The following is a 57,671-nucleotide window of genomic DNA, read 5'->3' on the forward strand; positions in this document are numbered from 1 at the left end:
CGTTGCCGCTGAGCGCGGAGGGGATGACGACGCTCTGGGCGCCGTCGTTCTTCAGGGTGCCGTTGACGGTCACGAAGCCGCCGGAGTCCCGCTGCGCGGAGGTGATCTGGAGGCTCAGGCCGTCGGAGCCGCGCAGTTCGGCCAGCGGTTTGTCCGACTGCCCCTCCTGGGCGCTGGGACCTGCCCCGGCCGTCCTGGAAGCGGACGCCGGCTGCTCAGGCCGCTTGCCGTCGTCGCCGCCGCTGCCGCATCCGGCCGCGCCCGCGGCCAGTCCGGCCGCGACGGCCAGGGCGACCATCCCTCTGCGGGTCTTCGCGGTGAACCGCATGGTCATAGTCCGCTTCCTTCGTCACTCATCGTTCGCCAGTCGGTCGGTCGTCAGTCGGCCAGATGCACATCGAAGAGGTCCTCGGGCCCGGGCAGTCCCGACGGGTCGTCCGGGTCCAGGTCCCACACCTTGTCCTTGCAGGTGAGCCGGGGCAGATCCGGCTTCGCGGCGCCGTGCGCGGGAGCGTCCCCGGCACCCTTCGGCGGCAGCTCGAAGGTGCACAGGGGCTCGATCTCGGCGGTGGCAAAGGCCGTCGAACGGAACTTCTCCGTGCCGGGGACGACGGAGTGGCCGACGGACTTGTCCGTCCGCACCTCGGCCGAGTACTTCAGCGGCCCTGCCGGAGCGCAGCCGGTCAGCCGGGCGTCGTTCTGCCCGGCCAGTTCCCCGGCCCGGCCGCAGGGGTCGTCGTCGAGGGGCGCGGCACCGTCGAAGACGGCCTGCCACTGAGCCGGGTCGAGCAGCACCTTCAGCCACTGGCCGGTGAGCTGGTCCCGCACGTCCTGGGCCGCGGCGAGCGCCGCGGCGTCGGCGGCCGTCTGGGCGCCGCCCCGGTTCACCGCCGCCTGGCCGACCGCGAGATAGGCGAGCGCGAGAAAGAGCAGGCCCGCCACCACCGTGAGATAGATGGGGAAGGCCTGCCCCGCGTCGCGGACCGGACGGGTCAGCCGCCGGTGACCTCGGAGATCTTCGAGGTGATCGCGTCGTAGATCGTCTGCCCGATGCTCGTGCCGGTGATCGCCAGCACGATCGCCACCACCACCGCGATGATGCCGAGGTACTCCACCGCGGTCTGGCCCCGGTCGTTCCGCGCGGCGCGGGTCATCAGATACGTCACGGTGGTGTTGAACCATTTGCTCACGGTTGTCCCCTCCAGCTGCGCGTCCGATCGGGGCACCGTACGAGGCGACCACCCGCTCGGCCGAGGGCCCCAGGGCCCAACCCCGGGCCCATTTCACGGCGTCGGCGCCGGTGCGGTCCGGCATCTCACGCCACCCCCAGCCATTTCGCCGCGGCCTGGGACCTGGTGGCGGTCTGGAGCTTGGCGAAGATGCGGTTGATGTGGTTCTTGACCGTCTTCTCGCTGATGAAGCAAGCGGCGGCGATCTGCTGGTTGGTCATGCCGGACGCGATGAGGTCCATGATCTCCGCCTCCCTGACACTCAGCCGGAACCGCGAGCGGATCGACTGTCCCATAGAGGATTGCAGTTGTGAAGGAGGAGGGGAGGTATTTTGGCCTTCTGTGGCAGCGAGTTGAGAGTCCGCGTGTGCAGCTGCACTCTCCCGCAATGCGTCCACCAAGGCCCGTGTCGCCCCCGGTGTCACATGCGGCCGGCCCTCGTGGACGTCCCGTACGGCGCGGACCAGCTGCTCGGCGGTGAACTCGCCGTGCACCAGGTATCCCCCCGCCCCCAGCCGCAGCGCCTCCCGCACCGTCTCGGCCTCGTGGCTGTAGGTGAGCATCATGACGGGCGCGAGGCGCGCCAGGTGGGGCAATGCCGAGATGCCGTCGACGCCGGGCATGCGGACGTCGAGGAGGATGACGTCCGGATGGTGCCGTAGTGCGGCCTCGTACGCCTCGCGGCCGTCCGCCGCCTGCGCCACCACGGTGGTGTCCGCGCGGTCCGTGAGCAGCGCGGTCAGACCGGCGCGCACCACGGGGTTGTCGTCGGCCACCAGCAGCCTCAATCGGGCGGGCGGCTGGAAGGCCGGTATGCCGGGGTCGTTCGGGTGCTGCCGCATGGGTGTGCCGTGCCTCCTTTCAGGATTCCGGGGTGCGCAGGGGGAGTTCGACCCGTACCTCGGTGCCGCGGGGGTGGGTGCCGCGGCCGATGCGGATGCGGGCGCCCGCCTGTGCGGCGCGTTCGACCATGCCGAGCAGGCCGAAGTGGCCGCGGGCGCGCAGCTGTTCGAGGGTGGTGCCGGGGGGCAGACCGCGGCCGTCGTCGTAAATCGTCAGCCGCAGCAGGGTGCCGTCGACGCGGAGCCGTACGTCCACCCGGGTCGCGTCCGCATGCCGGTGGGCGTTCTCCAGTGCCTCGGTGGCGACGGCGAGGAGGGCGCGGGCCGGGGCGGCGGGCAGCGGCGGGAGGGTGGCCGGGGGGTCCGGGCAGGCGCAGGTGACGTGCAGCGTCGTACGGCCGGCGAAGTCCCGCACACAGTCGGCGAGTTCGGACCAGAACGGCTTGGACTGCCTGTACGGCGTGGTCCGCTCGGGCTGTTCGCGTCGTAGGTCCATGAGCAGTTCCCGGGATTCCGTCGCCGCGCGGCGGGCCGAGCGGGAGACCAGTTCGGCCTGTTCGCGGATGCGGGCCGGGTCGGGGGCGGGGGCGGCGGCGGTGGCCGCGAGGCCGTCGGCGGCGAGGGCGACGCCGTACAGGGTCTTGGCCACGGAGTCGTGCATCTCCCGTGCCAGTCGGGCGCGTTCGGCACCCACGGCCTCCGTCGCGGCGAGCCGCGCCCGTACGGCCGTGAGCGCCTCGGTGGCGGCGCCGAAGCGGAGCATCAGACCGCGCAGGGTCGAGCCCAGGGCCCCGGCGACGACACAGAGTCCGGGCAGCAGCAGCGCCTCGGCCACGGGGGCGGACCGGTCGGCCTTCAGGGTGAGGTGGACGACGAACAGGATCAGCGCCTGGAGCGAGGCGAAGCAGGCCGCCCCGCGCCAGCTGTAGAGCAGTCCGGCGAGCAGCGGGGTGCAGACGCCGACATAGGCGAGCGTGGTGTCCGGCCCGGCCGAGACCAGCAGGAGCGAGCCGATGAGGGTGTCGGCGGCGAGCAGCGCGGGGTGCCGCAACAGCAACGGCCCGAATCGCTCCCAGTCCCGGAACAGGACGTACGACACCATGACCGCGACCACAACCGCCACCCCGACGAGCCGCACCCCGACCCCGGGCGCGGCATGCAACAGCGCCGCGGGCGCCGCTACACCGATCATGGCCAACCGAAACCCGAAGACTTGCCGGCACATGGCTTGAAGCGCCCGGATCTGAAGCTGCTCGGAGGGGGGATCGCCGGGTTCGGGGGGATCGGCAGGGAGGGCAGTGGGGGGATCGGCCTGGGGTGGTGCGGGGAGGGGGAAGGGGGGTGCGGTGGAGCGCGGGGGTGAGGACGGGGCAGGGGGTGCGGCTGGGGGCTGGGCGAAGGGCGGGGACGGGCACCGGACAGGAGGCCCGGCAGGACGCTCGGGGGACGGGGACCGGACAGGGGGGTCGGCGGGAGGCTGGGCGGGGGGCGGCGCGTGGGGCGTGGTGAGGTCGGCGGGGGGCGTCGTATCGCCCGGCACAGGCTCGGCGAAGCGCGTCTCCTGGCCTGTCCCGCGCTGGACGGCAACCGCGGCGTCGTCCACCACATGCTCGGCGGAGGCGTGGACGAGGGGCCCGGCAGGAGGCGTCGTATCGTCGGCTGCGCACCGGGCCGGAACCGGCACACCATCCGGGACGGGCCCGGCAGGAGCTGCCGCATCATCCGCCTCATGCTCGGCGGCGAGCCGGGCAGACGCTCCGGCGGAGGCCGTCGCACGGCCCGGCACGGGATCCGCGGGAGCCGTGCCGTCGTCCCTCACCGACTCGACGGGGCCCACCGCATCCGACGCCGACTCGGCAGCGGCCGTCACATCGGCCGGAGCGCGTTCGGCGCACGCGGCCCCGCCATCCGGGACGGGCGGCCCGGCGGAAGGCCTCACGTCGTCCAGGTCCGGCACACGATCCGGCGAGGAGCCGTCGACCAGCGCCGGACCATCCGCCCCGGGCTCGGCGCCGGCCATCGCATGGCCCGGGGCCAGCTCGACAGGATCCTGCGCCGCCCCGGCAGGGGCCGTCGCGCCGATCCGCAGCAAACCGCCCACCCCGGCGCCACCACTCCGCGCCGCCTCCGAAAGCACCCCCCTCACGTTCCTCGCCCCTTCATGGCCCATGTCGCTCACTTCCCCGTGAGGGAACCGAAGTCCACGCCCGAGCCCAGGATCAGGCCCGCGCCGAGGAGGAGCATCGTCGCCGGGACCATGAAGGTGGTGATCATCAGCGTGGCCTTGGGCACCGCGCGAGCGGCCTTGCGGCGGGCGTTCTGGGCGTCCGTGCGGCGCATGTCCTTGGCCAGGGAGACGAGGGTGTCGACGATCGGCGCGCCCAGTTCCTCCCCCTGCTGGAGCGCGGTGACGAACATGGCTACCTGCTCGGAGTCATTGCGCCGGCGCAGCTCCGCGAAGGCCTGGCGGCGGCTCATGCCGAGGTCCATCTGGCGCAGGGTGATACGGAGTTCATCGGCCCAGGGACCCTCGTAGCGGGACGCCACCCGGTCCAGCGCCTGCCGGAAGCCGAGCCCGGCGCTGACCACGACCGCCAGCACGTCCAGGAAGTCCGGCAGGGTCCGCTCGATGACCTCCCGGCGGACCCGGATCGCCGACCAGATCCCGACCTCCGTCCAGAACGCCCCGAACAGCAGCAGCAGAACCGCCACGAACCACTGGCCGCGCAGCAGGAACACCAGGAAGCCCACACCGCCCAGCACGCCGTACACCGCGCGGCGGGCGGCGTACCGGTCGATGGTCAGGCCCCCGGGGTTGCCCGCGAGGTCGATCCGGCGCCGGTACCGGGCGACCAGCCGGGGCCCCATCAGCCGGAGCACCAGCGGCGCGTACCGCATGCCCATGCGGTCGATCACGGAGCCCACCGCGCCGGTGCGGGTGGCGCCGACCTCCAGGGCGACGGCGAGGTCGACGGGGAGCTTGGCGTCGGCGCGGTACATGCGCACACCGGTGAAGATCCCCCACACGGCGGCGCCCATCAGCAGGGCGAGCGGCAAGGCCATCGGATCCTCCTTCCCTCACACGTCGATGCGGCTGAGCCGCCGGATGAGGACGAAACCGACCGCGTACAGCCCGAACGCGACGAGCACACAGCCCTGGCCCACCGGGGAGCCGGTCATCCGGGCCAGGGCGCCGTCCCTGACGCCGTTCATCAGGAACAACGCGCCGACCCCGAGAACGGGCACGGCGTACGACGTCATGGTCACCTGAGAGAGCTGCGTGCGGATCTCCCGCCGGGTCTCCTTGCGCTCCTCCAGCGTCTCGGTGAGATTGCGCAGCGCGGAGACGACCTGGCCGCCGGCCCGGTTGGACAGCACCAGCGTCGTCACCAGCACGACCAGTTCCCGCGACGGGAGCCGGTCGGCGAGTTCACCGAGGGCGTCGTCCAGGGAATGGCCGATCGCCAACTGGTCGGACACCTTGACCAGTTCCTCCCCGGCCGGCGCCTCCAGCTCCTCCGCGGCCATGCCGATCGCGGTGCGCAGGGCGAGCCCCGCCTGTGTGGCGTTGGCCAGAATGCGGGCGATTTCCGGGAGTTGGCCGATGAACCGCTCGATGCGCCTGCGCCGCTGCCAGTTGAGGAACTGCACCGCCGCCCAGATGCCCAGCAGCCCGGCGATCGGCCCGAAGAACGGCGCGAGCGCGGCCTGGCCGATCAGCCAGAGCGCGGCGACCGTACCGAGCATGGCGACGAAGAACTCGCCCGGCGTGATGTCCAATCCGGTGGCAGCCAGGCGCCGTTCGAGCCACCGGCCGAGGCGGGTACGGCGCAGCCGTCGGTCGAGATCGCGGAAGTGCCGCCTGCGTCCGGTGCCGGACTCCTGTGGCCCGGTGTGCGTGAGGCGGTCCACCAGCTCGGCCCGCCGGGCCCGGCCCCGGGCGTAGCTGTGCACGCCGATCACCGCGAGCACGCAGGTCAGCAGCGCCGCTGCGAGGGTGAGCTGGACGAGGGTGTGCAGTTCCATGTGGGGGCCTACCTGGCTTCTCGGGTGGCGAGCTGGTCGGCGGTGCGGGCCACGCCGAAGGCGCCCGGGACGGGCTGGCTCGCCATGTGCAGGCGGTCGGCGGTGCGGCGCGGCAGCGGGAAGTAGGCGAAGGCGCCGGGCACCCGGCCGTCCGCCGTCATCGGCTCCGCCTCGAAGCGGGCGACACTGGCCAGCCGGTACGGCTCCCCGCCATGGCTGTCCAGCAGCGCGATCTCGGTGATCCGGCGGGCGCCGTCGGCGAACCGGGTGAGCTGGACGATGACGTCGACCGCGCTGTTGATCTGGTCGTGCAGCGCGACGAACGGCACCTCCACGTCGGACATGGAGGCGAGCGTCTGGAGCCGGGTGAGGGCGTCCTCGGCGCTGTTGGCGTGCACGGTGGCCAGGGAGCCGTCATGGCCGGTGGACATCGCCTGGAGCATGTCGAGGGACTCGCCGCCGCGGACCTCGCCGACCACGATCCGGTCGGGCCGCATCCGCAGTGAGTTGCGCACCAGGTCGCGGATGGTGACCTGGCCCTTGCCCTCGACGTTCGGCGGCCGCGACTCCAGCCGGACCACATGGCTCTGCTGGAGCTGGAGTTCGGCGGAGTCCTCGATGGTGATGATCCGCTCGTGCGGCGGGATGAGCCCGGACAGCGCGTTGAGCAGGGTCGTCTTGCCGGTGCCGGTCGCGCCCGAGACGATGATGTTGAACTTCGCCTGCACCAGCCCCGCCAGCAGATACACCATGGGTTCGTCGAGCGAGCCGAGCCCGATCAGCTCCTGGAGGGTGAAGGAGCGCGGGAAGCGGCGGATGGTGAGGATGGGCCCGGTCAGCGACAGCGGCGGGATGATGACGTTGACGCGCTCGCCGGACGGCAGCCGGGCGTCCACCATCGGATTCGACTCGTCCACCCGGCGGTTGACGGTCGACACGATCCGTTCGATGGTCTGCATCAGCTGGTCCGCGGAGGCGAAGCGCAGCGGCAACTGCTCGACGCGGCCCCCGCGTTCGACGAAGATCGCGTCCGCCCCGTTCACCATGATCTCGGTGATCGAGGTGTCCTCCAGGAGGGGTTCGAGGATGCCGAGACCCAGCGCCTCGTCCACCACCCGCCGGATCAGCTGGGCGCGCTCCACCGTGGAGAGCACCGGGCCCTCCCGGCTGATGATGTGCCCGAGCACCCGTTCGAGACGACTGCGGCGCTCCGCGGCGGCCAGCGCGCCCATCTCCGCGAGGTCGATCTCCTCCAGCAGCTTGGCCCGGTAGGCGGCGACCAGATGCCCGTCCTCGCCCCGGCTGCCGTGGTCCTCCGGAGTGCTGATGCGTGCCCGCAGGCTCATGGTCACCGGCTCCTCAATGGTCGAGCGGCATGGTCGCCGACTTGGTGGCGTCCCCGAAGCTCCACACGATCTTCGGGATGCGGACGGTCGCCGTCACGGTCACGGAGCCGCCCCCGCCGCCCTCCGCACAACTCACCCGCATCCCCCCACCGACGGCGGCCGCGCACGCCTGCTGCGCGTCCTGCCGCAGCGAGGCGGCCCGCGCCCCCGCACGGGCCGCCGTACCGGCCTGCTCGGCGGCGTAGGCGACGGCGCCGAGCTGGATGCCGGCGAGGGCGACGATCAGCAGTACGGGCAGGAATCCCAGGTATTCGATGGCGACTTGGCCGCGCTCACGACGCTCACGGCGGTCACGACGCCCGCTCGGGTACCGCATCTCAGTCCTTCGCCTCCTCCACCGCGCCGGCGTGCCCGTGCACCCGCGCCGGGAAAGCGATCAGGCCCGGGAAGAGCACCGGGACCTTCAGGGAGACATCGGCCGTGACATAGCCGGACCCACCGCAGCTCACCGTCGCGTCCCCCCGCCACGCCGCCGACAGGTCCTTGCGCCCCGCCGTCGAGCAGGCCGCCTGCCGCGCACCGCCCGGCGACGCCGCCGTACCGGCCCGTACCGCCTCGTCGGCGGCGTTCCCGGCGAGCGTGAAGGTGTACCCCACGAGCACGGCCTGCCACACGAGCACCAGGGTGAGCAGGATCAGCGGCGTCATGCCGAGGAACTCGATGCTCACCTGACCCGAATCACCCGTCGGGCCCGCATCACTGACCTGACCCGCATCGCCCATCCGGCCCGCATCGCTCGGCCGACGGTCATCACACGTCGGACCCGCATCGCCCATCCGACCCGCACCGCTCACCAGACCCGCACCACTCACCCGGCCCGCGTCGCTCAGCCGACGTTCGTCACGCGTCGGACCCACATCGCTCCCCCGGCCCGCACCCCTCGCCCACCGCTCATCACTCACCGGACCCGCGCCACCCATCCGACCCGCACCACTCACCCGGCCCGCATCGCTCAGCCGACGTTCATCACACGTCGGACCCACACCACCCATCCGACCCGCGCCGCTCGCCAGACCCGCACCACTCATCCGGCCCGCGCCGCTCACCGGACCCGCACCGCTCACCCGGCCCGGGTCCGCGTCCCTCTTGCCCCTCCTCGTCACCGGCTCACTCCTTCCGCCGCCGAAGGCCACCGGCACGCGCCCCGTCGCGCCCGCCGCCGCGCACGCCACCCCGCGCCCCGCCCCGGTGCGCGCCCTCCGCCGCCCGTGCGAGCCCCAGCTCCCCCGCGAGCGCCCACAGCGCCTGCTTCACCGTGCTGCGCGCGTCCAGCTCATGGACCCGCCCCGCGTCCACCACCGCCTGGAGTTCCTTGAAGTTGGCGGGCACGGCGGTGCGCGCCAGCGCCGTGCCGGTGATCCGCTGCACCAGCGCGGGCTGGATCTCGGTGTGCCGGCTCTGCCGGTTGACGACGACCGTGGTCTCCTCCGCCTTGCGGATCTGGAGCCGGTCCCACATCCGCACGGTCCGCTTGGCGGCGCGTACGGCGATCACGTCCGGCGTCGTCACCAGCAGCGCCGTGTCGGCCGCCTCGATCGCGGCCGCGCCCGCCCCGCCGAGCTGTGCGCCGCAGTCGATGACGACCACCTCGTAGCGCGAGCGCAGGGCGCGCACGATCTGCCGGGCGGCTCGGTCGGTGACCTCCTCGCCGCGCTCCCCCTCGCCGGGCGCGAGCAGCAGCGCGAGCCCGGTGTCATGGCGGAAGAGGGCGTCGGCGAGGACGCGCGGCGAGATGTCGCTGATGGCGGCGAGGTCGGCGACCGAGCGCCGGAACTGGATGTCCAGGAAGGAGGCGACGTCCCCGCACTGGAGGTCGAGGTCGACCAGCGCGGTGGACCGCCCGGAGGCCTGTGCGGCGAGCGCGAGCTGTACGGCCGTGAGCGTCGCGCCGACGCCCCCCTTGGCGCCGCTGACCGTGACGACCGTACCGCCGGAGCTGCCCGGCGCCTCACCGCCCTGGCCGAGGTGGCGCCGTACCTCCGTCGACCACTGGGCGACCGCCTGCACCCGGCCGGCCAGTTCGTCGTACGACAGCGGGAGCGCGACCAGGCCCCGGGCGCCGGAGTCCATGGCGGCGGCGAACAGACCGGGGCTCGCGTCGGTGGTGACGAGGATGACGCCGACCGCGGGGAAGCGCAGGGCGATCTCGCGGATCAGCTCCAACGCCGGTGCGGGGCCGATGCGTTCATGGACGACGAGCACCTCGGGCAGTTCGTCCACGGCCTCGGCGGCGAGCCGGGCGAGGGCGTCCACCAGCTGGGTGGAGTCGGTGACCGGCGGCTGCGGTTCGGCGTCGGGCAGCTGGCTGAGCAGGGTGACGAGGGAGCGGACGGCGTCCGGGTCGGCGCCCGCCGGGAGGATCCTGGTCGGCATGCGGGCCGCCTCTCACTTGTCCGTCGCGAGTTCGTAGGTGCGGTCCTTGTCCGGGACGCTCGTGTCGCCGCCGGGGCCCACCAGAGCGAGCCGGACGCGCTGGGCGAAGGACTCGGCGTAGGTGATGCGCTGGGCGTCGAGGGTGGACAGCGCGAAGGTGATCGGGACGGCCTCGCTCGGCTGCTGCTGGTTGTTCTTGGCGGCGTCCGGGTCCAGCGCGGTGATCCGGCCGACGTCGAGGACTCGGGCGTCGGTGACGATGATCTTCGACTGGTCGGGGTCGCCCTCCTTCTTGCCCGCGAAGGTGGCGTACACATTGACCCGGGACCCCGGGGTGATCTTGCCCGCCACGCCCGTCGCCGCGTCGATCATGATGGCGACCTCCTGCTGTCCGGGCTGGAGGGCGGGCTGGTCCACGATCATGTCGCTCTGGAGCAGCGACCCGGCGCGCAGCGTGGTGACGGCGATCTTGCCCTGGAGCGCGCGCAGATCGGTGACCGCGGTCCCGGACAGCCACCGCTTGGGCATCCTGACCTTCTCGAACTGGCCCGCGTCCAGGGTGGTGTACGGCTTCACGTCGGAGCGGACCCGGTAGGCGGTGACCTCGGGGCCGACCTTGGAGTCGACGTCATGGACGACGGAGAGCACACCGGCGAACGCGAGCAGAGCGCACAGGACGGACAGGAGCAGGAGTATCACGCCGCGGCGCTGACGGGAGTTCATGAACCGTGCAACCTCATTGGGGGAATCGGTCGTTCGGGATATGGACGGACAGCTCGTGGGCGTGTTCCCGGGCTCAGGCGGGTGTGCGGGGTTCCAGGGCCCGTGGGGCGGGCGGTTCATGGACGGGCGGGACGGCGGAGCAGAAGACGCAGCGGTCACCGATGACGTCGAGCCCGCACCAGTGGCAGCTGGACTGCCGTACGGACGCGACCAGTTGGTACAGCACGGACAGATCGTCGAGGTGGGCACAGAACTCGACCATGCGGCCGGTCCCCCACCAGGCGCGGGACTCGGCGGGCAGCGCGGTCTCCCGCACCCCCTGCGCCCCCCACGCGGTCCCGAGGCCGGCCGCCCAGTCGCCGGGCAGCTGCCCCTTCGCGAGCAGCAGCCAGGTGGGGAACTCGGGCCCCTTGAGGGTGACTTCCGGTGCGACCTTGACGAGCTGTGGCTCGGGATGGGCGAGTACGGCGAACTGGCTGCCCGGCACCCAGGACTTGGCGTGCGCCTTCAGTCCGACCGGCACCCGGTCGAGCCGCGCCACCGAGCCGAGCACGGCCCCGGCATGGATGTAGTGGGCGAGCAGCCGCCCGGCGGAGGCCAGCACCCCGGGACTGAGGTCGCAGGAGGCGAGCTGCCGTAACTGGCGCCCCAGTACGGCGACTCCGAGGGGCGGCAGCTCGGGCCGGAGCAGCGCGATCCGGTCGCTCTCCAGCAGCGAGCGCAGGGTGTACAGGCGCCGTACGACCGGCTCCGGGGTGGCCGCCGAGCACACCACGACGACATGGCCGTGGCTCTCGATGAGGTCGCTCAGTTCGGTGAGGGCGTGATCGAGCGGATGCCGGTCGAGTCCGGCCAGCACGACGGCGGGCATGGTGCGTTCGTCCTGTGGCGGCAGCGCCAGGTCGGCGCTGGTCACGGCAATGGCAGTTGGCACGCCCCGCTCCCCGGTGACTTCACTGCGTGACTACCTGAGCACTGTATCCACGCGCGCCGGGCGGGAGAACAGCGTTGGTGAAGCCCATGTGGAACTTGCTGGGGGCAAGTCCCCGCAAACCGGGGCAGGTTGCGAAACCCATCGACCCCCGCCTTGGTCTGGACCTCTTGACAGCAGGATTGGTCTGGACCAACTTGTCTGTGCACCGGTGGCCACCGGCTCCACCCCACGGATTCCACCCTGTCGGATTCCACCCCCCTGGAATTCACCCGTTGGCATCCACCCGCTGGACCCCTGCACCACTCCGACTCCCCCGGAGGTCCCCGTGGACCGAGCACCAGGCACACCCAGACCACCCCGACGCCGGCTCGCGGCATGGTCCGCCGCCGTCACCCTCGCCCTCGCCACCGCCGGCCTCGCCGCGACCGCCGCACCGGCGTCCGCGGCCGACGTCAACAACGTCGTCAACGCCGGCTTCGAATCGGGCCTGTCCGGCTGGACCTGCTCGGCGGGCAGCGGCACGACCGTCTCCTCCCCGGTGCACTCCGGAACCAGCGCGCTCAAGGCAACCCCCGCGGGGCAGGACAACGCCCAGTGCACCCAGACGGTCGCCGTCAAGCCCAACTCCTCGTACACACTGAGTTCCTGGGTCCAGGGCGGCTACACCTACCTGGGCGTGACGGGCACGGGCACCACGGACGTCTCCACCTGGACGCCGGACACGACGTCCTGGAAGCAGCTGTCGACGTCGTTCACCACGGGCGCGAACACCACGTCGGTCACGGTCTACACCCACGGCTGGTACGGCCAGGCCGCCTACTACGCCGATGACGTCTCCCTCTACGGCCCCGACGGCGGCGGCACGGGCGGCGGCACCACGCCCCCCACCGTCCCGTCCGCCCCCACCGGCCTCGCGGTCTCCGCCACGACCTCGTCCTCCGCCTCGCTCACCTGGTCCACGTCCTCGGGCGCGACGGGCTACAACGTGTACGAGAACGGCGCGAAGGTCTCCTCGACGACCGGCACCTCGGCCACCCTCACCGGCCTGTCCGCCGCCACCTCGTACTCCTTCCAGGTGACGGCGACGAACGCGGCGGGCGAGTCGCAGAAGTCGGCGGCGGTGACGGCGACCACCGCCTCGACCGGCACCGGCGGCAACACCGGGGGCTCGCTCCCGAAGCACGCGGTGACGGGCTACTGGCAGAACTTCAACAACGGCGCCAAGGTCCAGAAGATCTCCGACGTGCCCGCCGCCTACGACATCATCGCGGTGGCCTTCGCGGACGCCTCCACCACGCCGGGCGCGGTGACCTTCACCCTGGACTCGGCCGACCTCGGCGGTTACACGGCCGACCAGTTCAAGGCCGACATCAAGGCCAAGCAGGCGGCCGGCAAGAAGGTCATCATCTCGATCGGCGGCCAGAACGGCACGATCTCGGTCAGCGACTCGACCTCGGCCACGAACTTCGCGAACTCCGTCTACTCCCTGATGCAGACGTACGGCTTTGACGGCGTCGACATCGACCTGGAGAACGGTCTGAACGCGACGTACATGACCCAGGCCCTGCGCGCCCTGTCCGCGAAGGCGGGCCCGTCCCTGATCATCACGATGGCCCCGCAGACGATCGACATGCAGTCGACGTCCGCCTCCTACTTCCAGACGGCCCTGAACGTGAAGGACATCCTCACGGTCGTCAACACCCAGTACTACAACAGCGGTTCCATGCTGGGCTGCGACGGCAAGGTCTACAGCCAGGGCACGGTCGACTTCCTCACCGCCCTCGCCTGCATCCAGCTCCAGGGCGGCCTCTCCCCCTCCCAGGTCGGCCTCGGCCTCCCCGCCTCCACCAGTGCGGCGGGCAGCGGCTATGTCTCCCCCTCGGTCGTGAACAACGCCCTCGACTGCCTGACCGCCGCCACCAACTGCGGCTCCTTCAAGCCCTCGAAGACCTACCCCGACCTGCGCGGCGCCATGACCTGGTCCACCAACTGGGACGCCTCCAACGGCAACTCCTGGTCCGGCACGGTGGGCGCCCACGTCCACGCGATGCCCTGACCTGACCACCCCCGACCCCCACCACCCGGCGCCCGGGCTCCTCCTCGGAGCCCGGGCGCCTCGTGCGTTTCCGGCCAGCCCCACCCGATTCGCGTTGCGAGCGGCAATACGTCGATGTGATGCTCCCTGACGTGGCCTCAGGGGACGGAATGAATTCGACGGCGGCAACGCGTAGATCGCGCCTCACCGAATACGTGGAGACGGCGGCACCCGCCGAACGGGAGAAGACGGAAACCCGTCGGCCGGACGAGAACACTCCTTTGCCGTCGAACAAGAATTCCTTTACCCATTCACCTGCCGCCGAGTTGGCACATGCGCGCCGCGAATTGGCCACACGGGTAGGTGAGTTCCGCCGTACGGCCGTTCTCGTACCCTTGGACGAACACGACGTCCCCCTGACGGGTGACTACGGCGGCGTCCGCTGGATCTACGCCTTCTCCGACGAGACCGCCCTGGCCCGCTACGCGCTGGCCCGGGGCGAGGGCGACCGGGAGTGGGCCTACCAGCGCTGGCTGGGCGCCCGGCTGCTGGACGCCGCGGTGCCCGCCGTGGGGGTGCCGTGCGGGGTGGCGCTGGACGTGGGCGGCCGGGGCACGCTGTTCCCGCCGGTCGCGGGGATCGTGCCGGACCGGGTGGCGGTGGACGTGAGCGCGGAGCGGGGGGACGCGAAGTGAGCGGCGACGGCAAGGACTTGAAGACCGAGGGCCTGGCCCTGATCACCAAGGGGCTGAACGACGCCCTCGGCGAGCTGAAGGAGCTGGGCCTGGTGTACGCGGCCGGCGCCGGCCGCGGCTTCGACAAAGTCGGGCTGACCGGGCTCCAGTTGGGTCACGACGGGCTCACCGGCGAATTCAAGTCGTTCTGCGAACGCTGGGAATGGGGCGTGCGCGCGCTGATCGACGAGGGCAGCGGACTCGCGATGAAGACGGGCCTGGCGGCGGGCACGTACTACGACACCGAGAACTACGTGGTCGGCACGTTCAAGGACGTCGCCAACGCGGCGATCGGCAATCCCGACGCCTCCGAGGAGGACGTGGAGAAGATGGGCTGGGGAGACATCTTCAAGTCCAGTCCGTACGACGGGAATGTGGACTACAGCAAGAAGTCCTTCGACGACGCGTGGGCGAACAGCAAGCAGGGCTGGGACGACGACGCCCGCGACTTCATGGACTCCCCTGCCGCGAAAACCATGGGCATCCGGCCGAGCGGCATGTCGGACGCGGACTACCACAAGCTGCTCGACAAGGCCTTCGGCCCCTCCCCCGAGGAACGCGCCCAGGCCGCCCGGCAGCAGGGCGGTGTCGGCTGATGGGCCTGGGTGAGCTCGGCAAGATCACCAACACCGTCCTCGGCGCCGGCGAGGAGACCTGGGACGCGGGCAAGAAGAAGGTCGGCGAGGGTGTCGACTGGGCCGCGCACAAGGTGGGCGGCGAACTGGACCACGTCGGCCTGCACAAGTGGGCCGACAAGGTCGAGGACGCGGGCGACGGGCTCGCCTCCTACCTGGGTGCCACCCCGGGCGAGAAGCAGCTCGGCGAGACCGACGACCCGGACCAGCTCCTGCACGGCGCCCCGGAGCGGATTCGCGAAAGCGCGGGACATCTGCGGGACTTCAACGGTGCCTTCGACAAGGTCGGCCGAGGGATGCGCAAGGTCGACTCCACCGGCTGGGAGGGCGAGGGCGGGGACGCCTTCCGCAAGAAATTCGGCGTCCACCCGGCCAAGTGGACCACCGCGGCCGAGGCCTGCCTCGGGGCGGCACAGGCTCTGGAGTCGTACGCGGACACCGTCAAGTGGGCCCAGAGCCAGGCCAAGGAGGCCGTCGAGCTCTACAAGAAGGGCACCAAGGCGTCCAAGGACGCGGTCGAGGCGTACAACAAGAAGGCCGACGCCTACAACGCGAAGGTCAAGGCGAACGAGGACCCGGGCCCCAAGCCCGAGCCGTTCCACGACCCCGGCAAGGCCGACATCGACTCGGCCGTGCACAAGCTCGCCGCCGCCCGCAAGCAGCGCAACACCGCCGCCACGGAGGCCCAGGGCAAGATCAGGGCGGCCCTCGCCCACGCCCCCGCCGAGCCCCCGCCACTGACCCGGCTGCGCCACGAACTCAAAGACGGCTGCTCGGAGATCGACGCCGAGGCCGTCCACTTCGTGGGCGGCGTCGTCAAGGGCACGGCGGGCCTGCTCACCTTCGTGCGCGGCCTCAACCCCCTCGACATCTACAACGTCACGCACCCGGCCAACTACCTCCAGCACGTCAGCATGACCCTCAGCGGTCTGGTGGCCCTCGACGAACACCCCGACCGCGCGCTGAAGGGCATGTGGTCCGACTTCAAGAAGGACCCGTCCGAGTTCGGCGGCCGGATGCTGCCCCAGCTCTTCGTCGGCGACGGCATCGGCCTGGAGACGGGTCTGACCCGCGACGCGGCGCAGGCGGGCCTGCGTTCGGCGGCCGAGGGCACGCTGAAGGACGGGGCCCGGACGGGCGCGGAGGACGCGGGGAAGGCCACCGCCCGGGACACGGTCCGCGAGGACCCCCATCAGCCCTCCCGCGAGCAGAATTCGGTGTCGAGCGAGGGCACCGACCCCATCGACCTCGCCACCGGCAAGATGTACCTGCCGCAGACGGACGTCGCCTTGCCCGGCACGCTCCCCCTGCTCCTCAAGCGGCGGGTGGAGTCCGGCTACCGCCTGGGCCGCTGGTTCGGCCCGTCGTGGTCCTCCACGCTGGACCAGCGCCTGGAGATCGACGCGGAGGGAGTCGTCTTCGTCACGGAGGACGGCCTGCTCCTCTCCTACCCCCACCCCGCGCCAGGTCTGCCGACGCTCCCCAGCCACGGCCCCCGCCGACCGCTGGACCGCGTGGCCGGCGGCTACACGATCACCGATCCGGAGACCCGCCGCACCTGGCACTTCGCCGACCGGACCGAGCATCTGGCCGTCCTGGAGCAGGTGGACGACCGCAACGGCAACTGGCTCACCTTCGAGCACGACGCCGAGGGCACCCCGCTGGCCGTCTTCACAAGCGCCGGCCAGGGCGTCCGTATCACCACGGACTCGGGCCGCGTCACGTCGTACCGCCTGGCGACGACGGGCGAGGAACTCAAGCGCTTCGCCTACACGGACGGCAACCTCACCGAGGTCGTCAACTCCTCGGGCCTGCCCCTGCGTTTCGGCTACGACGACCGCGGCCGGGTGACGTCCTGGACGGACACGAACGACCGCTCCTACACCTACACGTACGACGACCGGGACCGCTGCGTGGCGGAGGGCGGCGCCGCAGGGCACATGGCGCTCCGGCTGACATACGCGGACCCGGACCCGGTCACGGGCCTGCGCACCACGACGGCGATGACCGGCGCGGGCCACACCCGCCGCTACCTGGTCAACGACGCCTGGCAGGTGGTCGCGGAGAACGACCCCCTGGGCGCGACCACGAGCTACGTCCGCGACCGCTACAACCGCCTGCTCTCCACGACGGACCCGCTGGGCCACACGACGTCGTTCCGCTACGACGAGACGGGCAACCTCACCTCGATCGTCCGCCCGGACGGCCGGGAGTCGAGGGCGGAGTACAACGAGCTGGGTCTGCCGGTGAAGCTGGTCCGCCCGGACGGCACGACCGTCCGGCAGACCTTCGACACCCGGGGCAACCGCACTTCGGTGACGGACTCCTCCGGCTGTACGACCCGCTTCACCTACAACGAGTGCGGCCATCTGACCTCGGTGACGGACCCCCTGGGCCATACGACGACGCTGGTGTCCGATCCCGCGGGCCTCCCTGTGACGGTGACCGATCCTCTCGGCGCGGTCACCCGCTACACCCGGGACGCCTTCGGCCGCCCGACCGTGATCACGGACCCGGCCGGCGCGACGACACGGCTGGAGTGGTCGGTCGAGGGCCACCTGACACGCCGTACCGCAGCGGACGGCACGACGCAATCATGGACCTACGACGGCGAGGGCAACTGCACCACCCACACCGACCCGCTGGGCGGCGTGACCCGCTTCGAGTACTCCCACTTCGACCTGCTCACGGCCCGCACGGGCCCGGACGGGGTGCGCTACGAATTCGCCCACGACACGGAACTTCGCCTGACCCAGGTCACGAACCCCCAGGGTCTGACGTGGAGTTACGCCTACGACGCCGCCGGCCACCTGCTGACGGAGACCGACTTCGACGACCGCACCCTGAGCTACGAGTACGACGCGGCGGGCCGCCTGACCTCCCGCCGCAACGCCCTCGGCGAGGTGGTGTCCTTCGAGCGCAACGAACTCGGCCAGACGCTCCGCAAGAACGCCGCCGGCCAGGTGACCACCTACGCCTACGACCTGACCGACCAACTGGCCCGGGCGACCGGCCCCGACGGCACCACCCTCACCCTGCTCCGCGACCGCCACGGCCGGCTGCGCTCGGAGACGGTGAACGGTCGCTCGCTGACGTATACGTACGACGAACTGGGCCGCCGCACGGGCCGCACGACCCCGACCGGTGCCGTCTCCACCTGGTCCTACGACGCGGCCAGCCACCGCACCGGCATGGTCGCGTCGGGCCGCCCGATCGACTTCACCTACGACAAGGCGGGCCGCGAACTGGCCCGCCGGATCGGCGACACACTCACCCTGGCCCACACCTTCGACCCCCTGGGCCGCCTGACCACCCAAACGGTGAGGGCTACGTCGGACGCCCTGCTCCAGCACCGCTCCTACACCTACCGGGCCGACGGCAACCTGACCGGCATCGACGACCACCTCTCCGGCCCCCGCCGCTTCGACCTCGACGCGACCGGCAGAGTCACCGCCGTCCACGCGACCGGCTGGACCGAGCGCTACGCCTACGACGAAGCAGGCAACCAGACCCACGCGAGCTGGCCCACCACCCACCCCGGCACAGACGCAACCGGCCCCCGCACCTACCAGGGCACCCGCATCACCCGCGCCGGCAACATCCGCTACGAACACGACGCCCTGGGCCGCATCACCCTCCGTCAGAAAACCCGCCTGTCCAAAAAGCCCGACACCTGGCACTACACCTGGGACACCGAGGACCACCTGACCTCGGTCACCACCCCCGACGGCACCCAATGGCGCTACACCTACGACCCCCTGGGCCGCCGCACCGCCAAGCACCGCCTGGCGGACGACGGAGAGACGGTCCTGGAACGGGTGACCTTCACCTGGGACGGCGCCACCCTCTGCGAACAGACCACAACCTCACCGGCCCTGCCAAACCCAGTGATCCTCACCTGGGACCACCACGGGCTCCACCCCCTCACCCAAACCGAACGCATCACCACAACCGACACCCCACAAGAAGAGATCGACTCCCGCTTCTTCGCCATCATCACCGACCTCGTCGGCACCCCAACCGAACTGATCGACGAACAAGGCAACCTCGCCTGGCAAACCCGAACCACCCTCTGGGGAACCACCGCGTGGGCAACAAACAGCACCACCTACACACCCCTACGCTTCCCCGGCCAGTACTACGACCCGGAAACAGGCCTCCACTACAACTACTTCCGCCACTACGACCCCGAAACGGCGCGATACCTCACACTCGATCCACTCGGTCTGACACCCGCTCCCAATCCCGCTATCTACCCCCAGAACCCGCATACGCGGTCCGATTCCCTCGGACTGGCACCTGAATACCCTGACGGCGAATCCCGCAACCCCTTCGATTTCAGGGAACCGAACCCGAATTTCCCACCCGACGAGACGACGACTCAGGCAATGCGATCGGCGCCGACTGGCGGTAACATCGACTGTTCAGAGATCGCCGAATACATTAAGAGGAACGGTGGAGGGAACGGAAAGATTATTAACTTCACAACGCGCAACTCTTCCGAAATCGTCATCCCTGAGAACATGGGGAAGGAGCTCGTAGCCTATCGATATCATGACGTCTACACAGACGGAAGGTATGTCTACGACCCGGGTATGAGCTCCAATCCGATTCCATATGGAGATTTTGAGCGTGCAATCCGCCTGTCCAATCCCGGGAAAAAGCTTCTGGTTCAGGACGGGGGATTCTCTGGTCCCCTCTGGTAGCTAGACACTGGAACACCATGTCAACTCGAAGCACGCAAGCAGTGCAAGCACTCAGCAGGTTCGGAGAACTTGCCTGGTTCAAGCTGCCGGCGGAGTACAACCACGTATTCAACTACTACCAGGTGCCTTACATGGGATGGCGCTACAAATCCATCCGTCAGGGACTGGAAGAGGTTATCGAGGATGCTGTGAAGGAGCCCGCCACTCAACTCGAATGGATCCTCGACAGGACACGAAGGAATTGGATCCTGCTACCGAGAAGGGTCCACCAGGAGGCTGGAGGGCTGGCGGATCCAAGTTTTTCCGAAACCATTCACTCCATCAACACCAACGATCAAGAGTTCTGCCTCAAAGCCCTTTCTGATATTGACCTCATCATCGAGATGATCAACCAGATCTCCATCCCCAAGGATTGAGAGCGGCGGGGATAACGCAGAAAACCCCCGCACCAACGGTGCGGGGGTTTCCCTAAAAATTGTTCGGCGGCGTCCTACTCTCCCACAGGGTCCCCCCTGCAGTACCATCGGCGCTGAAAGGCTTAGCTTCCGGGTTCGGAATGTAACCGGGCGTTTCCCTAACGCTATAACCACCGAAACACTATGAAACTATCAACCAGCAAATGGTTGTTCGTGGTTTCAGAACCAACACAGTGGACGCGAGCAACTGAGGACAAGCCCTCGGCCTATTAGTACCGGTCACCTCCACCAGTTACCTGGCTTCCAGATCCGGCCTATCAACCCAGTCGTCTACTGGGAGCCTTACCCCATCAAGTGGGTGGGAGCCCTCATCTCGAAGCAGGCTTCCCGCTTAGATGCTTTCAGCGGTTATCCCTCCCGAACGTAGCCAACCAGCCATGCCCTTGGCAGAACAACTGGCACACCAGAGGTTCGTCCGTCCCGGTCCTCTCGTACTAGGGACAGCCCTTCTCAAGACTCCTACGCGCACAGCGGATAGGGACCGAACTGTCTCACGACGTTCTAAACCCAGCTCGCGTACCGCTTTAATGGGCGAACAGCCCAACCCTTGGGACCGACTCCAGCCCCAGGATGCGACGAGCCGACATCGAGGTGCCAAACCATCCCGTCGATATGGACTCTTGGGGAAGATCAGCCTGTTATCCCCGGGGTACCTTTTATCCGTTGAGCGACGGCGCTTCCACAAGCCACCGCCGGATCACTAGTCCCGACTTTCGTCCCTGCTCGACCCGTCGGTCTCACAGTCAAGCTCCCTTGTGCACTTACACTCAACACCTGATTACCAACCAGGCTGAGGGAACCTTTGGGCGCCTCCGTTACCCTTTAGGAGGCAACCGCCCCAGTTAAACTACCCATCAGACACTGTCCCTGATCCGGATCACGGACCCAGGTTAGACATCCAGCACGACCAGACTGGTATTTCAACGACGACTCCACCCACACTGGCGTATGAGCTTCAAAGTCTCCCAGCTATCCTACACAAGCCGAACCGAACACCAATATCAAACTGTAGTAAAGGTCCCGGGGTCTTTCCGTCCTGCTGCGCGAAACGAGCATCTTTACTCGTAGTGCAATTTCACCGGGCCTATGGTTGAGACAGTCGAGAAGTCGTTACGCCATTCGTGCAGGTCGGAACTTACCCGACAAGGAATTTCGCTACCTTAGGATGGTTATAGTTACCACCGCCGTTTACTGGCGCTTAAGTTCTCAGCTTCGCCCCACCGAAATGGAGCTAACCGGTCCCCTTAACGTTCCAGCACCGGGCAGGCGTCAGTCCGTATACATCGCCTTACGGCTTCGCACGGACCTGTGTTTTTAGTAAACAGTCGCTTCTCGCTGGTCTCTGCGGCCACCCCCAGCTCAGGGAGTAAATCCCATCACCGAGCGTGGCCCCCCTTCTCCCGAAGTTACGGGGGCATTTTGCCGAGTTCCTTAACCATAGTTCACCCGAACGCCTCGGTATTCTCTACCTGACCACCTGAGTCGGTTTAGGGTACGGGCCGCCATGAAACTCGCTAGAGGCTTTTCTCGACAGCATAGGATCATCCACTTCACCACAATCGGCTCGGCATCAGGTCTCAGACACAAGGTGTGCGGATTTACCTACACACCGTCCTACACCCTTACCCCGGGACAACCACCGCCCGGGATGGACTACCTTCCTGCGTCACCCCATCACTCACCTACTAACCGCTTGGTTCAGCGGCTCCACCACTCCCCTCAACTCCGAAGAGATCAGGGCGGCTTCACGGCCTTAGCATCACGATGCTCGATGTTTGACGCTTCACAGCGGGTACCGGAATATCAACCGGTTATCCATCGACTACGCCTGTCGGCCTCGCCTTAGGTCCCGACTTACCCTGGGCAGATCAGCTTGACCCAGGAACCCTTAGTCAATCGGCGCACACGTTTCTCACGTGTGTATCGCTACTCATGCCTGCATTCTCACTCGTCAACCGTCCACAACTACCTTCCGGTGCTGCTTCACCCGGCAGACGACGCTCCCCTACCCATCACAGCACCCGTTGGGGCTTATTGCTGCAATGACACGACTTCGGCGGTACGCTTGAGCCCCGCTACATTGTCGGCGCGGAATCACTAGACCAGTGAGCTATTACGCACTCTTTCAAGGGTGGCTGCTTCTAAGCCAACCTCCTGGTTGTCTGTGCGACTCCACATCCTTTCCCACTTAGCGTACGCTTAGGGGCCTTAGTCGATGCTCTGGGCTGTTTCCCTCTCGACCATGGAGCTTATCCCCCACAGTCTCACTGCCGTGCTCTCACTTACCGGCATTCGGAGTTTGGCTAAGGTCAGTAACCCGGTAGGGCCCATCGCCTATCCAGTGCTCTACCTCCGGCAAGAAACACACGACGCTGCACCTAAATGCATTTCGGGGAGAACCAGCTATCACGGAGTTTGATTGGCCTTTCACCCCTAACCACAGGTCATCCCCCAGGTTTTCAACCCTGGTGGGTTCGGTCCTCCACGAAGTCTTACCTCCGCTTCAACCTGCCCATGGCTAGATCACTCCGCTTCGGGTCTTGAGCGTGCTACTAAAATCGCCCTGTTCGGACTCGCTTTCGCTACGGCTTCCCCACACGGGTTAACCTCGCAACACACCGCAAACTCGCAGGCTCATTCTTCAAAAGGCACGCAGTCACGAGAAACACCGAAGTGTTTCCGACGCTCCCACGGCTTGTAGGCACACGGTTTCAGGTACTATTTCACTCCCCTCCCGGGGTACTTTTCACCATTCCCTCACGGTACTATCCGCTATCGGTCACCAGGGAATATTTAGGCTTAGCGGGTGGTCCCGCCAGATTCACACGGGATTTCTCGGGCCCCGTGCTACTTGGGTGTCTCTCAAGCAAGCCGCTGACATTTCGACTACGGGGGTCTTACCCTCTACGCCGGACCTTTCGCATGTCCTTCGTCTACATCAACGGTTTATAACTCGCCCTACGGCCGGCAGACCGTAGAAGAGAGATCCCACAACCCCGTACACGCAACCCCTGCCGGGTCTCACACGCATACGGTTTGGCCTCATCCGGTTTCGCTCGCCACTACTCCCGGAATCACGGTTGTTTTCTCTTCCTGAGGGTACTGAGATGTTTCACTTCCCCTCGTTCCCTCCACACTGCCTATGTGTTCAGCAGCGGGTGACAGCCCATGACGACTGCCGGGTTTCCCCATTCGGAAACCCCCGGATCAAAGCCTGGTTGACGACTCCCCGGGGACTATCGTGGCCTCCCACGTCCTTCATCGGTTCCTGGTGCCAAGGCATCCACCGTGCGCCCTTAAAAACTTGGCCACAGATGCTCGCGTCCACTGTGCAGTTCTCAAACAACGACCAGCCACCCATCACCCCACCAGCCAAACTGGTGAGTGCACTGGGGCCGGCGACTGAGGAGAAGATCAGATCATTCCCTCAGACACCCAACAGCGTGCCCGGCCAGAATCCGTCCGGGGATCATGTGTTCCACGCTCCGAAGAGCAGTACTGGCAAGCCCCCGACCCGAATAATCCGGCCGAGTAGTCAACGTTCCACCCATGAGCAACCAGCATCAGACATTCGCTGATGTACTGGCCTCTGACCGAGCAGAGCCCGGTAAGAAGTGCTCCTTAGAAAGGAGGTGATCCAGCCGCACCTTCCGGTACGGCTACCTTGTTACGACTTCGTCCCAATCGCTGGTCCCACCTTCGACAGCTCCCTCCCACAAGGGGTTGGGCCACCGGCTTCGGGTGTTACCGACTTTCGTGACGTGACGGGCGGTGTGTACAAGGCCCGGGAACGTATTCACCGCAGCAATGCTGATCTGCGATTACTAGCGACTCCGACTTCATGGGGTCGAGTTGCAGACCCCAATCCGAACTGAGACCGGCTTTTTGAGATTCGCTCCACCTCACGGTATCGCAGCTCATTGTACCGGCCATTGTAGCACGTGTGCAGCCCAAGACATAAGGGGCATGATGACTTGACGTCGTCCCCACCTTCCTCCGAGTTGACCCCGGCGGTCTCCCGTGAGTCCCCAGCACCACAAGGGCCTGCTGGCAACACGGGACAAGGGTTGCGCTCGTTGCGGGACTTAACCCAACATCTCACGACACGAGCTGACGACAGCCATGCACCACCTGTACACCGACCACAAGGGGGGCACTATCTCTAATGCTTTCCGGTGTATGTCAAGCCTTGGTAAGGTTCTTCGCGTTGCGTCGAATTAAGCCACATGCTCCGCCGCTTGTGCGGGCCCCCGTCAATTCCTTTGAGTTTTAGCCTTGCGGCCGTACTCCCCAGGCGGGGAACTTAATGCGTTAGCTGCGGCACCGACGACGTGGAATGTCGCCAACACCTAGTTCCCACCGTTTACGGCGTGGACTACCAGGGTATCTAATCCTGTTCGCTCCCCACGCTTTCGCTCCTCAGCGTCAGTAATGGCCCAGAGATCCGCCTTCGCCACCGGTGTTCCTCCTGATATCTGCGCATTTCACCGCTACACCAGGAATTCCGATCTCCCCTACCACACTCTAGCTAGCCCGTATCGACTGCAGACTCGGGGTTAAGCCCCGAGCTTTCACAATCGACGTGACAAGCCGCCTACGAGCTCTTTACGCCCAATAATTCCGGACAACGCTTGCGCCCTACGTATTACCGCGGCTGCTGGCACGTAGTTAGCCGGCGCTTCTTCTGCAGGTACCGTCACTTTCGCTTCTTCCCTGCTGAAAGAGGTTTACAACCCGAAGGCCGTCATCCCTCACGCGGCGTCGCTGCATCAGGCTTTCGCCCATTGTGCAATATTCCCCACTGCTGCCTCCCGTAGGAGTCTGGGCCGTGTCTCAGTCCCAGTGTGGCCGGTCGCCCTCTCAGGCCGGCTACCCGTCGTCGCCTTGGTGAGCCATTACCTCACCAACAAGCTGATAGGCCGCGGGCTCATCCTGCACCGCCGGAGCTTTACACCATCAAGGATGCCCAAGATGGTCATATCCGGTATTAGACCCCGTTTCCAGGGCTTGTCCCAGAGTGCAGGGCAGATTGCCCACGTGTTACTCACCCGTTCGCCACTAATCCACCCCGAAGGGCTTCATCGTTCGACTTGCATGTGTTAAGCACGCCGCCAGCGTTCGTCCTGAGCCAGGATCAAACTCTCCGTGAATGTTTACCGGTAATCCGGTGCACAAACTGAAGAGCGGAACGGTCGGAGGAATAGTCCGACCGTTCACAGCGTCCTCGCTGTGTTTATTTCAAAGGAACCACGTCCCGGTCGTGATGACCGGAGACGGGGTATCAACATATCTGGCGTTGACTTTTGGCACGCTGTTGAGTTCTCAAGGAACGGTCGCTTCCTTTGTACTCACCCTCTCGGGCTTTCCTCCGGGCTTCCCTTCGGTGTTTCCGACTCTATCAGATCTTTCCGATCCGATTTCCTCGGTGCCTTCCGGTTCTCGCTCTCGCGTTTCCCTTGCGGCGAACCAAACTTTATCAGAAGTTCTCGGGGGGTCTGACCGCCCTCCGGTGCCCACCCTCCGGTGCACCCCGGGGCTGGAGCCGGCTCGCGGGGAGCCGGCTCGTGGAGTGCGAGGGGTCGGTCAGTCGCCGTCTTCGAAGTAGGCGTCCAGGACCGCGTCCAGCTGGTCGTCCCATTCCTTGAAGCGGGAGCGGGAGGCGGCCTCGATCTCGATCGGGTACCAGCGGCGGTCCGGGGTGTGCACCGTGATGGTGTAGCGCTTGCCGAAGCGGGGGGACTCCGACTCCACCGCGGCGATCTCGGCCCACTGGAACTCGCAGGCCTCCTCGTCCAGGCTGAGGCGGACGCCCTTGTGGTCGGCCACTATCCGGGCGCGGCGGTCGGCGGCCTCGAAGACCGGGCCGTCGGCGGGTGCCGCGGGCTCGTCCTCGTCCGTGTCGCCTTCCTCGGCCTCCTCGGTGGCCTTCGGCTCGGCGGACTCGTCCGGCGCCTCGGCCTCCGGATCCTTCGGCTCTCCCGGCTCCTCCTGCTTCGCCAAGGGCGTCGCCGGGGCCGTGATGCCCGGGATGAAGGCCGGGTCGAAGCCGGCGCCCGCCACGGGCTCGGCCTTCACCGCTTCCGCCTTCAACGCTTCGGTGTTCAACGGATTGCTGCCTGATCCTATGCGCTGCTCCACGGCGGCAGTATGGACGACTTCCCTGTGCCGGAACCAGTCAGCCCGCGCGTCGCGCCGGCAACTTACGCCGCTCCAGGGGAATCGAGCACGGCGAGCGCGTCGATCTCGATCAGCAGACCGGGCGGAAGGCCGACGTAGACCGTCGTACGGGCGGCGGGCGGCTGGGTGAGGGCCTGGGCCTCGAAGTAGGCGTTGTAGAGGTCGTTCATCTCGGCGAAGTGGTCCACGTCCGTGAGGTAGACGCGGAGCATCATCACGTCGTCCCAGCCGGCGCCGCCCTCCTCCAGGATCGACCTGACGTTGTCGAGGGTCTGGAGCGTCTGCTCGCGCAGGGTGGGGCCGACCGGGGTCGGGGGCTTGCCCTCCTCGGCGGGCAGGAAGCCGACCTGGCCTGCGACCTGGAGGATGTTGCCCTTGCGCACCCCGTGCGAGAACTTCGCGGGCGGGGTGGTGTGGGTCTTCGGGGTCAGGGCGATCTTTTCCATCGGGCCGGTCCTTTATGGAGGTTACGAGCGGTACAGGTGTTACGGGTGTTCCGTCACCGGTGTTCTACCGGAGTACTCCGCGCTGATCGCGTCCGCCGTGCGGCGGACCAGTGGGAGGAGTGCGAGGAGTTCGTCGGCCGTGACGACCACGTTCGGGGCGGACACCGACATCGCGGCGGCCACCCGGCCCTCGGCGCCGCGGATGGGGGCGGCGACGCAGTTGATGGACTCCTCGTGGCCGCCGAGGTCGGTGGCCCAGCCCTGTTCGCGGACCTTGGCCAGTTCCTGGAGGTAGGCGTCGGCGTTCGGGGTCGAACGGGAGGTGTACGAGGGGTAGTCGAGCTTCTCCGCGACGACGCGGCGTTCGGGTTCGGGGAGGTCGGCGAGGAGGAGCTTCGCGACGGCGGCCACGGTGAGGGCGACCGGCCTGCCGATGCGGGAGTACATGCGCACCGGGTAGCGGCTGTCGACCTTGTCGATGTAGAGGACCTCGGGGTCGTCGTACACGGCGAGGTGGACGGTGTGGCCGCACTGCTCGTTCAGCCGTACGAGGTGGGGGTGGGCGATCTCGCGGACGTCCAGGTTCTCCATCGCCTCCTGGGCGAGGGCGAAGAGGCGGGCGCCGAGGCGGTAGCGGTGGTCGGACTGGCGGTAGACCAGGCCGTGTTCGTGCAGGGTGCGCAGGAGGCGCAGGGCGGTGGACTTGTGGACGCCGAGGCGGTCGGCGACCCGGCCGAGGTCGGCGGGGCCCTCGGCGAGCAGCGGCAGGATGCTCAGGGCGCGGTCGACGGTCTGACTCATGGGGTGTTGGCCTCCTCGGTGGCCCGCGCAGTCTGCGTCCAGCCGGGGGCGAGTCGCAGTCTTCCCCATGCGGCGTCGTCCAGGGTCGCGAGGTGGTCGGCGTGGGCGCGGGCGGGGGGTGGGGCGAGGTCGGCGGGGGTGGTGAGGGTGGCGGCGGCGAGGAGGTGGCCGTGGCGGAGGCGTTGGCGCGGGGGGAGGGCGCGGAGGGTGGCGGAGAGGTAGCCGGCGGCGAAGGAGTCTCCGGCGCCGGTGGCCGATACGGCGGTGACGGTGGGGCTGGGCTCGAAAGTGCCCTCTGGTAGGGCGTTCACGGTGGCGGTCGGCTCGTCGGTGCCCTGTGCTTGTCGGCGGAAGGCCGTGGCTCCCCTCGCCCCCTGTTTCACCACCAGCACGCCCGGCTCCCGCAGCAGCCGCCTGACCGCCGCCGGTCCCCCCGTCACCCCCCACACCTGTGCCGCCTCGTCCTCGCCCACGAAGACGATGTCCGCCCGGCGGGCCAGCTCCAGCAGGGTTCGGGCGGCGTCTTTTCCCCGCCACAGGGCCGGGCGGTAGTTGATGTCGAAGGAGATCAGGGGGCGGTCGGCGGCCGGGGCCGTCAGTCGGTGGAGGAGGGCGTGGCAGTCCGCCGACAGGGCCGCGGTGATCCCCGACAGATGCAGGATCCGGCAGTCCCGTACCGCGTGCATGTCCACGTTCGCCGGGGACATCGCCGACGCGGCCGATCCCGCCCGGTAGTACGCCACCTCGTGCGCCCCCGAGTCCCGGTCCGCGGCCGTGCGGAAGTAGACGCCGGTCGGGCGGAAGGGATCGCGTCGTACCGTCGAGACGTCCACCCCGTACTCCGCGACGCCCGCCGTCACGCACTGCCCGAATCCGTCCGTGCCCACCCGGCTCACCCAGCGGGCCGAGTGGCCGAGCGCCGCCATCGCGCAGGCCACGTTGGACTCCGCGCCGCCGATGGCGCGGGAGAAGGTGGGCACGTCGGACAGGGGGCCGGGGTGGGTGGGGATGAGGGTGACCATGGATTCGCCCAGCGCGACGATGTCCACTCCCGTAACCCCCAAGCGTCGGCGGTTTCACTCCGTTGACCCGTTGTCGGCGAGATGCTAGACAGCAGTGAGCACTGCATGCAATGAACGTTGCACAGAATGCAACGGCAAAGGCGTGCGCCGGACGAAGAAGGGCTCCCATGGACACCGAAGCGCTCGACCGGCTGGCCGAGGAACGGGTCGACCACCGCTTCAAGGGCCTCCCGCCGGGCGCCCGCGGTCTCCTTGTCGGGGAGCTGGCCGCCCAGCGGCGCAATCTGTTCGACGCGGACGGCGGATTCACCACTCCCCTGCTCGTCCTGTCCGCCGAGCGCCTCGCGCACAACCTCGCGCTCATGGAGGCGTACACCACCCGGCACGGCCTGGCGTTCGCACCGCACGGCAAGACCTCCATGGCTCCGCAGTTGTTCCGGCGCCAGATCGAGCACGGCGCGTGGGGGATCACCCTGGCCGTGCCCCATCAGGTGCACGTCGCACGGGAGTTCGGCGTTCAGCGGATCTTTCTCGCCAATGAGCTGGTCGACGCCTCCGCGCTGCGCTGGCTCGCCGGTGAGCTCGCCGCGGACCCCGGTTTCCGCTTCGTCTGCTACGTGGACTCGGTGCGCGGTGTGGAGCTGATGGACGCGGCGCTCGCGGGGGCCGTCCGGCCGGTGGACGTGGTCGTGGAGCTGGGCGCGGGCGAACAGGCCCGTACCGGTGTCCGTACGGCGGCGGACGCGCGGGCGGTCGCCGAGGCGGTGGGGCGGGCGCGGGCGCTGCGGCTCGTCGGGGTGGCGGGGTACGAGGCCCAGGTGCCGGACGCCGATCCGCGGCGGGTGCGGGCCTGGCTGGATCAACTCGTCGCGCTCGCGGCCGGGTTCGACCGGGACGGGCTGTTCGAGGGCGCCGAGGAGATCGTCGTCAGCGCCGGTGGCAGCGAGTGGTTCGATGTCGTCGCCGAGGTCTTCGCCGAGATTCCCGCGCTGTCCCGCCCGGTGCTCAAGCTGCTGCGCTCCGGTGCGTACGTCTCGCACGACGATGTGCACTACCGCGAGCTGACCCCGTTCAACCGGGTGCCCGAGGAGGGCGCGCTGGAGCCCGCGTTCCGGCTGTGGGCGCAGGTGGTCTCGCGGCCCTCGGCGACGGAGGCGTTCGTGAACGCGGGGAAGCGGGATGTCTCGTACGACCTCGATCTGCCGGTGGCGCGGGTGGTGCGCCGGGACGGTGCCGAGCGGCCGGCGGCCGGTATCGAGGTGACCGCGCTGTCCGACCAGCATCTGTGGCTGCGTACCGGTGCCGACGCGGATCTCCGGGTGGGCGACTGGATCGGCTTCGGGCTGTCCCATCCGTGCACGGTCTTCGAGAAGTGGCAGCTCATCCCGGTGGCGGAGGCGGACGGCACGGTGGTCGACTACATCCGCACCTACTTCTAGGGCGCCGAAGCAAGGCGGGAAGCCGGAGCGGGACAGCCGGAGCGGGACAGCTTCTGGAGCGGTCGGGAGGCCGGTATGGAAGACCTGGTCGTGCGGGACGCCGAGGTGGTCGACGGCAGCGGCGAGCCGTCGTACCGGGCCGATGTGGTCGTCGACGGCGGTCGGATCGTCTCCATCGTCAAGGAGGCCGCGGCGGCGGGTTGCCAACGGCCGCGGACCACACGGGAGTTGGACGCCGAGGGGCTGGTCCTCTCCCCCGGGTTCATCGACATGCACGCCCACTCCGACCTCGCGCTGCTCCGCGACCCCGACCACAGCGCGAAGGCCGCGCAGGGGGTCACCCTGGAGGTGATCGGGCAGGACGGGCTGTCGTACGCGCCGGTGGACGAGCGGACGCTGGCCCAGGTGCGCCGGGCGATCGCGGGGTGGAACGGGTACGGCGAGGACATCGACTTCGACTGGCGCACGGTCGGGGAGTACCTCGACCGCCTCGACCGGGGGTTCGAGGGGCGCGGGATCGCCGTGAACGCCGCCTATCTGATCCCGCAGGGCACGGTCCGGGCGCTCGTCATGGGGTGGGAGGACCGGCCCGCGAGTGCCGAAGAGCTGCGCCGTATGCGGAAGTTGGTGGCGCAAGGGCTGGCACAGGGGGCCGTCGGGCTGTCCTCCGGGCTCACCTACACCCCGGGGATGTACGCCGACGACGCCGAACTGGGCGAGCTGTGCCGGGTGGTGGCGTCGTACGGCGGCTACTACTGCCCCCATCACCGGTCCTACGGCGCCGGCGCGCTGGACGCCTACGCCGAGATGGTGGCGCTGGCCCGGGCGGCGGACTGCCCGCTGCATCTGGCGCACGCCACCATGAACTTCGGGGTGAACGAGGGGCGCGCCGGTGAGCTGACGGCCCTGCTCGACCGCGCTCTGGAGGCGGGCGCGGACATCACGTTCGACACGTACCCCTACACGCCCGGCTGCACCACCCTGGCCGCGCTGCTGCCGAGCTGGGCGAGCGAGGGCGGCCCGGCGGCGGTGCTGGCCCGGCTGGCGGACCCGGCGACGGCCGAGCGGATCCGGCGGGAGCTGGAGGTGACCGGCTCGGACGGCTGCCACGGTGTGCCGGTGGCGTGGGAGACGGTCGAGGTCTCCGGGGTGGCCGACCCGGCGCTCGGCGCGTATACGGGTCGTACCGTACGGGAGTTGGCGGCGGAGGGGGCCCGGTCGCCGTGGGAGGTCGCCCGGCGGCTGCTGATCGAGGACCGGCTCGGTACGACCGTCCTCCAGCACGTCGGCCACGAGGACAATGTGCGCGCCCTGATGCGCCACCGCGCCCACACCGGGGGCTCCGACGGCATCCTGCGCGGCGCCAAGCCGCACCCGCGGGCGTACGGCACCTTTCCGCGCTATCTCGGGCACTACGTACGGGAGTTGGGCGTGCTGTCGCTGGAGGAGTGCGTCGCCCGTCTCACCGCGCGGCCCGCGGCCCGGCTGCGATTGCCGGACCGGGGCCTGGTGCGCGAGGGGTACCGGGCGGATCTGGTGCTGTTCGACCCGGGGACGGTCGCGCCCGGCGCCACGTTCGAGGCGCCCCGGACGCCGCCGACGGGCATCCCGTACGTCCTCGTCGACGGTCGCTTCGTCATCGAGGACGGCAGGCGGACGGACGTGCTCGCGGGCCGGTCCGTCCGCCGGACGCCAACGCCGACGCCGACGCCGTTGCCGGGGTGAGCGCCGTGCCTCCGTGCCTTACGGCTTGGGCAGGGTGCAACCGGCCGCGCTCAGGTTCAGCTTGTTGCCGGTGGTGAAGCAGGCCGGGATCCCGTACGTCTCCTCGGCGTAGTTGGTGCCCTGGTGGACGGTGACGTTGCCGTTCGCGTCCACCTCGCACGGGTTGTTGACGGTGCAGCGCTCCCCGTCCTCGTTGCCCGTGTTGTTGACGGCGACGACCTTGCCGGTGCTGGTGTCGATGACCGGGGAGCCGGAGGTGCCGCCGATGGTGTTGCAGCTGGAGGTGTAGCGGATGGAGTCCTTCCAGGTCCAGTCGCCCTCCTTCAGCTGGTTGACGAAGCCGTCGATGTTGCAGCTGTAGGTCTTCTTCCAGTACCCGGAGACGACCTTGATGGCGGTGCCCGCGGTCGGGTGGGTGTCGCTGAGGGTGAGCGGGCTGATGCCGTAGGAGCTCTTGATCTGCGCGTAGGTGGTGTTGAGGCGGTAGATCGTGACGTCCGTGTCGGTCATCGTGGAGTAGACGACCTGGTTGGCGCGCAGGGTGGCTATCTTGCTGCCGCTCGCGTTCAGCAGGCCGAAGGTGCGGCTGGAGGACTGGCCGGTGATGACCTCACCGGGGTCGGGGAAGCCGGTCTCCAGGCAGTGGCCGTTGGACAGCACCAACGCCGGGTCGCTGTCGGCGGAGTTGGGGAAGCGGATCACCGAGCCGGAGCAGTCGCTGAGCGAGACGGTGCCGGCGAAGTTGACGGTGACGGCGGCCGGCTTCGCCTTGGGCGCCGGGGAGTCGGCGTGCGCGGCGGGGGCCGCGGTGAGTGGGGCGGCGACCGCGGGAGCCGCGCCCAGCCCGGCCAGGGCCAGGGCGGACAGCGCGGCGAGGAGAGGCTTGTTCATGTGGGGGTCCCCTCTTACGACGGCGGCGACCGGAGGGATTTCCGGTCGCCCGCTGTGTTGTCATGCGCATTCTCGGCGCAGCGAGGGGACGGGAACAAGAAGGCGGGTCAGGTCGTAGGGGTTTCCCTGTGCGACGCCTGTGATCAACTCTTCTGATTCCCTGCTGACTTGAGGACGGGTCAGCGCGGATGCCGGCCGTGGCCGTGCCCCCTGCCGCCGGAGGGGAAGTACGGGGTGGGCGTGCCGGCCGTCGGCGCCGGGGGTGGCGCGCCGGCCGTCGTGGGCGGCGGGGCGAAGGCGGTGGTGGGCGCCGGGCGGGGGCTGCCGGCCTTGGCGGCGGCGACCGGGGGCGCGGCCGGGGCGGAGGACGTCGGACCAGTCGGATCGGAGGACGCCGGGGCGGCGGCGGACGCGGGCGCAGGGGATTTCGCGGGCGCCGAGTCGGGCGCCGGATCGGTCACCGAGGGAGCCGCCGAGGCCGCGGCCCCCGTGTCGTCCGTGTCCGCGCTCGCCGTGGCGTCGGCGCGGCCGCTCCCCTTGTGCCGGGACTCGGCCGGGGAACCCGAACCCGTCACCCCGGCGATCAGCGCGACCGCCCCCGCGACTCCGAGCGCCCCGGCGACGGCCGCGAGCCACCGCCGGCCGTCCCGGCGCCGCTGCTCCCGGCGACGGCGCTCGGCCCGGCCCGGCCCGAGGGCCGGGGACGGGTCGGCGCCGACACCGGCACCGTGCACCCCGGGGCCGGAAGGACCGGGAGCGGCCGGACCGCAGCCGACGGGCGCGCCGACGCCCGCCGCCCCCGCCATCCCCGCTCCCCTGAGTTCCCTCGGAGCCCCAGCACCCCTTGGACCCCCAGACCCCTTCAACCCCACCGGCCCCACCGGCCCTTCCGGCCCGGACTCGGTGATCGGAGGCAGCTCCCGCGTCTCGTCGTACGCGTTCTGCCAGCCGTGCGCGGCGGCGGGATCGGCCTACTCCTCGTACGCCGGAGCGGGGCCCGGCCGCGGGTGGTACACGGGTGGCGGGAAGGAGGACAAGGGGGACGCCGCCCCCGCGCCGGGCGCCTCCGACTCGTACTCACGTTCGCTGGACACGACAGTGGATTCTAGGGAGACCTGGAGCTGCCCCGGCGGCCGTAGGGGCAATCCGGGGCAAAACCCCGTCTCGCGTGGTGGAAAACACCACCCATGAACGACCACGGCGCCCTAAGCTCGCGCGTATGCAGGTGATCCAGTCGACCAAGCTCGCCAACGTCTGTTACGAGATCCGGGGCCCGGTTCTCGAGGAGGCCATGCGGCTGGAGGCGGCGGGACACCGCATCCTCAAGCTCAATACGGGCAATCCCGCGGCGTTCGGCTTCGAGTGTCCGCCGGAGATCCTGGAGGACATCCTCCGCAATGTCTCCACGGCCCATGGGTACGGCGACGCCAAGGGGCTGCTGGCCGCCCGGCGCGCGGTCGTCATGCACAACCAGACCCTCGGCATCGACACGGACGTCGAGCACGTCTTCATCGGCAACGGCGTCTCCGAGCTGATCGTGATGGCGATGCAGGGTCTGCTGGACGACGGCGACGAGGTCCTCGTACCGGCGCCGGACTACCCGCTGTGGACGGCCGCGGTCTCCCTGTCCGGCGGCACTCCGGTGCACTACCGCTGCGACGAGCAGTCCGACTGGATGCCCGACCTCGCCGACATCGAGCGCAAGGTCAGCGACCGCACCAAGGCGATCGTCATCATCAACCCGAACAACCCCACGGGCGCGGTCTACGACGAGGCCATGCTCAAGGGGCTGACGGACATCGCCCGCCGGCACAATCTGCTGGTCTGCTCCGACGAGATCTACGACAAGATCCTCTACGACGGCGCCACGCACACCCCGACCGCCAAGATCGCCCCCGATCTGCTGACGCTGACCTTCAACGGCATGTCGAAGGCGTACCGGGTGGCCGGGTACCGGGTGGGCTGGATGTCGATCTCCGGCCCGCGCGCCCACGCCGACTCCTATATCGAGGGCCTGACGATCCTGGCGAACATGCGGCTGTGCGCCAATATGCCGGGGCAGCACGGTGTGGTCGCCGCACTGAGCGGACGCCAGACGATCCAGGACCTGGTGCTGCCGGGCGGCCGGCTGAAGGAGCAGATGGACACGGCGTACGAGCTGCTGACGCAGATCCCGGGCGTGAGCTGTGTACGGCCGAGGGGCGCGCTGTACCTCTTCCCGCGGCTCGACCCGCAGGTGTTCAAGATCCGGGACGACCGGCAGATGGTCCTCGATCTGCTGCGCCAGGAGAAGATCATGGTGGTGCAGGGCACCGGCTTCAACTGGCCCGAGCCGGACCACTTCCGTGTGGTCACCCTGCCGAGCGTCGGGGATCTCAAGGACGCGGTGACCCGGATCGGGACCTTCCTGGACGGGTACGGGCAGCCGTAGACAGTGCGGCGGTCCGTAGTCGACGGGCTTCAATCTGTGACCCGACTCAACTTTAGACGAAATCCAAGCTAGGATGGTTTCCTGTCAGAGCACAGGAGGCCGTCCTATGTACGAACCGATCCGCACCAAGTCGGTCCACAGCACGATGGCCGGCACCTCCGACTTCCCGCACCGGTCGCGCGAGGAGGAGCTGGACATCCAGCTCGCCGGGCATCTGTCGGCGCTGCTCGCGGTCACCGACGAACTGCGCGCGCAGGCCCCCTCGGCCGATCTGGACGCGGCCGCGGACCGGCTGGTCGCGCAGGTGTGCCGACTGCGCGGTGGCAAGCCGCTGCGGGCGACGCCGGGTGCCACCCCCGGGGACCCGGTGGCCCTGCACCGCCGCGCCCACGCCCTGGCCGGGCGTGCCCTGGTGGTCGCCGCCTCCCGCGCGGACACCGCGGTGGCGATTCTGGCCGCCGAGCGGATGGACGCCCACACGGCCGCGCTGGCCGCCGACCCGGCGGAACTCACCGCCACCGGCTGATTCCCCGGCCCCCCTGATCGGCCCCGGTCCGCGCGCACCCGCAGCGACGCGCGGACCGGGTGCCCCAGCTCGCGCGTTGCAGTGCCGGGTCCGACCCGTCACCCGGCGTTCACCGGCCGCGCCCGGGAACGTGGGGTTCCGGGAGGACGCTCGCCCGCGTGAAGGGAATCGCGGGAATCGTCCTCGCGGTGCTGCTCGGGGTCCTGGGCCATGGACGGACTGGACCCGAAGGGTGCAGACGGCGTGAACTGCCCTTCCCCGGCAGCCGTTCCGTCGCCGACGGCCTCATCGAGTCGTACGGGAACAAGCTGCGCCGCCCCTCCCGCACGGTGTACGTCCTGGACACCTCGGGCTCGATGGACGGCGACCGGATCAGGTCGCTGAAGGCGGCGCTGACCGTGCTCACCGGTGACTTCCGGGACCGGGAGGAGGTGACGCTGATGCCGTTCGGCACGTCCGTGAAGAGCGTGCGCACCCATGTGGTCGACCCGAAGGACCCGAAGGCGGGCCTGGCCGCCATCCGCCGGGACACCGACGCGCTCAGCGCCGACGGCGGCCCCGCGATCTACACCTCGCTGGAGCAGGCGCACGACCATCTCGGCGGCGGCGCCGACACGTTCACCTCGATCGTGCTGATGACCGACGGGGAGAACACCGCGGGGGACGAGGCCCAGGACTTCGACGGCTTCTACCGGGGGCTCGGCGGCGCGCGGCGGGACACCCCGGTCTTCCCGATCCTGTTCGGCGACTCCTCGCGCGCCGAGCTCCAGCACATCGCCGATCTGACCGGCGGCCGCCTCTTCGACGCCCGGCAGGGCTCGCTGGACGGCGCCTTCGAGGAGATCCGTAGCTACCAGTGGGTCCTCGGCTACCTGGAGTCCCGCAAGAACCTCACCGCGCCGGGTGCGGTCTGGCCGGTCTGGTGCTGACCTTCACCGGGGTCGCGGGGCCGTACTGGCCGGTGGTGGTCGCGGGGCTGTACGGCGCGGGCGCGCTGCTCGCCCCGCCGGAGCGGCCCGCGCCGCCCGACTTCCCGAGCCCCTCGGCCCCACTGGAGGAGATCCGGGCCGACTTCGAGAGGCTGGAGGCGTATCTCGCGGACATCGACCTGCCGCCGGCCGCCGCGAGCGCGCTCACCGGACTGACCGAGCTGCTGGGCGCGCTGCTGGCCCCGGGCTGGGTCGCCGAGGCCCTCGCCCAGGATCCGGAGGGCGTGCACGCCGTGTCCCGGACGGTGCGCGGGGACGTGCCGGAGGCCGTGGACGCCTTCGTACGGACGCGCTGGTGGACCCGGCTGACCCCCGGCACGGAGCCTCCCGAGCGGCATCTGGAGCGCCGGCTGGGCCTGTTGAAGGAGGAGGCCGAGCAGCTGGCGTCGGCGCTGCGGGACGCGGAGGCTCGGCGGCAGGAGTCGCACGCGCGGTATCTGGAGGACCGCCGGCAGTAGCTCCGCTTGGGCCCAAAGGCAGGTCGGCCACCCGCTCGGCACGGGAACGGTGGCGGCCCCGCGCAGGAACCGGCGACGGCTCCGCCCGGGAACGCCCGAGGGCCCCGCACGCCATTGTGCGGGGCCCTCCGCGGGTTTCCGCGGCCGGCCTTCGTGACGACTATTGCTGGTCAGGGCTAGTCGGACCGGCCGCGGAGCTTCTCGGGTGTCAGCCCAGGCGCTCGACCAGCGCGCGGTACTGGTCCCACAGCTCCTTCGGGGTGTGCTCGCCGAAGGTGTCGAGGTGACCGGGCACCAGCGCGGCCTCCTCGCGCCAGACCTCCTTGTCGACCGTGAGCAGGAAGTCCAGGTCGGCGTCGGACAGTTCGAGGCCGTCGGTGTCCAGCGCGTCCTTGGTCGGCAGCACACCGATCGGGGTCTCGACGCCCGCGGCCTTGCCGTCCAGGCGCTCCACGATCCACTTCAGGACGCGGGAGTTCTCGCCGAAGCCGGGCCAGACGAACTTGCCCTCGTCGTTCTTGCGGAACCAGTTGACGTAGTAGATCTTCGGCAGCTTGGACTGGTCCTTGTCCTTGGCCACGTTGATCCAGTGCGCCATGTAGTCGCCCATGTTGTAGCCGCAGAACGGCAGCATGGCGAACGGGTCGCGGCGCAGCTCGCCGACCTTGCCCTCGGCCGCGGCGGTCTTCTCGGAGGCCACGTTGGCGCCGAGGAAGACGCCGTGGTCCCAGTCGAAGGACTCGGTCACCAGCGGCACCGCGCTGGCGCGGCGGCCGCCGAAGAGGATCGCCGAGATCGGCACGCCCTTGGGGTCCTCCCACTCGGGCGCGATGATCGGGCACTGCGAAGCGGGCACGGTGAAGCGGGCGTTGGGGTGAGCGGCCGGGGTGTCGCTGTCCGGCGTCCAGTCGTTGCCCTTCCAGTCCGTGAGGTGGGCCGGGGTCTCCTGGGTCATGCCCTCCCACCAGACGTCGCCGTCGTCGGTGAGTGCCACGTTGGTGAAGACCGAGTTGCCCCACAGGGTCTTCATGGCGTTGGCGTTGGTGTGCTCGCCGGTGCCGGGCGCGACACCGAAGAAGCCCGCCTCGGGGTTGATCGCGTACAGACGGCCATCCTCGCCGAAGCGCATCCAGGCGATGTCGTCGCCGATGGTCTCCACGGTCCAGCCGGAGACGGTGGGCTCCAGCATGGCGAGGTTGGTCTTGCCGCAGGCACTCGGGAAGGCGGCGGCCACGTACTTGGCCTCGCCCTGCGGCGGGGTGAGCTTGAGGATCAGCATGTGCTCGGCGAGCCAGCCCTCGTCACGGGCCATGACGGAGGCGATGCGCAGCGCGTAGCACTTCTTGCCGAGCAGGGCGTTGCCGCCGTAGCCCGAGCCGTACGACCAGATCTCGCGCGCCTCGGGGAAGTGGGAGATGAACTTGGTCTGGCTGCACGGCCACGGCACGTCCGCCTGGCCGGCCTCCAGCGGGGCGCCCACGGAGTGGACGGCCTTGACGAAGAAGCCGTCCTCGCCCAGCTCGTCCAGGACGGCCTGGCCCATGCGCGTCATGGTGCGCATGGAGACGGCGACATAGGCGGAGTCGGTGATCTCGACGCCGAGCGCGGACAGCGGGGAGCCGAGCGGGCCCATGCAGAACGGGACGACGTACAGGGTGCGGCCGCGCATGGAGCCGCGGAACAGGCCCTTGTCGCCGGCGAAGATCTCCCGCATCTCGGCGGGGGCCTTCCAGTTGTTGGTCGGGCCCGCGTCCTCCTCCTTCTCGGAGCAGATGAAGGTGCGGTCCTCGACGCGCGCCACGTCGGTCGGGTCGGAGGCGGCCAGGTAGGAGTGCGGGCGCTTGATCGGGTCGAGCTTCTTGAAGGTGCCCCTGGCCACGAGCTCCTCACACAGGCGCTCGTACTCGGCCTCGGATCCGTCACACCAGACCACGTTGTCCGGCTGCGTCAGTTCGGCGATCTCGTTGACCCACGAGATCAGTTCCTGGTGGCGGGTGGGAACGCCGGTAGCCGAGTTGTCGCGCGCCACGGTTGCTCCTAAGTGAGGGATTTTGTCCTTGTTCGCCCCGTGGGGGCTGCGACCCGGACGCTTCGTTGTCGCTCATCCGGTGCCGACTGCACTCATTTGATCATCCGCTCGGAGCGCCCATCTGTCCAGGGGGTCTCACAGGTGAGCGAAGTGAGGTGAGCCACGCTTCCTGCGGCGTTTGCGTTTTCTTTGCGTCTGTCTTGATTTCAGCTGAACGTCTTTTTGCGCCCACCCGACCAAGGCATGCCCCTCACATCCGATTTACGGAGGCGTAGGTACCATGCGGCGCATGACTGCGTCCGTCCCCGACGCGCCCAATGACACTGCGGCCGGCGGCCGCGGTCCCCTGGCGCTCTCCCCGTCGCAACCGATCAAGCCGAGGCTGCGCGGCTGGCTGCACCTCGGCATGTTCCCTGCCGTACTCATCGCGGGACTTGTGCTCACCGCCCTCGCCGACTCGACCAGAGGCCGCATCGCCTGCGGGATCTATGTCCTCACGGCCTGCCTGCTGTTCGGCGTCAGCGCGCTGTACCACCGGGGCAACTGGGGCCCGCGGATGGACGGCCTGCTGCGCCGGCTCGACCACGCCAACATCTTCCTGATCATCGCGGGCACCTACACCCCGCTCACGATGCTGCTGCTGCCCGGCGCCAAGGGCCAGTGGCTGCTGTGGGGCATCTGGGCCGCGGCGGCGGCCGGGATCGTCTTCCGCGTCTTCTGGGTGGGCGCCCCCCGCTGGCTCTACACGCCCTGCTACATCGCGATGGGCTGGGCGGCCGTCTTCTTCCTGCCCGACTTCCTGCGCACCGGCGGCATCGCCGTACTGGTCCTGGTGATCGTCGGCGGGCTGCTCTACAGCGCGGGCGGCGTCGTCTACGGCTTCAAGCGGCCGAACCCGTCACCGCGCTGGTTCGGCTTCCACGAGGTCTTCCACTCCTTCACGCTCGCGGCGTTCGTCGTGCATTACGTGGGAATCTCGCTGGTGGCGTACCAGCACGCGTAGCCCCCCTCCCGCCCCTCAGGCCACGGCTCATCCGAGCCGTGGCCTTTTTACGTCGTCGTCCTCGCCCCGCTGATGCTCCCGGCGGGCCTGCTGGGCGGCCGGTTCGGGCGGCGACGGATGCTGATCGCCGGGCTCGGCGTCTTTCCCGGCCGGCTCGGTGCTCGGCGCCCGGGCCGGGGACGTGAGCGCGGTGATCGCCGCCCGCGCGGTCATGGGCATCGGCGCCGCCCTGATCATGCCGCTGTCGCCGGCCGTGCTCCCGGCCCTGTCCGGCCCCGACGAGCGCGGCAAGGCGGCCGGCTGCTCGACCGCTTCTGGTGGGGCTCGGTCTTCCTGATCGACTTCCCGATGGCCGCGCTCGGCGTCGGCGTCTGCCTCCTGCTGCTCCCGGGGACCCGGGATCCTTCGGGACCGCAGGTCGACCCGCTCTCCACGGCGCTCACCGCGGCCGGCCTCGGCGCCATGATCCCCGCCGTCACCGAGGCCCCCGACCGTGGCTGGGCCGACCCTCTGGTGCTCGCGATGTCCGCCGCGGCCGCCGTCCTGCTGCTCGGCCTGGTCCTGCGCGAACGCCGCTCGCCCCGCCCGATGCTCGACATGTCGGACGGTCGCGGCCGGGGGCGCCCAAGCGGCCGTGGTCCGGTTCGGGCCGCGTGTGGTGGTCACCGCGGGCCTGGTGGTGCTGGCCTTCGCCGCCCCGCTGGGATCCGTACGACGGCGGACTCCGGCTACGGCTTCACCGCGCTGTGGCTGTCGCTGACCGGGCTCGGCTTCGGCTTCGCGGTCGTACCGGCGATGTACGGGCAGCTCGGGGCGCTGCCCGCCGACCGGGCGGGCTCCGGTTCCGGGCTGCTGATGACCCTGCGGCAGGTCGGCGGCGCCATCGGCATCGCCCTGCTGGGCAGTCCGCTCGCGAGCGCCTTCCGGGACCGGCTCGATGTCGCCGGGCTGCCGTCCCCGGCCGCGCACACCGCGCGGGAGTCGGTCGTCGCCGCCCATGGGGTCGCCGTACGCACCCACGCGCCGCACCTCGCGGCGTCCCCGCACACCGCCCTCACCCTCGGCATGAGCCTGGTGCTGCTGGTGTGCGGCATCGCCTCCCTGGCGGCGGCTCTGCTCGCGGCCCTGCTGCTGCCGGACACCCCGGTCGTACGGTGCGCGGGCGCACCCGAGGAGGCCTCGGCCCATGGCCGCCCCTGCCGCCGATGCCGGACAATGACCGGCATGACGGCCGCCCGCCCCACCTCCCCCGTCCCCTCTCCCGACCGCGCCCGCCCCGAAGGCCCCCGGCTCGGCCTGCGGGAGCGCAAGAAGATCAAGACCCGGGAGGCGATCCGCGGGGCGACGTACGCCCTGATCGAGGAGCAGGGGTACGACGCCACGACGATCGACCAGATCGCCGACCGGGCGGAGGTGTCGCCGTCGACGGTCTTCCGCTACTTCCCCACCAAGGAGGACATCGTCCTCACCGACGAGTTCGACGCGGTCATGCTGGAGGAGATCAGACGACGGCCCGCCGAGGAGCCCTGGGGCGACACCATCCGGTACGTGCTGCGGCGCGCCGTCCAGGTCGGGATGGCGGCGGACCCGGCGGTCTCCCGGCTGCGCACCCGGCTGATGGTGCAGGTCCCGGCGGTGCGCTCGCGGATGATGGAGAGCATGTCGGTGACCGGGCACATGCTGTGCCGGGCCGTCGCCGAGCGCACCGGCCGCGACCCCGGCGACCTGGAGGTGCGGGTCTACGCCATGTCGCTGATCGGCGGCCTGATCGAGACCACCATGTACTGGGCCGAGCACGGCCACCAGGAGGATCTGCGGGACCTGATCGACCGCAGCCTTGACGTCCTGGAGCACGGCCTGCCGGGCGCCGAAAACCACTGAGACCGGCCGCTCCCCGCATGCCATGCTGACGGGGTGAACGCCACCGAGATCCGCGTCGAAGTCGCCCCCGAGCTGCATCTGTTCGTCCCGTCGGCCCGGCGCGCGGGCGCCACCGCGCTCGGCACCGACGGGGTCTCGACGCTCGGCCATGTCATCGAGTCCCTCGGCGTGCCGCTGACCGAGGTCGGCGCGCTGCTCGTGGACGGCCGCGAGGTGCCGGTCTCGCACATCCCGCGCGCGGGCGAGAGCGTGCGGGTCCGGGCGGTGGCGCGCCCCCAGCGGGTGCCCGGCGCCCCGCTGCGCTTCCTCCTCGACGTCCACCTCGGCACCCTGGCCCGCCGGCTGCGGCTGCTCGGTGTCGACGCGGCGTACGAGTCCACCGACATCGGCGACCCGGCGCTGGCCGCGCTCTCTGCGGCCGAGCAACGGGTGATGCTCAGCCGCGACCGGGGGCTGCTGCGCCGCCGCGAGCTGTGGGCCGGCGCGTACATCTACAGCACCCAGCCAGAGGAACAACTCCAGGACGTCCTCGGCCGGTTCGCCCCCGAACTCCACCCCTGGAGCCGCTGCACGGCCTGCAACGGGCTGCTGCGTGCCGCCACCAAGGAGGAGGTCGCCGATCAGCTCAAGGGCGGCACCGAGCGGTCGTACGACGTCTTCGCGCAGTGCGCGTCCTGCGGGCGCGCGTACTGGAAGGGCGCGCATCACGACCAGCTGGAGGCGGTCGTGGAGCGGGCGTTGAGCATGCGTACCCAGGGGAGTACCCAGAGCGGTTGAGTAGCGGGCCGCTCCCCCGGGCCGGGGGCGCGCGGTGGGATGGGGACATGAACACCACGACCGAGCAGCCGGTGGCGGCCCTCGCCCCGCGGCAGAAGGACCGCCTCATCAGCGGCTGGGCGATCGCCGGACTGGCCCTGCTGCTGCCGACCGTCGTCCTGTCCTGGGCGGTCGTCCTCTCCGGCGACCGCGGCACCCAGTGCCTGATGTACGGCGAGGGCTGCTCGACCATCCCCGGTTCGGCGCTCTACGCCGCCTTCTGGCTGGCCCTCGCCGCGGGCGTCGCTGCCCTGGCCTGGCCCAGGGGCCGGGGGACGTACTCCCGGGCCTGGGCCGTGTGCGTGCAGTGGGGCGCGCAGCTCGCGCTGGGGGCGATGATCCTCAGCGGCGCGTGACGCCTTCCGGCCCTTCCATTCGGATCAGAGGCTCGGCTCAGGGGCTTTCGAGGGCGGTGCGGAGTCGGTCCGGGTCGGTGGTCGGGGCGGCGCAGGTGAAGTCGCGGCAGACATAGGCGGCCGCCTGCCCGGAGACCAGCGGGCGGTCGGCGAGCAGCGGGAACTCCTCGCTGTCCGGGGTGCCGACGGCGACGACCGCGCCGGGGGCGGTGCCCAGAAGTGCCGTACGGTGCAGGGCCGTTGTGGCCGCGTCGGTGAGGGACGGGCCGACGACCGCGATCTCCCGGGGCCCGTCGAGCAGCGCCTCCGCGACGGCGAGCCCCCAGCCGATGAACCGGGGCACCCGCGGGCCCAGAGCCTGTACGACACCCAACGCCCGCTCGGCGGCGGTCCGATGGGCCTCGGAGCCGGTCTGCGCGGCATAGCCGAGCAGCGCGCCCGCGGCGGCCGACCAGCCGGAGGGGGTGGCGTTGTCGGTGGGGTCCTGGGGGCGGCGGATGAGCTGTTCCGCGTCGGCGGCGGTGTCGTAGAGCGCACCGGTCCTGGGGTCGGTGAAGCGGGCGAGCACATGGTCGACGAGCAGTCCGGCGAAGTCCAGCCAGACGCCCTCGCCGGTCACGGAGGCGAGCGCGAGGAAGCCCTCGGCGACATCCGCGTAGTCCTCCAGCACACCGGAGTTGGCGCCGGCCCGGCCGTCCCTGCTGGTGCGGGCGAGCCGGGCGTGCTCATCGAGATGCACCCGCACGAGCAGGTCGGCGGCGCCGAGGGCGGCCTCGATCAGGTCGGGGCGGTCGAAGTAGGCGCCGCTCTCGGCGAGGGCGGCGATCGCGAGTCCGTTCCAGGCGGCGACGACCTTGTCGTCCCGGCCGGGCGCGGGCCGCAGCGCGCGGGCGTCGAGCAACCGGCGCTTGACGGAGGCGATCTTCTCGGCGTCGAACACGCCCTCGTCCTGCGGGAGTTGCAGGACGGACTGCCCGTGCTCGAAGGTGCCCTCCTCGGTGACACCGAAGAACTGCGCGGCGAGCCGGGCGTCGGCCTCGCCGAGTACGCCGGTCAGCTGCTCGGGCGTCCAGACGTAGTACGCCCCCTCGACATGCCGCCCGCTCCCGTCGTCGCTGTCGGCGTCCAGGGCGGAGGCGAACCCCCCTTCGTTCGTCCGCAGTTCGCGGACCATGAAGTCGGCGGTCTCCAGGGCGACGCGCCGGGCGAGTTCGGAGCCGGTGGCCCGCCACAGGTGCGCGTACACACGGCACAGCAGGGCGTTGTCGTACAGCATCTTCTCGAAGTGCGGCACGATCCAGTCGCGGTCGACGGAGTACCGGGCGAACCCGCCGCCGAGCTGGTCGTAGAGCCCGCCGCGGGCCATCCGCTCACAGGTGTCCTGGGCCATCTGGAGCGCGCCCTCGGCGCCGGTGCGCGCGTGATGGCGCAGCAGGAACTCCAGCACCATGGACGGCGGGAACTTGGGCGCGCCGCCGAATCCGCCGCGCTGCGCGTCGTACTCACGGGTCAGCCCGAGCAGCGCCTGGGCGAGTTCCTGTTCGCCGGGCGGCCGGGTCCCCTGATGGCTGATCTCCCGCTGCGCCAGATCCCGCACGATCTTCCCGGCGACCTCCCCGACCTCGTCCCGCCGGGTGCTCCACGCCTGCCGGACCCCCTCCAGCACCTGCCGGAAGGACGGCATCCCGTGCCGGGGCTCGGGCGGGAAGTAGGTGCCGAAGTAGAACGGCTCCGCATCCGGCGTCAGGAACACGGTCATCGGCCACCCACCCTGCCCGGTGGCCGCCTGCACCGCCTCCATGTACACGGCATCGACGTCCGGCCGCTCCTCCCGGTCGACCTTGACGCTGACGAAGTGCGCGTTGAGGCAGTCGGCGGTGTCCTGGTCCTCGAAGGATTCGTGGGCCATGACGTGGCACCAGTGGCACGCGGAGTAGCCGACCGACAGCAGGACGGGTACATCGCGCCGTTTCGCTTCCTCGAACGCCTCAGGTCCCCACGGCCACCAGTCGACCGGATTGTCGGCATGCTGAAGCAGATAAGGCGAGGTCACACCAGCCAACCGGTTCATACGACCCAGCCTCTCACAGCGCTCGTGCCTGTACTGGGGACCGCGCGCACTCCGCCTCGCCCGACCGAACCCCACGACATCGGAGGCCGCTTCCTTCGGACAACAGACGCCCCGGGACCGCAGATCAGTTGCCTGAGCCCAGCAGCCTTGGACCTGCGGAAGCTCCTCGAAGGGTGGCATGCGGGACGGCGGCAGACGCGGTACGGCGGCACGCTGCCGCGATCCGGATACGCGGAACTCACCAACCGGCCCCGGCGCACGCCCGCCGCTCAAGCGGGCGCACGTCCGGGGACTGGTCGGCAGAGGCCTGGCAGCAGGTGCCCGGCAGCCGCGCATGGGTGCGGACCGCCGCGCCCGTGCGGTGACGGGAGCGACGGCTTCGACCGGGGCTGACTTCCGCGACCCTGGGCGGCTCCCACTGCCGAAGCCCCGAAGGCCGACGTCCCACGGCCCGGGCTCTCGGCGGCCGTAGCCCCGCGGCCGGGCACTCGACGGCACCGACGTCCCACGGACCGAGCTCCCGGACACCGACGCGCCCCGGACCGGGCGCTCGGAGGCCGAAGCCCCCCGGACCATGCGCTTGAGGCCGAGGTCCCGCGGACCGGGCACTCGGCGGGCCAACGCCCCACGGACCCGGCTCCCGGAGCCGAGGCCCACGGACACAGCGACCCGGGTCCGTCGCCCGACGACCGAGTCGCCGGGCCCGAGGCCAAAGTGACAGGTCAGCCCAGGCCAAGTGTCAGGGCAGCCCCGGCCAAAAAGCCAGGTCAGTTCCGGTTCAGCTGCGCTGGGCCGGGGTGTCGGCCGGGTGGTTGTCCGTGCCGGGGTCGGCGGGCTCCTTGAAGTCGACCTTCCGCATGTGCTTGCTCATCGACTTCATGAGGCCCCACACCGCCACCGCCATCACCGCGAACACGATGAAGCCGAGGACACCAGGGGTGACCTTGTTCTGGTCGAGATCGGCGAGGGAGACGAGGTCCGTCGCTGCCAGGCTCACGCTTGCGCTCATGTCAGGCATTGTCCCGGATGCCCGCGAAGAGGTCGTCCTCGGGGAGGGAGGTGTCCACGAGCGACTTCGCCAGCTCGTACTCCTCCGTCGGCCAGACCTCCCGCTGGAGGTCCATCGGCACGCGGAACCAGCCGCCGTCCGGATCGATCTGCGTGGCGTGCGCGATCAGCGCCTTGTCGCGGATCTCGAAGAAGTCCGCGCAGGGCACATGCGTGGTCAGGGTGCGTTCGACCCGCTCGATCTCCTTCCAGCGCTTGAGCCACTCCCCGTACGGCGACTCCAGGCCGCGGTCGAGCATCGCCCGGTGCAGGGCTTCGGTGCGGGGGCGGTTGAAGCCCTGGTTGTAGTAGAGCTTCAGCGGCCGGTAGGCCGGGCCGAACTCGTCCTCGGGGTACTTCTCGGTGTCCGCCGCACCTTCGAACGCCACCATGGAGATCTTGTGGGTCATGATGTGGTCGGGGTGGGGGTAGCCGCCGTTCTCGTCGTAGGTGGTGATCACCTGCGGGCGGAAGGAGCGGATCTGGCGCACCAGCTCGCCGGCCGCCTTGTCGACGTCCTCCAGGGCGAAGCAGCCCTCGGGCAGCGGCGGCAGCGGGTCGCCCTCGGGCAGCCCGGAGTCCACGAAGCCCAGCCACTCCTGCTTGACGCCCAGGATCTCGCGCGCCTCGTCCATCTCCTTGCGGCGCACCTCGTGGATGTTCGCCTCGATGTAGGGGTCGCCCTGAAGCTTGGGGTTGAGGATGGAGCCGCGTTCACCGCCGGTGCAGGTCACCACCAGCACGTCCACCCCCTCGGACACGTACTTCGCCATGGTGGCCGCGCCCTTGCTCGACTCGTCGTCGGGGTGTGCGTGAACGGCCATCAGTCGCAGCTGGTCAGTCAAGACTCAATCCTCGGTAGGTCGGCGCCCCCAAGGCTCAGGGCGCAATCGAAGGCTTCTATAGTGACCGAATCGGGGGGCGATTAATTCCGCGGAGAGGACGATCATGAGTACGGCGAGCACGGGGCTGCCCACGGGCCGCTACGGCCGCTCCTCTGACGAGCGTGCCGACCGCAAACTCAAGGTCGCCGCCGTGGTGCTCGGCGCCGTCCTGCTGGCCCTGGTCGGCTACTTCGCGTACCACTACATCGTGCAGACGCAGATCAGCGCCCAGGTGATCACCTTCGACTCCACGGACACCACGGTCAAGGCCCACCTGGAGGTCCACAAGGACGCCGGGTCCGACGGCTACTGCACCCTGCGTTCCCAGGCGGCGGACGGTACGGAGGTCGGCCGGGCCGACTTCCACTTCACCGGCTCGGCCACCCGCATCGACAAGGTCGTCACGCTGCGTACGACCGCCCGTGGCACCACGGCCGAGCTGCTGGGCTGCCACAGCGGCTGACCCGCCGGGAGCATCGCCGGCCGGGACCCGGTCCGGGCAGTGGTCCACCGCGCCGGACGCGCCGCCCCGCCGCTCCTTCACCCGGAATGCGGACGGCCCGACCTGCGTTGATGTGATTCTGATGGCTTATGTCCTCCCCCTTCCGCGGATGAATTGTTAGGCTCGTGGTTTCGCCCATCCAAGAGGGAACATTCTTCTGGGTAGGGCGATGCTTTGTATTCCCAGTACCGACGAGGAGCACCCTGTGACCCAGACCAGCGAGAACGTCACCTGGCTGACCCAGGAGGCGTACAACAAGCTCAAGGTCGAGCTTGAGTACCTTACTGGTCCTGCGCGCACGGAGATCGCCGCCAAGATCGCGGCCGCGCGCGAGGAGGGCGACCTGCGTGAGAACGGCGGGTACCACGCGGCCAAGGAGGAGCAGGGCAAGCAGGAGCTGCGTGTGCGGCAGCTGACCCAGCTTCTCGAGAGCGCCAAGGTGGGCGAGGCCCCGGCCTCCGCCGACGGCGCCGTCGCGCCCGGCATGGTCGTCACGATCGCCTTCGACGGTGACGAGGACGACACGATGACGTTCCTGCTCGCCTCCCGCGAGTACGCGAGCTCGGACGTGGAGACGTACTCGCCGCAGTCGCCGCTGGGGGCCGGTGTCATCGGCCACAAGGTCGGCGAGGACGCGGAGTACGAGCTGCCGAACGGCAAGAAGGCCTCGGTCCGCATCCTCAAGGCCGAGCCCTACAACGGCTGAGCCCCAGAACTGACCAACCCCGGGACCCCCGGCGTCCGCAGCGGACGCCGGGGGTCCCGTCGTACCTCCCCAGGCCGTACGACCTGTACGACCGCGGTCTCAGGGGATGACCGTGTAGCCCGCGTCGCGCAGGCACTGGCCGACCTCGGCGCAGTGGGCCGGGCCCTTGGTCTCCAGGTGGAGTTCGACCTCCACCTCGCTGAGGCCGAGCCGGGGGTCGGTGCGGACATGGCTGACGTCGAGGACGTTGGCGTCCACCCCCGACAGCACCCCGAGGAGGGTGGCGAGGGCGCCCGGGCGGTCGGTGAGCCGCAGTCGTACGGCCAGATAGCGGCCCTGCGCGGACATGCCGTGCCGCAGCACCCGCTGGAGCAGCACCGGGTCGACATTGCCGCCGGACAGCACGCAGACGACCGGGCCCTCGAAGGTGTCCGGGGACGCGAGCAGCGCGGCGACCGGGCTCGCGCCGGCCGGTTCCACGACCAGCTTGGCCCGCTCCAGGCACAGCAGCAGCGCGGCGGACAGCTGGTCCTCGGTGACCGTGCGCATCTCGTCCACCAGCTCGCGGACGATGCCGAACGGCACCACGCCGGGCTTGCCCACCTTGATGCCGTCGGCCATCGTGGCCGGGTTCGCGACCGCCACCGGGTGTCCGACGGCCAGCGAGGGCGGGTAGGCGGCGGCGCCCTCGGCCTGGACGCCGATGATCCGTACATCGGGCCTGATCGCCTTCACCGCGACCGCGATCCCGGCCAGCAGTCCCCCGCCGCCGACCCCGACGAGGATCGTGCGCACCTCCGGGCACTGCTCCAGGATCTCCAGGCCGACCGTGCCCTGGCCGGCGATGATGTCCGGGTGGTCGAAGGGGTGGATGAACACCGCGCCGGTGCGGGCCGCGTAGTCCTGGGCGGCGGCCAGCGTCTCGTCCACCACCTGGCCGGTGAGGCGCACCTCGGCGCCGTACTCCCTGGTCGCGCTGACCTTGGGCAGCGGGGCGCCGTGCGGCATGAACACGGTGGCGTGCACGCCCAGCAGCGAGGAGGCCAGGGCGACGCCCTGCGCGTGATTGCCGGCGCTCGCGGCCACCACTCCGGCGGCGCGCTCCTCGGGCAGCAGCCCGGCGATGCGCACATAGGCGCCGCGCAGCTTGAACGAGCCGGTGCGCTGGAGGTTCTCGCATTTCAGCTGTACCGGCGCGCCGACCAGCTGGGACAGGTGCCGGCTGCCCTCCATCGCGGTCGTCCGCGCCACGCCCGAGAGCATCTTCTGGGCCCCGCGTACATCGTCCAGGGTGACGGAACGCAGGGGGTGGGCGGTGCGGTAGTTCATGACTCCAGCATCGCAGCTCGCGGTGGCGCACGACGGTGGTGACCAAGGTCCAAGACGGGTTTGCGCAGCGCCGGTACGGCCCGGCGCCGGGCCGCGTACCCTGTCCCCCAACCTTGCAGCCCTTCATGAAGCGAGCCTCCGGCCATGCCCACAACACCTGAAATGTCGATGGACATGACGACCGTCGGTGATCCCGGTCTTCTCGACTCCCTCCAGCACGAGGTGGCGGTGTTCGCCCGCCGCGCCGAACAGACGCGGCTCGGTGGTGTCGGGCAGGCGCGCAACTCCATGGACCGCGCCGCCTATCTGCTGCTCAACCGCCTCGACAAGGAGGGCCCGATGGGCGTCAAGGCGCTCGCCGCGGGCATGGGCATCGACTCCTCCACGGTCACCCGGCAGGTGGCCCCGCTGGTCGACACCGGCCTGGTCAAGCGCACCTCGCACCCGGAGGACGGCCGCGCGGTGGTGCTTCAGCTGTCGCCGCGCGGTGCCGCCCGGCTGGCGGAGGTGCGGTCCTCGCGGCGCCTGCTGATGGCGGAGCTGACCGAGGACTGGTCGCCGCAGGAGCGCGAGCAGTTCTGCGCCCTGCTGACCCGCTTCAACCACGGCCTCGCGGCCCGGACCCAGGGGAAGCATCCCGAGTCTTGACCCGGGGCCCCGGCTGGCCTCATATGAGAGCCGGGTCCTGCGTCGTACGCGATTCATCTGTCCCGTACCGGACAGGGCCCCTGAGGGGGAGGCGTCTTGCGTGAGCGGCGGGTGGCCCAAGGGGCAGGCCGGGCCCAGGAGTTCGAGGCGTTCGTCGCGGGCGCGGCCGGCCGGCTGCTGCTCGCCGCGACGCTGCTCACCGCCGAGGCCCCGGACGCCAACCCCCGGGCGCGGCGCCTGCTGACCCTGGCGCTCGGCCACACCTACGCCCGCTGGCACCGGCTGCGCGGCGAGGATCCGTACGACTGCGCGCGCCAGTACCTCGCGGTCCGCTTCGCGCGCACGATCTGGCACCGGCACCGCCTCCTCGGCCGGGAGCGGCCCGCGCCGCGCGGCCCGCTCGCCCAGCTGAACCCGCAGGAGCGGCTGGTCCTGGTGCTGCGGATGTACGAGGGGGTCGCCGAGGAGCAGACGGCCGCGCTGCTCGGGCTGACCGCGGAGCGTGTGCACACCGTCTGCGACCGGGCGACGTCCCTGGTGCTGCACCCGGTCAGGGCGTCCGGTCCGCGCACGGTGAACGCGAAGGTGGCGCCGTCATGAGGACACGGGAGGCGCGGAGCGGGCGGCCGTACGGCGTGGGGAGGCCGAGGTGAACCGGGCCGAGCGCGAGGCCGCCGTACGGCGGGTGATGGCCGCACGTCCGGTGCCGGTGCCGCCGGAGCTGTACCCGGAGGCGGTACGGCGCGGCGAGCGGCTGCTGCGGCGCCGGCGGCTGGTGCGCCGGGTGGTGTGGGTGGTGGTGTGTGTGGCGGCGGTGGTGTTCGGGGTGTGGGCGGCGTACGCCCACCCGTGGGTGGAGCCGCCGTCGCAGACGACCCCACCGGTGGACGGCTGGTGATCCGGACCGCGATGGGCCCGGATCACCGCTTCGGCGTCCGCCGCGACGTCTGGCCGATGTCTAGCCCAGGGCCTGGCTCAGGTCCTCCACCAGGTCGTCGACGTTCTCGATGCCGACGGACAGGCGGACGAGGTCGGCGGGGACCTCCAGGGCCGAGCCGGCCGCGGAGGCGTGGGTCATCCGGCCGGGGTGCTCGATCAGGGACTCGACGCCACCGAGCGACTCGCCGAGGGTGAACACCTTGGCGCGGTTGCACACCTCGACGGCCGCCTCCTCGCCGCCCTCGACGCGGAAGGAGATCATGCCGCCGAAGGCGCGCATCTGCTTGGCGGCGACCTCGTGCCCGGGGTGCTCGGGCAGGCCCGGGTAGAGCACGCTGGTCACCTTGGCGTGCCGGCTGAGCATGTCGGCGACCTTGGTGGCGTTCTCGCTGTGCCGGTCCATGCGCACGGCGAGGGTCTTGGTGCCGCGCAGCACCAGCCAGGAGTCGAAGGGGCCGGCGACGGCGCCCATCGCGTTCTGGTGGTAGGCCAGTTCCTCGCCGAGGGTCTGGTCGGAGACGATCAGGGCGCCGCCGACCACGTCGGAGTGGCCGCCCATGTACTTGGTCAGCGAGTGCACGACGACGTCCGCGCCGAGCGACAGCGGCTGCTGGAGGTAGGGCGTGGCGAAGGTGTTGTCGACGACGAGACGGGCGCCCGCGTCGTGGGCGACCTGGGCGACGGCGGCGATGTCGGTGATGCCGAGCAGCGGGTTGGAGGGGGTCTCCACCCAGACGGCCTTGGTCCGCGGGGTGATCGCGGCCCGTACGGCGGCCGGGTCGCTGGTGTCGGCGACGGACCACTCCACGCCCCAGCGGGTGGCGACCTTGGAGAAGAGGCGGAAGGTGCCGCCGTAGGCGTCGTTCGGGATCACCACGTGGTCGCCGGGGGTGAGCAGCGTGCGCAGCAGGGTGTCCTCGGCGGCGAGGCCGGAGGCGAACGCGAGGCCGCGGCTGCCGCCCTCCAGCGCGGCGAGGTTCTCCTCAAGGGCGGTACGGGTCGGGTTGGCGCTGCGGCTGTACTCGTAGCCGCCGCGCAGCCCGCCGACGCCGTCCTGCTTGTAGGTCGAGACCTGGTAGATGGGCGGTACGACCGCGCCGGTGAGGGGATCCGCGGTGTTGCCCGCGTGGATCGCGAGGGTCTCGAAGTGCTGACTGATGTGCCTGTCGCTCATGTGCACCGAGCGTAGTGCGCCCGGCGGGATTCCGGCGCCCGGCGGTGTGGGCGGGGGGTGTCCGGAGGGATATCCCTGTGTCGGCTGTCATGCCCAGGATCGGAGTTGTCCACAGGCCGGCGGGCGGGGTTGGTCATGTGGCACCGCTGTCTGGAACTCTTGGGGCATGGTGATTCTCTGGCTGCTCATGGCACTGCTCATGCTGAGCTTCGTGCTGCTCCCGCTGGTGCGACGCAGGCGCGGGATGATCGAGCAGGTGCACCCGGACCACCCGGACGCCGCCGACCCCGCGGACTACGGCTTCCTGCGCCAGGAGGAGCTGGACGTACGGCTGCCGGGCCCTGACCAGGATCTGCTGGACGCGCTGGAGCTGGTGCAGCGCACCCAGGACTACCGGGCGGCGGCTTCGCTGCTGGCCGGCACCGAGACCGCGGGCGAGCTGCGCTGGCAGCGGGTGCAGGCCCTCGGCGGCGCGGCCGCGCTGGAGCTCGAACAGCGTCCCGGCGGGGTGCACCAGACGCCGGGCGGCCAGTGGCTGCGGGTGTGGCGGGCGGAGCGGCCCGAGGACGCGGGCGGTGCGGCCGTGCACGCGGAGTTCCTGGTGCAGCGGGCCTGGCGGGCGTCGGCGACCGGCACCAAGGGCTTCCGGCTGCTCCTGGAGGAGGCCCGGGAGGTGTGCGGGCAGGCGGCCGAGCTGGCACCCGCCGACCCGGTGCCGCACATCATCGAGCTGGCCGTCGGCCGTGGACTGGGCCTGTCCCGTGACGAGTTCGAGCGGCTGTGGCTGAAGGTCCTCGACCGCGCCCCGCACCACATGGGCGCCCATCTGGCCGCGCTCCCCTACTGGTGCGAGAAGTGGCACGGCTCGCGTGAGCAGGCGTACGCCTTCGCCGAGGCGGCCGCCGCCCGCGCCCCGCGCGGATCGCTGCTGGCCGCGCTGCCGCTGTTCGCGGTGTTCGAGCACCTGCCCGAGGTGAATCTGGTGCTGGGCCTGTACCGGAGCGAGGTCGTCGCCAAGGCGATCCAGGGCGCACAGCACGCGGCGCACGAGGCAGGCTCCGCCGACCCGACACTGCCGCACGTCCGCCATCTGCTGGTCTTCTTCCTGGTCCGCGCCGAGCGCTGGGCGGAGGCCATGCAGGAGCTGATACACGTCGACGGCCATGTCGGCGCCCTGCCCTGGACGCTGGCGGCCGACCCGGCGGCCGAGTTCGCCGTCTACCGCGCCCTGGCGGTGGCGGGGTACGAGGCCAACGGGGGCAGCCCGGCGAGCCTGCCCGGCTGACCCGGCCGGCCCCACTCACAGGGCGCCCACAGGAATTTCATTGCCCTTCTGACCTGCGGTAGGGCATAGTTCGGCATCCCCCCACAGCGCGGCTCAGGCTGCTCCGCGTCTTCTCCGTTCTCCTGTCTTCGCGTTCTTCTCTGTTCCGCTGTCTCCGAGGTCCTGTGGGGGGATCCGCCCGATGGGCGCAACTCTGCGCGCGCTGCGTGCTCTTGTGCTGCTGCTCGGCTTCTATCTGCTGAGCCTGGTCCTGCTGGCCGTGCTGGTCGGTGTCGATGTCGTCGCCTTCCGCTGGGGGCACGGCCCGGCGATGCTGAAGCTCGGTTTCGTGACGGTGCTGCTGGCCGTCCCTGTCGTGCAGGGCATGTTCATGCTGCGCACCCCGAAGGGCGAGGACGGCCCCGGGATCGATGTCACCGAGGCCGCCGAGCCCCGGCTGTGGGCGCTGGTGCGGGAGGTCGCCGCGGCGGCCGGCACCCGCGCCCCCGACCGGATCCGGCTCACCGGCGAGGTCAACGCGGCGGTGAGCGAGGACCCGCGCCTGCTCGGTCTGCTCCCGGGACCGCGCCGCCTCTACCTGGGTGTGCCGCTGCTGACCGGTCTGACCGAGGCGCGGCTGAGGGCCGTACTCGCCCATGAGTACGGGCACTTCACCGGCGGCGACACCCGGCTGTCCGCGCTGGTGGTGCGCGGCCGGGTGCAACTGGGGCGGGTCATCGAGCAGTTCCATGAGCGGGCGGACGGCAAGGTGGCCGCCGAGCGGGCCAAGCAGGAGCAGGCCCGGGCCAGGCGGGTCGCCAGGGGCAAGAAGGCGAAGCAGGTCGACACCTCGGGTTCCGGGGCGACGTACCGGATGATGGCGGCGGTCTACACCCAGTACGCCAAGCTGTATCTGCGGGCCTCGCTGTCCACGGCGCGGGGGCAGGAGTTCGCCGCCGACCAGGTCGCCGCCCGGATCGCGGGGCGGGACACGATGGCCGCCACGCTGCGGGAGATCCCGGTGCTGTCCGTCTCGCACGGCTTCTACCTGGACTCCTACGCCACCCTGGGGCTCGGGGCCCGGCTGCTGCCGCCGCGTGGTGAGTTCTTCGGCGGCTTCGGCGCGCTGCTGGCGGCGCGCGCCGAGGAGTTGGAGGGGCTGCGCGCGCGGCTGCCGGAGGAGCCCGCGTCGCCGTACGACTCCCATCCACCGATCGCGGAGCGGGTGCGGCGCATCGAGGCGCTGCCCGCCGACGGCCGAGCCGACGAGGCCACGGGCCCGGCGCTCGCCCTGCTCACCGACCCGGCGCGCACCCTGGCCGCGCTGGAGGACGCCGTGCTGACCGACGAGGTGGTGCGCTACGGGCGGGCCCCCGGCTGGCCGGAGCTGCTGAACGCCTCGATGGCCTCGGGCCTTTCGACGGCGCAGACCCCGTTGCACCAGGCGCTGGCCGCCCGCACCGGGCAGCCGGCGACGCTGGCGGCGCTGCTGGAGGTCGTGGACGCGGGCGGGCTGTGGCAGCTGGCGGAGCAGTTGCCCCTGTCGGCGGAGGCGAAGTCGGCACGGGGGCGGGCGTTCCGCGAGTTCGCGCGGCCGGTGCTGCGCCGGTCGCTGCGGACCATGGTGCTGGCCGAGTTCAGCGCGCGTTCGCTGCTGAGCTGGGACTTCTCCTGGTCCGAGCCGGCCGCCGTACGGCTGCCCGGTGCGCTTCCCGCGGCGGCCGACGGGGACGGGCGCTCCTCGCAGGAGTCCCCGCACGAGTCCTCGGAGAAGTCCCTGGAGGCGGCACTGGACGCGGCGCTCGCGGACCACCCCGACACGACCGCCTTGCGCGCCCTGCTGCCCTCGGCACCCCAGCCCGCCTGAATCGCCCCGCCCTTTTCCTTCTCTCTTTTCCGACGAACGGACCTTACTCACCGATGACCGTCCTGCTCTGGATCCTGGCCGCCTTGGCCCTGCCCCTGGTGATCGCCGCCCTGTGGTTCACCGGTGTGTTCGTGAAGGAGCTGTTCTCCCCGAGCCCGCCCGGGCCGGACGCGACCGCGCTCGCCGCCGAGCGGCTGGGCCTGCTGCCCGCGGAGCGCCAGGACACCGAGCACGCCGCGCCGCCGCCCGCCGCGTGGTCGGCCGCGCTGACGGCGGCACGCTCCGGCGACTGGGCACCGGCGGCCGAGCTGCTGCGGGCCGGCGGGCGTGACTGGGAACGCCGTTCGACGCTCACCGCCGAGCTGGGCACGCTCGCGGCCGAGGAGGACGGCTGGCTGCTGGCCTGGGAGGCCGCGCGGCCGGACGACCCGGACGCGGCCGTGGTCAGGGCGCAGAGCACGGTGCGGCTGGCATGGGATCTCCGGGGCGCGCGGCAGGCCAGATACACGAGCCGGGAGCAGTTCGAGGGGTTCGGGCGGATGCTGTCCGCCGCACGGGAGGAGATCGCGCGGGCCGCGGAGCTGAATCCCGAGGACCCGACGCCGTACGTCGTGGAGATCTGGGTGGCGCTGGGCCTCGGCTGTTCGCACGCCGAGATGGACGAGCTGTGGGAGCGGATCACGAGCCGCGACCCGTACCACTACGGCGCGCACTACGCGGCGCTCCAGTACTGGTGCGCGAAGTGGCGCGGCTCGAAGGAGCTGGCGTTCGACTTCGCGCGGCGCGCGGCGGAGCGGGCGCCGGTCGGGAGCCTGCTGACGGTGCTGCCGCTGATCGCGCGTTTCGAGCACGACGAGACCACCGATGTCGCGGCCGACAGCACCCCCGAGATGCTGGCCCTGGTCGACGCGGGCCTCGCCGACGCGGCGGCCTGCGCGGCGAGCGACCCCGACCGCCCGGGCCTCGCCCAGCTGCGCCATCTGCTCGCCTACTACCTGCACCTCCAGGACCGGCACGAGGCGGCGCTGGAGCAGTTCCGGCTGGTCGACGGCCATGTGGACGCCCTGCCGTGGAACTACCGGGGCGAGGACGCGGCGGCGTACTACTGCCGGGTGCGGAACGAGACGGTGAGGATGGCGGCGGAGGCGGTCTGAGGCCGGGCCCATCGCCGCGTTCGGGTCCCGGCGGCCGGCTCCTCGGCTGGAGATGTCGTACCCAGCCCCCGCGGAGACAATGGGGAGACCCCCTGAGACCCCCTTGGCGGTGAGGTGGTGCCCCGTGCCGGCATGGCATCTGCGCGACTATCACGACGACGATCTCGATCAGGCCATCCAGATCTGGGACCAGTGCCGGCAGGCCGACGAGGACCCGGTGTTCCCGGTCTCGGAGGTCATGGCCGCGGCGAAGGCCGGGCAGACGGCGGTGGTCGCGGTGGTCGGGGACGAGCTGGTGGGGATGGCCGTCGCCCAGGCCCAGGGCAAGCGGGGCTGGATCCTGCTGACGGCGCTCGCCGCGCGCTGGCGCGAGCGCGGCATCGGCAGCGCGCTGCTCACCGAGCTGGAGCGGCGGCTGCGGGCGCTGGGGGTACGGCACATCAGCGCGCTGCTGCCGGTGGGCGCGGCGGGTTCGAAGGCGCTGGCGAACAGCGGCTACCGGAGCCGTGAGGGCCTCACCTACTACGAGAAGCTCGAACCGCTCGGCGCGGCGAACGCCGATGTCCTCGCCGCGCTCGGCGGGCGCATGCTGCCCGAGGGGCTGTGGGACGCGATGGCCGGGATGGAGCGGGAGAAGCAGGTCGTGGAGCGGCGGGTGGTGCTGCCGCTGACGGAACCGGCGCTGGCCGACCGCTACGGGGTGGTGCCGCCGAAGTCGGTCATCCTGTTCGGGCCGCCCGGCACCGGGAAGACCAGCTTCGCCAAGGCGGTGTCCTCCCGGCTCGGCTGGCCGTTCGTGGAGCTGTTCCCCTCGCGGCTCGCCGCCGACACCAGCGAGGGGCTGGCCACGGCGCTGCGGGACGCCTTCGCCGATCTCGCGGAGCTGGACTCGGTGGTGCTCTTCATCGACGAGGTGGAGGAGATCGCGGCCGCCCGCTCCGGCAAGGCGGTGGATCCCGGGCACGGGGTGACCAACG

General features: G+C 70.2%; 48 protein-coding genes, 3 rRNA genes and 3 pseudogenes (2 of these 54 running past the window's edge). 25 read left to right on the plus strand and 29 right to left on the minus strand.

What is annotated here, in order from left to right:
* The 13 genes from HEP81_RS14760 to HEP81_RS14820 form a co-directional block, all read right to left on the minus strand.
* Window positions 1-334, minus strand: partial view of a hypothetical protein gene (locus HEP81_RS14760; protein ID WP_037664604.1) — the 5' portion only. It extends 242 nt beyond the left edge of the window; 334 of the gene's 576 nt are visible here — the first part of the coding sequence; it begins with the start codon at window positions 332-334; its stop codon lies beyond the left edge, outside the window.
* A gap of 44 nt (window positions 335-378) precedes the next feature.
* Complete coding sequence (locus HEP81_RS14765) at window positions 379-996, minus strand: pilus assembly protein TadG-related protein (RefSeq protein ID WP_037664609.1); 618 nt, start codon at window positions 994-996, stop codon at window positions 379-381.
* Entirely contained in the window at window positions 993-1,190 is a 198-nt protein-coding gene (locus HEP81_RS14770; protein ID WP_037664603.1) for a Flp family type IVb pilin, read from the minus strand. Before HEP81_RS14770 ends, HEP81_RS14765 begins: the two co-directional genes overlap by 4 nt.
* A 125-nt stretch (window positions 1,191-1,315) precedes the next feature.
* Window positions 1,316-2,071, minus strand: a complete 756-nt coding sequence (locus HEP81_RS14775) for a response regulator (RefSeq protein WP_037664601.1) — start codon at window positions 2,069-2,071, stop codon at window positions 1,316-1,318.
* Between the two features lie 19 nt (window positions 2,072-2,090).
* A complete protein-coding gene (locus tag HEP81_RS14780) occupies window positions 2,091-3,611 on the minus strand; it encodes a sensor histidine kinase (RefSeq protein ID WP_421673955.1) in 1,521 nt (506 codons plus the stop codon).
* Between the two features lie 635 nt (window positions 3,612-4,246).
* Window positions 4,247-5,134, minus strand: coding sequence for a DUF5936 domain-containing protein (locus HEP81_RS14785; protein WP_037664289.1), 888 nt, complete (start codon window positions 5,132-5,134; stop codon window positions 4,247-4,249).
* A 15-nt stretch (window positions 5,135-5,149) separates the two neighbouring features.
* Window positions 5,150-6,097 carry a type II secretion system F family protein gene (locus tag HEP81_RS14790; protein WP_037664287.1) on the minus strand — a complete coding sequence of 316 codons (948 nt, stop codon included), beginning with the start codon at window positions 6,095-6,097 and terminating at the stop codon, window positions 5,150-5,152.
* Between the two features lie 8 nt (window positions 6,098-6,105).
* Window positions 6,106-7,443, minus strand: coding sequence for a TadA family conjugal transfer-associated ATPase (locus HEP81_RS14795; protein WP_037664285.1), 1,338 nt, complete (start codon window positions 7,441-7,443; stop codon window positions 6,106-6,108).
* 13 nt (window positions 7,444-7,456) lie between these two features.
* Entirely contained in the window at window positions 7,457-7,819 is a 363-nt protein-coding gene (locus tag HEP81_RS14800) for a TadE/TadG family type IV pilus assembly protein (RefSeq protein WP_037664283.1), read from the minus strand.
* Between the two features lies 1 nt (window position 7,820).
* Window positions 7,821-8,225, minus strand: coding sequence for a TadE family protein (locus HEP81_RS14805; protein WP_037664280.1), 405 nt, complete (start codon window positions 8,223-8,225; stop codon window positions 7,821-7,823).
* A 385-nt stretch (window positions 8,226-8,610) separates the two neighbouring features.
* Window positions 8,611-9,876, minus strand: coding sequence for a CpaE/TadZ family protein (locus tag HEP81_RS14810; protein ID WP_037664278.1), 1,266 nt, complete (start codon window positions 9,874-9,876; stop codon window positions 8,611-8,613).
* A 12-nt stretch (window positions 9,877-9,888) separates the two neighbouring features.
* Window positions 9,889-10,599, minus strand: a complete 711-nt coding sequence (gene cpaB / locus HEP81_RS14815) for a Flp pilus assembly protein CpaB (protein WP_037664275.1) — start codon at window positions 10,597-10,599, stop codon at window positions 9,889-9,891.
* Window positions 10,600-10,672: 73 nt separating this feature from the next.
* The gene (locus HEP81_RS14820) at window positions 10,673-11,533 is read right to left on the minus strand and encodes a hypothetical protein (protein WP_037664274.1); all 861 of its coding nucleotides are present in this window, start codon (window positions 11,531-11,533) and stop codon (window positions 10,673-10,675) included.
* A gap of 325 nt (window positions 11,534-11,858) precedes the next feature.
* On the opposite strand from HEP81_RS14820, the gene HEP81_RS14825 reads away from it, so the two are divergent.
* The 5 genes from HEP81_RS14825 (at window position 11,859) to HEP81_RS14845 (ending at window position 20,059) form a co-directional block, all read left to right on the plus strand.
* Window positions 11,859-13,589 carry a chitinase gene (locus HEP81_RS14825; protein ID WP_037664271.1) on the plus strand — a complete coding sequence of 577 codons (1,731 nt, stop codon included), beginning with the start codon at window positions 11,859-11,861 and terminating at the stop codon, window positions 13,587-13,589.
* A 374-nt stretch (window positions 13,590-13,963) separates the two neighbouring features.
* Window positions 13,964-14,263 carry an SseB family protein gene (locus HEP81_RS42665; RefSeq protein WP_374193150.1) on the plus strand — a complete coding sequence of 100 codons (300 nt, stop codon included), beginning with the start codon at window positions 13,964-13,966 and terminating at the stop codon, window positions 14,261-14,263.
* The gene (locus HEP81_RS14835) at window positions 14,260-14,898 is read left to right on the plus strand and encodes a hypothetical protein (RefSeq protein ID WP_037664268.1); all 639 of its coding nucleotides are present in this window, start codon (window positions 14,260-14,262) and stop codon (window positions 14,896-14,898) included. The genes HEP81_RS42665 and HEP81_RS14835 overlap by 4 nt, the downstream gene beginning before the upstream one ends.
* A complete protein-coding gene (locus HEP81_RS14840) occupies window positions 14,898-19,643 on the plus strand; it encodes a putative T7SS-secreted protein (protein ID WP_078967809.1) in 4,746 nt (1,581 codons plus the stop codon). The genes HEP81_RS14835 and HEP81_RS14840 overlap by 1 nt, the downstream gene beginning before the upstream one ends.
* A gap of 17 nt (window positions 19,644-19,660) precedes the next feature.
* Window positions 19,661-20,059: a hypothetical protein gene (locus tag HEP81_RS14845; protein WP_157854694.1), complete on the plus strand. Its 399-nt coding sequence runs from the start codon at window positions 19,661-19,663 to the stop codon at window positions 20,057-20,059.
* Window positions 20,060-20,120: 61 nt separating this feature from the next.
* On the opposite strand, the gene rrf is transcribed toward HEP81_RS14845, so the two are convergent.
* The 7 genes from rrf to HEP81_RS14880 all read right to left on the minus strand — a co-directional run bounded on the left by rrf (window position 20,121) and on the right by HEP81_RS14880 (window position 28,565).
* Window positions 20,121-20,237, minus strand: a 5S ribosomal RNA gene (rrf, locus tag HEP81_RS14850).
* Between the two features lie 71 nt (window positions 20,238-20,308).
* Window positions 20,309-23,429, minus strand: a 23S ribosomal RNA gene (locus HEP81_RS14855).
* A 315-nt stretch (window positions 23,430-23,744) separates the two neighbouring features.
* A 16S ribosomal RNA gene (locus HEP81_RS14860) occupies window positions 23,745-25,269 on the minus strand.
* The 16S, 23S and 5S rRNA genes sit together here, the layout of an rRNA operon.
* 433 nt (window positions 25,270-25,702) lie before the next feature.
* Window positions 25,703-26,257 carry a hypothetical protein gene (locus HEP81_RS14865; RefSeq protein WP_310739358.1) on the minus strand — a complete coding sequence of 185 codons (555 nt, stop codon included), beginning with the start codon at window positions 26,255-26,257 and terminating at the stop codon, window positions 25,703-25,705.
* A gap of 62 nt (window positions 26,258-26,319) precedes the next feature.
* Window positions 26,320-26,742, minus strand: a complete 423-nt coding sequence (locus HEP81_RS14870; RefSeq protein ID WP_037664705.1) for a RidA family protein — start codon at window positions 26,740-26,742, stop codon at window positions 26,320-26,322.
* A 39-nt stretch (window positions 26,743-26,781) separates the two neighbouring features.
* Entirely contained in the window at window positions 26,782-27,543 is a 762-nt protein-coding gene (locus tag HEP81_RS14875; protein ID WP_037664707.1) for an IclR family transcriptional regulator, read from the minus strand.
* Entirely contained in the window at window positions 27,540-28,565 is a 1,026-nt protein-coding gene (locus HEP81_RS14880) for a sugar kinase (RefSeq protein WP_220512217.1), read from the minus strand. Before HEP81_RS14880 ends, HEP81_RS14875 begins: the two co-directional genes overlap by 4 nt.
* Window positions 28,566-28,732: 167 nt before the next feature.
* Between HEP81_RS14880 and HEP81_RS14885 the strand changes: the two genes are divergently transcribed.
* A complete protein-coding gene (locus tag HEP81_RS14885; protein WP_037662873.1) occupies window positions 28,733-30,004 on the plus strand; it encodes an alanine racemase in 1,272 nt (423 codons plus the stop codon).
* A gap of 75 nt (window positions 30,005-30,079) precedes the next feature.
* Window positions 30,080-31,729, plus strand: coding sequence for an N-acyl-D-amino-acid deacylase family protein (locus tag HEP81_RS14890; RefSeq protein ID WP_037662871.1), 1,650 nt, complete (start codon window positions 30,080-30,082; stop codon window positions 31,727-31,729).
* A gap of 18 nt (window positions 31,730-31,747) precedes the next feature.
* On the opposite strand, the gene HEP81_RS14895 is transcribed toward HEP81_RS14890, so the two are convergent.
* From HEP81_RS14895 to HEP81_RS42150, 3 genes are all read right to left on the minus strand, one after another.
* Window positions 31,748-32,620, minus strand: coding sequence for a S1 family peptidase (locus HEP81_RS14895; protein ID WP_037662869.1), 873 nt, complete (start codon window positions 32,618-32,620; stop codon window positions 31,748-31,750).
* 179 nt (window positions 32,621-32,799) lie between these two features.
* Window positions 32,800-33,426, minus strand: coding sequence for a hypothetical protein (locus HEP81_RS14900; protein ID WP_037662866.1), 627 nt, complete (start codon window positions 33,424-33,426; stop codon window positions 32,800-32,802).
* Between the two features lie 165 nt (window positions 33,427-33,591).
* The gene (locus HEP81_RS42150) at window positions 33,592-33,714 is read right to left on the minus strand and encodes a hypothetical protein (RefSeq protein ID WP_259332389.1); all 123 of its coding nucleotides are present in this window, start codon (window positions 33,712-33,714) and stop codon (window positions 33,592-33,594) included.
* A 125-nt stretch (window positions 33,715-33,839) separates the two neighbouring features.
* On the opposite strand from HEP81_RS42150, the gene HEP81_RS14905 reads away from it, so the two are divergent.
* From HEP81_RS14905 to HEP81_RS14920, 4 genes and pseudogenes are all read left to right on the plus strand, one after another.
* The gene (locus HEP81_RS14905) at window positions 33,840-35,051 is read left to right on the plus strand and encodes a pyridoxal phosphate-dependent aminotransferase (RefSeq protein WP_037662864.1); all 1,212 of its coding nucleotides are present in this window, start codon (window positions 33,840-33,842) and stop codon (window positions 35,049-35,051) included.
* A 106-nt stretch (window positions 35,052-35,157) separates the two neighbouring features.
* A complete protein-coding gene (locus HEP81_RS14910; protein ID WP_037662862.1) occupies window positions 35,158-35,577 on the plus strand; it encodes an SCO4983 family protein in 420 nt (139 codons plus the stop codon).
* A gap of 221 nt (window positions 35,578-35,798) precedes the next feature.
* Window positions 35,799-36,434, plus strand: a pseudogene (locus HEP81_RS14915) (vWA domain-containing protein); the annotation flags it as partial.
* A pseudogene (locus tag HEP81_RS14920) lies at window positions 36,420-37,024 on the plus strand (hypothetical protein). The pseudogenes HEP81_RS14915 and HEP81_RS14920, both read left to right, overlap by 15 nt.
* A gap of 208 nt (window positions 37,025-37,232) precedes the next feature.
* On the opposite strand, the gene HEP81_RS14925 reads toward HEP81_RS14920, so the two are convergent.
* Window positions 37,233-39,053 (minus strand): phosphoenolpyruvate carboxykinase (GTP), encoded by a 1,821-nt coding sequence (locus HEP81_RS14925; protein ID WP_037662858.1) that lies wholly within the window; start codon window positions 39,051-39,053, stop codon window positions 37,233-37,235.
* A 289-nt stretch (window positions 39,054-39,342) separates the two neighbouring features.
* Here HEP81_RS14925 and trhA point away from each other — a divergent pair, with 289 nt between their 5' ends.
* The 5 genes and pseudogenes from trhA to HEP81_RS14950 all read left to right on the plus strand — a co-directional run bounded on the left by trhA (window position 39,343) and on the right by HEP81_RS14950 (window position 43,109).
* Window positions 39,343-40,056, plus strand: a complete 714-nt coding sequence (gene trhA / locus HEP81_RS14930; protein ID WP_037662880.1) for a PAQR family membrane homeostasis protein TrhA — start codon at window positions 39,343-39,345, stop codon at window positions 40,054-40,056.
* A gap of 48 nt (window positions 40,057-40,104) precedes the next feature.
* Window positions 40,105-41,275 (plus strand): annotated as a pseudogene (locus HEP81_RS14935) (MFS transporter); the annotation flags it as partial.
* Between the two features lie 5 nt (window positions 41,276-41,280).
* Window positions 41,281-41,937, plus strand: coding sequence for a TetR/AcrR family transcriptional regulator (locus HEP81_RS14940; RefSeq protein ID WP_106980078.1), 657 nt, complete (start codon window positions 41,281-41,283; stop codon window positions 41,935-41,937).
* A gap of 33 nt (window positions 41,938-41,970) precedes the next feature.
* Window positions 41,971-42,714: a Mut7-C RNAse domain-containing protein gene (locus HEP81_RS14945; protein ID WP_037662856.1), complete on the plus strand. Its 744-nt coding sequence runs from the start codon at window positions 41,971-41,973 to the stop codon at window positions 42,712-42,714.
* A gap of 47 nt (window positions 42,715-42,761) precedes the next feature.
* Entirely contained in the window at window positions 42,762-43,109 is a 348-nt protein-coding gene (locus HEP81_RS14950) for a hypothetical protein (protein WP_051850625.1), read from the plus strand.
* Window positions 43,110-43,146: 37 nt separating this feature from the next.
* Here the strand turns inward: HEP81_RS14950 and HEP81_RS14955 are convergent, their stop codons facing one another.
* The 3 genes from HEP81_RS14955 to mca form a co-directional block, all read right to left on the minus strand.
* Window positions 43,147-45,180, minus strand: coding sequence for a thioredoxin domain-containing protein (locus HEP81_RS14955; protein ID WP_037662854.1), 2,034 nt, complete (start codon window positions 45,178-45,180; stop codon window positions 43,147-43,149).
* A gap of 778 nt (window positions 45,181-45,958) precedes the next feature.
* Window positions 45,959-46,198: a hypothetical protein gene (locus HEP81_RS14960; RefSeq protein ID WP_037662851.1), complete on the minus strand. Its 240-nt coding sequence runs from the start codon at window positions 46,196-46,198 to the stop codon at window positions 45,959-45,961.
* Window positions 46,191-47,072, minus strand: a complete 882-nt coding sequence (gene mca, locus HEP81_RS14965; protein WP_037662849.1) for a mycothiol conjugate amidase Mca — start codon at window positions 47,070-47,072, stop codon at window positions 46,191-46,193. Before mca ends, HEP81_RS14960 begins: the two co-directional genes overlap by 8 nt.
* A 103-nt stretch (window positions 47,073-47,175) precedes the next feature.
* On the opposite strand from mca, the gene HEP81_RS14970 reads away from it, so the two are divergent.
* Window positions 47,176-47,574, plus strand: a complete 399-nt coding sequence (locus HEP81_RS14970) for a DUF4307 domain-containing protein (protein WP_037662848.1) — start codon at window positions 47,176-47,178, stop codon at window positions 47,572-47,574.
* A gap of 244 nt (window positions 47,575-47,818) precedes the next feature.
* Window positions 47,819-48,319 carry a transcription elongation factor GreA gene (gene greA / locus HEP81_RS14975; RefSeq protein ID WP_037662846.1) on the plus strand — a complete coding sequence of 167 codons (501 nt, stop codon included), beginning with the start codon at window positions 47,819-47,821 and terminating at the stop codon, window positions 48,317-48,319.
* A gap of 99 nt (window positions 48,320-48,418) precedes the next feature.
* On the opposite strand, the gene ilvA is transcribed toward greA, so the two are convergent.
* The gene (gene ilvA / locus HEP81_RS14980; RefSeq protein ID WP_037662844.1) at window positions 48,419-49,648 is read right to left on the minus strand and encodes a threonine ammonia-lyase; all 1,230 of its coding nucleotides are present in this window, start codon (window positions 49,646-49,648) and stop codon (window positions 48,419-48,421) included.
* Window positions 49,649-49,810: 162 nt separating this feature from the next.
* Between ilvA and HEP81_RS14985 the strand changes: the two genes are divergently transcribed.
* The 3 genes from HEP81_RS14985 (at window position 49,811) to HEP81_RS14995 (ending at window position 51,194) form a co-directional block, all read left to right on the plus strand.
* Complete coding sequence (locus tag HEP81_RS14985) at window positions 49,811-50,296, plus strand: MarR family winged helix-turn-helix transcriptional regulator (protein WP_421673930.1); 486 nt, start codon at window positions 49,811-49,813, stop codon at window positions 50,294-50,296.
* A gap of 96 nt (window positions 50,297-50,392) precedes the next feature.
* A complete protein-coding gene (locus tag HEP81_RS14990; RefSeq protein ID WP_037662842.1) occupies window positions 50,393-50,896 on the plus strand; it encodes a sigma factor-like helix-turn-helix DNA-binding protein in 504 nt (167 codons plus the stop codon).
* A gap of 49 nt (window positions 50,897-50,945) precedes the next feature.
* Window positions 50,946-51,194 (plus strand): hypothetical protein, encoded by a 249-nt coding sequence (locus tag HEP81_RS14995; protein WP_037662840.1) that lies wholly within the window; start codon window positions 50,946-50,948, stop codon window positions 51,192-51,194.
* 60 nt (window positions 51,195-51,254) lie between these two features.
* Here the strand turns inward: HEP81_RS14995 and HEP81_RS15000 are convergent, their stop codons facing one another.
* Entirely contained in the window at window positions 51,255-52,409 is a 1,155-nt protein-coding gene (locus HEP81_RS15000; protein ID WP_037662838.1) for a cystathionine gamma-synthase, read from the minus strand.
* Between the two features lie 166 nt (window positions 52,410-52,575).
* Between HEP81_RS15000 and HEP81_RS15005 the strand changes: the two genes are divergently transcribed.
* The 4 genes from HEP81_RS15005 to HEP81_RS15020 all read left to right on the plus strand — a co-directional run.
* Window positions 52,576-53,694 (plus strand): hypothetical protein, encoded by a 1,119-nt coding sequence (locus tag HEP81_RS15005; RefSeq protein WP_037662835.1) that lies wholly within the window; start codon window positions 52,576-52,578, stop codon window positions 53,692-53,694.
* A 181-nt stretch (window positions 53,695-53,875) separates the two neighbouring features.
* Window positions 53,876-55,540 carry a M48 family metalloprotease gene (locus HEP81_RS15010; protein WP_037662833.1) on the plus strand — a complete coding sequence of 555 codons (1,665 nt, stop codon included), beginning with the start codon at window positions 53,876-53,878 and terminating at the stop codon, window positions 55,538-55,540.
* A gap of 53 nt (window positions 55,541-55,593) precedes the next feature.
* The gene (locus HEP81_RS15015; RefSeq protein WP_037662831.1) at window positions 55,594-56,694 is read left to right on the plus strand and encodes a hypothetical protein; all 1,101 of its coding nucleotides are present in this window, start codon (window positions 55,594-55,596) and stop codon (window positions 56,692-56,694) included.
* A gap of 79 nt (window positions 56,695-56,773) precedes the next feature.
* Window positions 56,774-57,671, plus strand: the 5' portion of a protein-coding gene (locus HEP81_RS15020) for an ATP-binding protein (protein WP_182788937.1). It continues 425 nt past the right edge of the window; 898 of the gene's 1,323 nt are visible here — the first part of the coding sequence; its start codon is at window positions 56,774-56,776; the stop codon falls past the right edge of the window.

Source organism: Streptomyces griseofuscus (genome assembly GCF_014673495.1).
In the GTDB taxonomy this organism is placed as follows: domain Bacteria; phylum Actinomycetota; class Actinomycetes; order Streptomycetales; family Streptomycetaceae; genus Streptomyces; species Streptomyces murinus.

What these genes read in the sequence shown, in the direction of transcription:
- HEP81_RS14940 (WP_106980078.1), top strand. Translation starts at nt 41,281, where the DNA reads ATGACGGCCGCCCGCCCCACCTCCCCCGTCCCCTCTCCCGACCGCGCC.
- HEP81_RS14845 (WP_157854694.1), top strand. Translation starts at nt 19,661, where the DNA reads ATGTCAACTCGAAGCACGCAAGCAGTGCAAGCACTCAGCAGGTTCGGA.
- HEP81_RS14875 (WP_037664707.1), bottom strand. Translation starts at nt 27,543, where the DNA reads ATGAGTCAGACCGTCGACCGCGCCCTGAGCATCCTGCCGCTGCTCGCC.
- HEP81_RS14885 (WP_037662873.1), top strand. Translation starts at nt 28,733, where the DNA reads ATGGACACCGAAGCGCTCGACCGGCTGGCCGAGGAACGGGTCGACCAC.
- HEP81_RS14955 (WP_037662854.1), bottom strand. Translation starts at nt 45,180, where the DNA reads ATGAACCGGTTGGCTGGTGTGACCTCGCCTTATCTGCTTCAGCATGCC.
- HEP81_RS14895 (WP_037662869.1), bottom strand. Translation starts at nt 32,620, where the DNA reads ATGAACAAGCCTCTCCTCGCCGCGCTGTCCGCCCTGGCCCTGGCCGGG.
- HEP81_RS14900 (WP_037662866.1), bottom strand. Translation starts at nt 33,426, where the DNA reads ATGGCGGGGGCGGCGGGCGTCGGCGCGCCCGTCGGCTGCGGTCCGGCC.
- HEP81_RS14805 (WP_037664280.1), bottom strand. Translation starts at nt 8,225, where the DNA reads ATGGGCGATGCGGGTCAGGTCAGTGATGCGGGCCCGACGGGTGATTCG.
- trhA (WP_037662880.1), top strand. Translation starts at nt 39,343, where the DNA reads ATGACTGCGTCCGTCCCCGACGCGCCCAATGACACTGCGGCCGGCGGC.
- HEP81_RS14785 (WP_037664289.1), bottom strand. Translation starts at nt 5,134, where the DNA reads ATGGCCTTGCCGCTCGCCCTGCTGATGGGCGCCGCCGTGTGGGGGATC.
- HEP81_RS14910 (WP_037662862.1), top strand. Translation starts at nt 35,158, where the DNA reads ATGTACGAACCGATCCGCACCAAGTCGGTCCACAGCACGATGGCCGGC.
- HEP81_RS14960 (WP_037662851.1), bottom strand. Translation starts at nt 46,198, where the DNA reads ATGCCTGACATGAGCGCAAGCGTGAGCCTGGCAGCGACGGACCTCGTC.
- HEP81_RS14790 (WP_037664287.1), bottom strand. Translation starts at nt 6,097, where the DNA reads ATGGAACTGCACACCCTCGTCCAGCTCACCCTCGCAGCGGCGCTGCTG.
- ilvA (WP_037662844.1), bottom strand. Translation starts at nt 49,648, where the DNA reads ATGAACTACCGCACCGCCCACCCCCTGCGTTCCGTCACCCTGGACGAT.
- HEP81_RS14905 (WP_037662864.1), top strand. Translation starts at nt 33,840, where the DNA reads ATGCAGGTGATCCAGTCGACCAAGCTCGCCAACGTCTGTTACGAGATC.
- cpaB (WP_037664275.1), bottom strand. Translation starts at nt 10,599, where the DNA reads ATGAACTCCCGTCAGCGCCGCGGCGTGATACTCCTGCTCCTGTCCGTC.
- HEP81_RS14985 (WP_421673930.1), top strand. Translation starts at nt 49,811, where the DNA reads ATGTCGATGGACATGACGACCGTCGGTGATCCCGGTCTTCTCGACTCC.
- HEP81_RS15005 (WP_037662835.1), top strand. Translation starts at nt 52,576, where the DNA reads ATGGTGATTCTCTGGCTGCTCATGGCACTGCTCATGCTGAGCTTCGTG.
- HEP81_RS14775 (WP_037664601.1), bottom strand. Translation starts at nt 2,071, where the DNA reads ATGCGGCAGCACCCGAACGACCCCGGCATACCGGCCTTCCAGCCGCCC.
- HEP81_RS15010 (WP_037662833.1), top strand. Translation starts at nt 53,876, where the DNA reads ATGGGCGCAACTCTGCGCGCGCTGCGTGCTCTTGTGCTGCTGCTCGGC.
- HEP81_RS14950 (WP_051850625.1), top strand. Translation starts at nt 42,762, where the DNA reads ATGAACACCACGACCGAGCAGCCGGTGGCGGCCCTCGCCCCGCGGCAG.
- HEP81_RS14890 (WP_037662871.1), top strand. Translation starts at nt 30,080, where the DNA reads ATGGAAGACCTGGTCGTGCGGGACGCCGAGGTGGTCGACGGCAGCGGC.
- HEP81_RS15000 (WP_037662838.1), bottom strand. Translation starts at nt 52,409, where the DNA reads ATGAGCGACAGGCACATCAGTCAGCACTTCGAGACCCTCGCGATCCAC.
- HEP81_RS14795 (WP_037664285.1), bottom strand. Translation starts at nt 7,443, where the DNA reads ATGAGCCTGCGGGCACGCATCAGCACTCCGGAGGACCACGGCAGCCGG.
- HEP81_RS14840 (WP_078967809.1), top strand. Translation starts at nt 14,898, where the DNA reads ATGGGCCTGGGTGAGCTCGGCAAGATCACCAACACCGTCCTCGGCGCC.
- HEP81_RS14800 (WP_037664283.1), bottom strand. Translation starts at nt 7,819, where the DNA reads ATGCGGTACCCGAGCGGGCGTCGTGACCGCCGTGAGCGTCGTGAGCGC.
- HEP81_RS14810 (WP_037664278.1), bottom strand. Translation starts at nt 9,876, where the DNA reads ATGCCGACCAGGATCCTCCCGGCGGGCGCCGACCCGGACGCCGTCCGC.
- HEP81_RS14970 (WP_037662848.1), top strand. Translation starts at nt 47,176, where the DNA reads ATGAGTACGGCGAGCACGGGGCTGCCCACGGGCCGCTACGGCCGCTCC.
- HEP81_RS14870 (WP_037664705.1), bottom strand. Translation starts at nt 26,742, where the DNA reads ATGGAAAAGATCGCCCTGACCCCGAAGACCCACACCACCCCGCCCGCG.
- HEP81_RS14880 (WP_220512217.1), bottom strand. Translation starts at nt 28,565, where the DNA reads ATGGTCACCCTCATCCCCACCCACCCCGGCCCCCTGTCCGACGTGCCC.
- HEP81_RS15015 (WP_037662831.1), top strand. Translation starts at nt 55,594, where the DNA reads ATGACCGTCCTGCTCTGGATCCTGGCCGCCTTGGCCCTGCCCCTGGTG.